This window comes from Streptomyces sp. NPDC038280 (genome assembly GCF_055600045.1).
In genome coordinates this window covers 600683-658353 of record NZ_JBVJYZ010000002.1, presented here as the reverse complement: position 1 = coordinate 658353, position 57671 = coordinate 600683, and the positions used below count along the sequence as shown (strand labels likewise).

Genomic DNA, 57671 nt, shown 5'->3' with positions numbered 1-57671 from the left:
AAGAAGGCGCGAAGTTCGTCATGGGCGACCGGGTCGCTGCGGAAGCCGGTACCGGCCAGGATCCGCTCGCCCACCAGCAGGAAGTCGCCCTCGCCCTCGTTGACGTGCTCGGGGTCGAGCACCTCGTCGAAGCCGTTCTCGCCGAACCACTTCTGGTACGCCGGCGCCTCGGCCGCACGCTCCTTGTGGCGGAAACGGGCGAGGAGGACCTTCCCGTCGATCACCGTTGCCCCGTTGGCCGAGAACACCATGTCCGGCAGGCCCTCGACCGGGTCGATGAACTCGACCTCGTGGCCGAACTGCAGGTACAGGTCCCGCATCCGCTCCCACTGGGCGAGCGCCAGGCCCGTGTCGACGGGCTTCTCCGGCTCCATCCACGGGTTGATCGAATAGGTGACCTCGAAGTGGGTCGGACGGCACATCAGGTAACGGTGGGTCTTCTTCGCGCGCATGTGATCTGCTCCAGTCAGGTCGTGCTGGGATCGGTGAGAGTGGTTCTGATCCGGGTGGCCAGGTCCGTGGCCAGCCGCATCGCATCGTCGAACGAGGTGCCGGTGGCACCCAGGAATCCGAGGATGTTGTTGCCGTCCGGCGGGCGCCTGATGAGGTCGCCGGGCTTGGCAGTGATCTTGAGGAACATGAGTCCGTCGGCCTGCGCGACCTCGTCGGGCACCTCGACGGACTCGATGACACCCGCGCCGCTGACGAGGCACATGGCGGCGGTGTGCCGCTCGGTCGGGGAGTAGTGCGACACATCCGGCCGCACCCCCCTGGCCACGTCGAGGACGGCCCGGATCGGGTCGTGACCGGCGCTGATGCGCGCCATGTGGTCGAGACCGCCGCCGCCGGGGCGGACCGCGATCTCCAGGATGAACGGCTCCCCCTGGTGGAACCGGACCTCCGCGTGCAGGACCGCGCGGCGCAGCCCCTGGGCGTGCACGGCGGCCCGTACGGCCCGGTGCACGGCCGCCACCTGATCGCCGGTGAGGGCGGTCGGGGCATGGTGCACGTCGTCGTCGAAGGTGCCGCCCTCGACGGTGACCCGGTCCACGATCGAACCGAGGTACACCTCGTCGTCCCAGGCCACGGCCTCGATCAGATGCTCGTGGCCGTCCAGGAAGGACTCGATCAGCAGTCCGTGCGGACCGAGGTCGAGTCCGTCGGCCTCCATCAGCGCCCAGGACATGGTCCGGATGCCGCGGACCGCGTCCTGGTAGCGCTCGCGCAGCTCGTCCGCGCTGTCGACGCGGAAGACGAAGTTGCTCGCGGCGCCCAGGGTGGGCTTCAGGATCAGCGGGTAGCCGACCTCCTCCGCCGCGGCGAGCGCCGCCTCCACGTCACCCACGAACCGGAAGGCCGGGTGCGGCACCCCGCCCTCGGCGTGGGCCTGGCGCATCAGGAGCTTGTTGCGGCTGGTGCGGGCGGCTTCGGTGCCCACGCTCGGCAGGCCCAGGGCGTCGGCCACGGCGGCCACCGCGACCACACCGGACTCGGAGAAGGTGAGCACCCCCTCGAACCCGACCTCGGCGTGCCAGCCGCGGGCCACCTCGATGATGTCGTCGATCTTCTTGGAGCCGGCGATCCGATAGCGGTCGGCGGGCCAGAAGCCCTCCGTGCCCTCGCCGTTCAGGACGTACAGCTCCGCTCCGAGCCCCTCGATCTGCTGGTAGCGGGAGAGGTAGTAGGTGGCGTTCTGGCTGGCTTCCAGCGCGAGCAGTCTGACGGTCATGACGTCCCCTCAGGCGGTGGTCTCGGCCACCGGGGTCTCGGCGGTGGCCGGACCGGCGACGGGGGCGGAGGCCTTCTTGATGGACAGGCTGGTGACCAGGACGACCGCCAGGACCGAGATGAGACCGGCCAGGATCCAGTAGCCGGGGCGGGCGTCGTCGACCTTGTCGACCAGGAGCGAGATCAGCACGGTGGCGACCGTTCCGGCGCCGAGCCCGAAGGCGTTGGTGGCACCGAAGATGAAGCCGGCCCGGTGCTCGGGCGCCGCGGTCATCAGGGCCGTACGGGCCGCGATGCGGGCGACGCAGAAGGTGATGCCGGCCAGCGGGATGACGGCCATCATGATCCACAGGTGCGTGGTCTCCAGGGCCAGCACCACGGAGAAGGAGATGTATCCGGCGAGCGCGACCTTCAGGGTCGTGGCCCGGGCACTGGCCTTCTTGAACACGAAGCCCGCCATCAGCGCGCCGATGCCGAACAGGGCGTCGACGATGCCGAGGACACCGACCGTGCTGTTGAAGGTGTCCACGACCAGGATCAGCAGGATGCTGTTGCCGACGATGATGACGATGTTGCCCAGCGCGTAGAGCAGGGCCAGACGCTTCAGCGGCGGACGGTTGGAGCCGTTGGCGTGGGCGACGTCGGAGGCGGCGGCCTTCGCGGCGGCCGACGCGGCCGCCTCGGCGCTGACCGCCGGACGGCGGCCGATGAAGAACAGCAGCGCCGCGGAGAGCGCGAAGGTGACGGCGTTGAAGTAGAAGACCGGCTGCACACCGAAGGCGGCGATGAAGAAACCACCGACGGCCGCCGAGAGCAGCGTGCCCGCCTGGAGCGCCACTTCGAAGTTGCCGTTGAACCGGCCGAGCCGGGCCTCGGGGATGCGCTCCTTGATGAGCGCGTTGCTGGCCGGCATGAACAGCGCGGCCGACACCGCGAGCACGGCGCTCGCCACGTACGACACGACGTCCGGCGAACCGCCCATGAAGAGCGCGACCGGCAGGGCCAGTGCGGCGACGGCGCTGACGACGTCCGAGATGACGGCCAGCATGCGGCGGTCGAAGCGGTCGGCGAGCTTGCCGAAGAACAGCGACAGGGCGACCTGCGGCGCCATGACGGCGATGACCAGCCAGCTGACCGAGAGCATGGTGTTCTGGTCGGTGAAGACGAGATACGTGGCGGCGGTCAGCTGGATGCCGTTGCCGAGGTTGGTGATGAAGGTCGCCGGGAGAAGCAACCGCTCGGCGCGGTTGACTCCAGGCGTGACGGGATTGCCCGTCGCTGCGGATGCAGTGGACACGATGCTCCTCGGGACTGATACGTACGGAGGGGATGCGGGGGGACGGGGGTGCGGGGAGGCGGTGGGGACGGGACGCGTCGCGGGCCGACGGTCAGGCGCGGCTCTCCACCAGGCCGTCGGCCGGCTCGTCCACGCCGGGCTTGGTGCTCAGCCGCGGCAGGGACAGCGGCTCGACCTCGGTGGCGTCGGACCTGTCCGTGATGGTCAGGTCGATTCCGGCGCGCTCCGCGCGGGCGGCGACGTCGACGAGCAGCGGGGCCGCGCACGCCAGCAGCGTGCGGACGGCGAGCACCAGGTCGCCGGTCTGCCGCGGGTCGCCGCCGTCGACGCGCTCCGACTGAAGGACCAGCCGGTCGAGATAGGTCACCACGGCGTCCGCCGAGCGGTGCAGGCTGTACGCCGGCAGCTCGTAGCCGGCCTTGAACCGCTCGGTGATGATCGCGGCCTGGCGGGCGCCGGTGGCGGAGACGGGCAGCGGCCCCTCGGGCGCGTCGTCGAGCAGCGTGTCGAGCTGGTCCGCGAGCCGGTTCCACGGCTCCACCAGCCGGGAGGCGGCGATGGAGTCGAGCGCGCCGCGGCTGAAGTTCGTCCGCGAGTGCTCGGGCGCGCTCAGCGCCAGATAGAAGCGGACCAGGTCCCGGGGAACCTCCGCCACCAGGTCCGCCGCCCACACGACATGGCCGCGGCTGGTGGAGAACTTCTCGTTCTCCAGCTCGTAGAACTCGTTGGAGACGATGGCGTGCGGCTGGACGTAACGGTCACCGTGCGCCATCAGCAGCGCCAGGTGGGTCATGCCCCAGAAATAGGTGTTGTCGAAGCCGAGGAAGTAGACCAGCTCGATGCCGTGCTCGGCCTGCCACTGCTCGTCGAACCGGTCGGCACGCTCGCCCAGTTGGCTCGCCGCGTACCAGGTGCAGTACATCGACGCGGCCATTCCCTCGACCCAGGCGTTGATGACCTGGCCCGGGGTCTCGGCGAACGGGGCGGGGATGCCCCAGCCGGTGGGGTAGGTGACCGGGAAGTCCGGCAGCGGACGGCTGAGCGCCTCGCGGACCAGCTGGGCCATGTGCGGGCGGAGCGTGTCCTGGTGCTCCTCGTAGTACGCGGTCAGACGCTCGCGGTACTCCTCCATCGGGAGCACCAGGATCGTCGCCTCGCGATAGGTGACCTCGGCGGACGGGTCCACGGTGGAGTAGGGACGCAGCAGCCCGTCGGGCTCGATGGGGTGCCCGCACGACTCGCACAGGGCGCCGCGGCTCTCCAGGAGGCAGACCGGGCAGTCCCCGGCGACCAGGCCCTCCATCAGGTACTCGCCGGTCGCCTCCACGTACGGCAGGCGTACGACGCGCTCCTGGAACTTCCCCGCCGAGTGCAGGTCGGTCACGAAGTCGAGGACGGTCTGCCGGTAGCCGTTGTCGAAGGGCGCGAAGCCGTCCACGGCGATCCCGGCCGCCTCCAGCGTGGTGCGTATCTGCTCCCAGCAACGGGCCGCCAGTTCCTCGGGAGTGGTGCCCGAGCGGTGGGCGCTGCCCACCACATAGGTCTGGCTGTCGTCGGTGCCGGTCGCGAAGATCACGGGCCGGCCGGAGGCACGGAGGTAGCGCGCGTAGACGTCACTCGCGAGGTACGGACCCGCGAGGTGCCCCACGTGGAGGTCTCCGTTGGGCGTGGGCGGCGGAGCGATGATGACCGTGCGGCGCGGGGCCGCGGAAGCCTCGGTCATGCGCTCTCCCCTCCCGGCGCGCTCTCCGCGTGACGCTTGGCGAAACGCTCGGTCATGTCCAGGTCCCACCAGACGCTGTACATCTGGAAGTCGGCGTCGGACTCATTGACCACCCGGTGCGCGATCCCCGGGGGGAAGTGCACGATGTCGCCCTCCACGAAGGGCCTGCGCTCACCCTCGGACTCCAGGAACGCGGAGCCGGACAGGGCGATGAAGATCTCGTACTCGTGGTGGGAGTGCGGGGTCGAGGCGGTGCCCGGCGCGATCACGCACCAGGAGCCCTCGAAGGGGGCGTTGAGCGCGGGCCACGGAACCAGTCGCTGGGCGTCCAGACCGTTCTCGTGCACCAGTGCGTCGCGGTCTAGGCTGCGTAGTTCCATGAGCGGTTCTCCTCCGTGGAGTCGGGTACGAGCTGCGCATCGTCGGCCAGGTGGCCGAGGATGTCCTGGACGATCTCCCCGGCCCGCGACGCGAGGACGCTGAGCAGGGAGTCGGAGATGCCGTGCGTGGCCTCGTTGACGCCCTGCAGGTAGCAGGCGGCGCCACCCGAAACGGGCGTCTCCAGCTGGTAGTTGCGGGTGACCGAGATCTCCTCGGCGCCCAGCGTGGCGGCGAGTCCGCGCACGAGCTTCGGCATCGACCGGTCGAATCCGGTGCCGAGCAGCACCACGTCGCCCTCGAGTTCGGTGCTCCGGCCGGTCTTGCGGTCGCGGACGGTCAGCACCACACCGTCGCCCTCGTCGCGGGCCTCGGTGATGTCGTGCATCGTGAGCATCCGCAGCCGCTGCGTGCCGGCGAGCTTCTCCTCGTACATGCGGCGGTAGAGCGAGTCCAGCAACGACGGTGCCAGGCCCGCGTAGTTGGAGCGGTGCATCTCCGTGAGCATCTGCTCGCGCGCCTCGGGCAGCGCGGAGTGGAAGTCGCTGGTGAACGTGGGGTAGAAGAGCTCGTTCGTGAACTTGCTGCCGTCGTAGACGGACAGACCGATGGAGCGCATCACCATGGTGCAGTCCGCTTCGGGGAAGCGGTTGTAGGCGGTCCACAGCATCTCCGCCGCGCTCTGCGCACCACCGATCACCAGGACCTTGCGCGGCGCGTCCTTCAGCGCTTCGAGGCCCTGGAGGAACTCGGTGCTGTGGATCAGGCGCCGGCGGTCCACGGTGGAGAGGACCTCGGGGATGTGGGCGTCGCGCCCGGCCCCGACGACGAGGTAGCGGCAGCTGATCGAGGAGCCGTCGGAGAGCTCCACGAGCCAGCGCTGGGGGGTGCCGTTCTCGTCCAGGACGGCCTGCGTGGACGTGACCTGCCGGCCGTATTCGATGTTGACCAGGCTCAGCGAGCGGGCCACCCAGTTGAGATAGTCGGAGATCTCGCGGCGGTAAGGCGTGAAAGTGCCGAGATTGATGAACTCGTTGAGCTTGTTGTTGCTGTGCAGGAAGTTGATGAAGGAGAACCGGCTCACCGGATTCCGGACGGTCACCAGGTCCTTGAGGAAGGACACCTGGCTCTGCGTCCACGGCAGCAGCATTCCGGGCTGCCAGACCACCGAGTCGTTCTGCTCGATCAGCAGTGTATTTCTGGCAACGTCCTCCGGTGCCAATTCTTCCAACGCCACCGCCAGCGCGAGGTTGGAGGGGCCCGCCCCAATGGCGAGTATCTCTACTTCTCTCCTACTCAAGACAGCCTCCAGGCATGGTGAGGTCACCGGTCGGGCGGATCGCGCGCCGGTCCGGATCTTCTGAGTGAATTTCTGGGGTCTATCCCCAGCCGCTGTCGTTCGGGTTCACCGGGACAGTTCCCCAGCCGCTGTCGTCCGGGCGGGCCGGGGCGACGCCCCAGCCGCTGTCGTCCACGTGCGCGGGGGAGACCCCCCAGCCGCTGTCGTCCGCCTTGGCCGGAGCGATGCCCCAGCCGCTGTCGTCCGCCTTGGCGGGGGCGACGCCCCAGCCGCTGTCATCGCGCTTTCCCGGGGCCGTTCCCCAGCCGCTGTCGTCCGGGTTCACCCGGATAATCGTTTCCGCAGTCTTCGTCACGCCGGTGAAAAGCGCGGCCGCCTCGATGTCGGTCGGCGCACGGTCCACGATGTTCGCTCCAAGAAGCAGCATCGCCGCAACCATCCCCCCCAGGACAGCTTTACGTATCGACCTCATTCTTTTCCCGCCCCCATTTAGTTTTCGTCGTGGCGTTTTCTGGCCACGAGATGATCCTGCTCGGAGCGCCGGGCGCTTTCAACCGGTGGTGCCGGTCACCTTGATGCAAGCAGGAAGATGCAGAGCGAAGAAGCCAGCCAATTCGGACATATGTGCCCCCTGGGGGGTTTATCGGAGGGTCGAATTCCGGCCCGGACCCCCCTGCGGGCGGTCTGCGCGGTGCGTCCAATGGTCCGGGTTCGGGCGATCCGCCCGTGCTGTTTCAGGTCGGGTCAACCCGAATGGCCCCTGTGTCGCCCGGGGAGCAGGGGTGCCGGCAGGGGGTTCCCGGCCCCACGGGAAAGGCCCTCCCGGAGGGAGGGCCTATTCGGTCAGGCGGCATGTGCCCGGCGTGTGCGCCCCCGGCAGGACTCGAACCTGCGGCCAAGCGCTTAGAAGGCGCCTGCTCTATCCACTGAGCTACGGGGGCCGGATCGCGGCCGTGGTGGCCTGGAGCCCCGTTGGGTGGTCCGTGACCTTGCCGGGACAAGGATAGGGCTCCGGTCGCCTTGGCCTGGTTGCTTCACCTCCGTGGCACGATGTGGAGGTTCGGTGAAGCGGAACGATAATCGCAGGCAGGTGCGATTCCCGCAGCGCTTTTCGCGTCTCACGGCCCGGGTGTTGTGCACTCGTTATGCCTGAGACCCACTCGTCCCCTCTGTCCCAAGTGTCCGATCGGCGCGCAGAGAATGCTATACGCTTCAAAAAGGCGCCAAAGTTGGGCATTCTTCACATGTGGTGACCATGGACGTACGGCCTCAGCTCATCGACGCACTTTCCGCCCTGCGCGACCGTGTCGCCGCCGTGCGTCTCCCACTTCCTCTTCCCGGTGCGCCCCGGGCCCGGCAGACCCGGGCCGAGCTGCTCGCTCAGCTCGACGACTATCTGGTTCCCCGGCTCAAAGACCCCGAAGCCCCACTCCTGGCCGTCATCGGCGGTTCCACCGGTGCCGGAAAGTCCACGCTCGTCAACTCGCTGGTGGGACGCCGGGTCAGCGAGGCGGGGGTACTCCGGCCCACCACCCGCACCCCCGTGCTCGTCTGCCACCCCGAGGACCACCACTGGTTCGCCGGAATGCGGGTCCTGCCGCAACTCACCCGTGTCTGGCTGCCGCAGCAGGACGAGACCGACGGCGCCGGGCAGTCCTCGGCGGCCGACACCCTGCGCGTCGAGACCGCGTCCTCGCTCCCGCGCGGGCTGGCACTCCTCGACGCGCCCGACATCGATTCCCTCGTCGTCGAGAACCGCGTACTCGCCGCCGAGTTGATCTGCGCCGCCGATGTGTGGGTGATGGTCACCACCGCGTCCCGGTACGCCGACGCCGTGCCCTGGCACCTGCTGCGCACGGCCAAGGAGTACGACGCCACCCTCATCACCGTCCTCGACCGCGTCCCGCACCAGGTGATCGGCGAGGTGTCCCGCCAGTACGAGGCGCTGCTCCGCAAGGCCGGGCTCGGCGAGGTGCCCCGGTTCACCATCCCCGAGCTGCCCGAGTCGGCCGGCGGCGGCAGCGGACTGCTGCCCGACACCGCCGTCGCCCCGCTGCGCGGCTGGCTGGCCCACCTGGCGCTGGACCCGGCCGCCCGCCAGCAGGCCGTCGTCAGGACCGCCGTCGGCGTCATCGACTCCCTCAACGCCCGGATGCCGGAACTCGCGGGCGCCGTCGCCGCCCAGTACGCCGCCGCCGTACGCCTCAGCTCCGCGGTGGAGGGGGCGTACGAGCAAGAGGGCGAGCGGGTCCGCAGCCGGCTCCAGCGCGGCGCGGTGCTCGCCGGCGACGCCCGCACCCGGTGGCGCGGCTTCCCCCGCGACAGCACCGCCGACGAGCTCCTCGACGCGCTCGTCGAGTCACTGATCGCGCTGCTCCAGTGCGCGGTCGCCGCCGCCGACGAGCAGGTACGCGAGGCATGGCGGCGGGAGCCCGCCGCCGGGGCCCTCGCCACCCGCCGGATCGGCGGCGACCGGGAGGCGACCGAGCGGATCGGGATGGCCGTACGGCGCTGGCGGCGGGAGCTGGAGGAGCTGGCCGAGGAGGAGCTGCGGGGGCAGGAACGTGGCACGCCCCCCGAGTCGGACACCGTCGCCGCCCTCCTCGCCTGCGCCCTGCTCGGCGGCCGGCGCACCCGGGGCGCCGGCGACCGGCTCGCCGAACTGCTCGGCGCCCAGAGCGCACTGCGTCTGCGCGACCGGGGCAGCGCGCTCATGACGTCCTACCTCGACCGCGTCCTGCACACCGAACGGGACCAGCGCCTGGCACCGCTGCGGGCGCTCGATGTGACCCCCGAGCCACAGGCCGAGCTGATCGCCGCGTTGTCCGTACTTCAGAAGCAGAGGTGACAGTGGTGAGTGCGGTGGACGACCGCTGGGACGACGGGCTGATCGCCCGGCGTGCGAACGAGCAGGCCGAAGGGGCGGAGGAGGCGGGACCGACGGACGCCGAGGGGGAGCCCTATGTGCCGATCGGCGGCGCGTACGGCGGGCCGCTGTGGGCTCGTCTGGACGCCCTGCGGCAATTGATCGGGCTCTCCCACACCCGGCTGGACGGCGCGACCCTCGCCGAGGCCGGACGGGTCCTGGACGAGGCCGCCGCCCGGCAGCGGCTCTCCTCGCGCCACACCGTCGTGGCCATCGCGGGTGCCACCGGCAGCGGCAAGTCGATGCTCTTCAACGCCCTCGCCGGGGTCCCGGTCTCCGAGACCGGGCTCCGCCGCCCCACCACCTCGGCGCCGATCGCGCTGAGCTGGTCGGAGGGGTCCGCCGGGCTCCTCGACCGGCTCGCCATCCCCGGCCGGCTGCGCCGCAGGCCCCTCGCGGGCGGCGCGGGCGACGAGGCGCTCCAGGGACTCGTCCTCGTGGACCTGCCCGACCACGACTCGGCGCTCACCCAGCACCGGGACACGGTGGACCGGATCCTGGCCCTGGTCGACGCGGTGATCTGGGTCGTCGACCCGGAGAAGTACGCGGACGCGGCACTGCACGAGCGGTATCTGAGGCCGCTCGCCGGACACGCCGAGGTCACGTTCTTGGTGCTCAACCAGATCGACCGGCTGCCCGGCGAGGCCGCCGACCTGGTCCTGGACGACCTGCGCCGCCTCCTGGACGAGGACGGCATCGCCCTCGGCGAGCACGGCGAGCCCGGCGCCACCGTGCTCGCCCTCTCGGCGCTCACCGGCGAGGGCGTCGGAGAACTGCGCGAGGTCCTGGGGAAGTTCGTTCAGGAGCGGAACGCGGCGGCGCGGCGGCTCTCCGCCGATGTGGACGCGGCCGCCGTCCGGCTGCGCCCCGTCTACGTCGCCGAGGGCCGTCCGGGGCTGGACGAGCGGTCGCGGGAGGACTTCGCGGCCCGTCTCGCGGTGGCCGTCGGCGCCACGGCGGCGGGCGAGTCGGCGGAGCGCGCCTGGCGGCGCAACGCGAACCGGGCCTGTGGCACGCCCTGGCTGCGGCTGTGGCGCTGGTACGAGCGGGTACGGATCCCGGGCGGGATGGGTACGCGCGCCGGGGTGCCCGTCGAGGACGAGCTGACGGCGCGCCAGCGCGTGGAGCAGGCGGTACGGGTGGTGGCCGACGAGGCCGCGCACGGGCTGCCCGCGCCCTGGGCGCAGGCGGTACGGGAGGCGGCGGTCCGTGGCGCGGAGGGGTTGCCCGAGGCCCTCGACGAGCTGGCGGTGACGGCGGCGGAACCGGCCGTCAAGCCGCCGCGGCCCGCGTGGTGGCCGGCCGCGGTGCTCACCCAGGCCACCATGACGCTGCTTCAGATCTTCGGCGCCCTGTGGCTGGTGGGCCAGATCGTCGGCGTACTCGACCCGGAGCTGCTGCCTCCCGTCCTGGTGATGCTCGCGGGGATCGTGGGCGGGCCGCTGGTGGAGTGGGCGTGCGCGGCGGCGGCGAACGGGCCCGCGCGACGGTACGGCCAGGAGACCGAGCGGCGCCTGAAGGAGGCGGCGGCGGCCTGCGGGCGGGCCCGGGTACTGGATCCGGTCGCGGGGGAACTGATGCGCTACCGCGAGGTGCGGGAGCAGTACGTGGCGGTGTCGGGGAGCCGCGCGTAACGCCGCCCGCAGGAGCGCCCCCCGCCTTGACGTCCCGCGAATCCCTCGGACGGGTGACGGGGTTTTCCCCAACGTCTCGCTCGTCCACAGGCCCCGGCGGAATCGTCCCGGCCCGTCCAGCATGGGGACATGGCAGCAGCAGTGAGGGCGGGAGGGCGTCATGAACGACACGCTGGTGACGCTGGTCGGCAACGTCGCGACCGGTGTGGACTATCGGGAGACGGTGACGGGCGGGGTGGCGAGGTTCCGCTTCGCGGTGACCGCGCGCCGCTGGGACCGCGAGAGAAGCGGCTGGGCCGACGGGAGCACCAGCTTCTACACCGTCTGGGCCTGGCGGACACTCGGCGCGAACCTGGCCGCGTCCGTGACGGTCGGTGAACCTCTGGTCGTGCACGGCCGGTTGAAGGTGCGCGAGGAGGAGAGGGACGGGCGGCGCAAGACCTTCGTGGACATCGACGCCATGGCGGTCGGACACGATCTGACGCGTGGGACCTCGGCGTTCAGGAGAGTGGTGAGGGCCGGGCCGCGTCCCGTCGACAGCCCGGGGGAGGGGTCGCGGGACGACTCGGAGCCTCTGGATCCGGTGCCGGCGGCCCGGGGGCAGGAGACCCCGGAGCCCGTGCTGTGAACGGGAGTTGGAAGGATTTGTCGCTCGTGCGACCAGGGCCCCGCGGTCTAATCCGTTCCGCTGATAACGATTCCGAGTCGGAATGGTTATCGGATGACATGGTCGAGGCCAGAGGTGATCCGCATCCCTAGGATTTCCGCGTACTCACGCGGCACTTGAGTCTGCAGGCGAAGCGCTCCCCCCACGCGTAACGAGACGCGGGTCGCCTCGCCCAGAGGGGAATTCCATGTTTTCTGTACGGAGGCGCGGCACTGCCCGCCTTGCCGTCGCGACCCTGGCCACCGGCCTCGTCGCTGCGGGTGCGATAGCCGTCGCGGGACCGGCGGCGGCCGACGAGGGCGTGCAAAGCTCCGGTGGCGCCACGGCCAAGCTCGGCAGACTCACGCTCCACGACACCGTCACCATCCATGAGCCGGGCGGCGGCAAGCCGTGGCAGGCCGAGGCGGGTCTCTTCGAGATGGCCGTCCAGCCCGGCGGCGCGATCCAGACCTACTGCATCGACCTGCGCACCGGCGCCATCAAGAACACGGTGTACAAGGAGGTCGGCTGGGAGCAGTCCTCGCTCCACAACAACGCCGACGCCGGCAAGATCCGGTGGATCCTGCAGAACTCCTTCCCGCAGGTGAACGACCTCGCGGCGCTGGCGGACAAGGTCGGCGCCGACAAGCTCACCGAGGGCACCGCGGCGGCCGGCACCCAGGCCGCGATCTGGCACTTCTCCGACAAGGTCGAGGCGGAGCCGGTCGACGAGAACGCCCGGAAGCTCACCGCGTACCTGGAGAAGGAGGCGAAGAACCTCAACGAACCGGGTGCTTCGCTGAAGCTGGACCCGCCGTCGGTCGCCGGTCATCCCGGTGAGCGCCTCGGCCCGGTGACCGTGCAGACCAACGCCGCCAGGGCGACGGTCAGCCTCGCCCCGGGCGCCCCCGCCGGTGTGAAGATCGTCGACAAGGACGGCAAGGTCGTCACCGACGTCGCCAACGGCGCCAAGGTCTTCTTCGACGTGCCCGCCGGCATCGCCGACGCATCGACGTCGCTGAGCGTCCAGGCCGACACCACCGTCCCGATCGGCCGCGCGTTCGTCAGCGAGACGAAGAGCCAGACGCTGATCCTGGCCGGCACGAGCACCTCCACGGTGTCCGCGACCGCCGCTGCGACCTGGGCGAAGAAGGGCCCGATCCCGGCCCTGTCCGCGGAGAAGAACTGCGCCAAGGGCGGCGTGGACATCACCGCCGCCAACAAGGGCGACGAGCCGTTCACCTTCGAGCTCAAGGGCCTGAAGTACACGATCGCCGCCGGCCGGTCCAAGACCGTCACCATCCCGGTCGCCGAGGACCAGGCGTACGACTTCACCATCACCGGCCCGAACGGCTTCAAGAAGACCTTCAAGGGCGTTCTCGACTGCAAGACGGCCACGCCGACCCCCTCCGAGCCGCCGTCCTCGCAGCCCAGCCCCGCTTCGGCGGGCGGCGCCTCCACCGGTGGCGGCACCGGCGGTGGTGACCTCGCCGAGACGGGCAGCTCCAACGCCACCCCGATGATCGCCGGGGTCGCCGTGGCCCTGGTGCTGGTCGGCGGCGGCGCGGTCTTCTTCCTCCGCAGGCGGAAGCCCGCCGGCGAGTAGAGGACGGCGAGAAGCCGAAGACGGTCGGTAGTCGCGTGACTACCGTCCGAGGACGAGGGCCCCGGTGCGGGAATAAGCACCGGGGCCCTGTCGTTCCGACCTTCGCAGGTGCCCTGTGCCCGGTACTCATTTCCGTCGTGGGATGGACGTACGGCAAGATGGGGTGTATCTGCCCTGACGCTGACGCCGAGGCGGCGGAGCGTATGTCGACCCCTACTGATTGCCGGACGGTTTCTCTTGGCTGAGTACATCTACACGATGCGCAAGACGCGCAAGGCGCACGGCGACAAGGTCATCCTCGATGACGTGACGCTGAGCTTCCTGCCCGGCGCGAAGATCGGTGTGGTCGGCCCGAACGGTGCCGGTAAGTCCACCGTCCTCAAGATCATGGCGGGCCTCGAGCAGCCCTCCAACGGTGACGCGTTCCTGTCGCCCGGCTACACCGTCGGCATGCTCCTCCAGGAGCCGCCGCTGGACGAGTCCAAGACGGTCCTGCAGAACGTCCAGGACGGCGCCGCCGAGATCATGGGCAAGCTCCACCGCTTCAACGAGGTCGCCGAGCTCATGGCGACCGACTACTCCGACGCGCTGATGGAGGAGATGGGCAAGCTCCAGGAGGACCTCGACCACGCCAACGCGTGGGACCTCGACGGTCAGCTGGAGCAGGCCATGGACGCGCTCGGCTGCCCGCCCGGCGACTGGCCCGTCACCAACCTCTCCGGTGGTGAGCGGCGCCGCGTGGCCCTGTGCAAGCTGCTCCTCGAGGCCCCGGACCTGCTGCTGCTCGACGAGCCCACCAACCACCTGGACGCCGAGTCCGTGCAGTGGCTCGAGCAGCACCTCGCCAAGTACCCCGGCACCGTCGTCGCCGTCACCCACGACCGGTACTTCCTCGACAACGTCGCCGAGTGGATCCTGGAGCTGGACCGCGGCCGCGCCCACCCGTACGAGGGCAACTACTCCACCTACCTCGACACCAAGGCGACCCGCCTCAAGGTCGAGGGCGCCAAGGACGCCAAGCGTCAGAAGCGGCTCAAGGAAGAGCTGGAGTGGGTCCGCTCCAACGCCAAGGGCCGCCAGGCCAAGTCCAAGGCCCGTCTCGCTCGCTACGAGGAGATGGCCGCCGAGGCCGACAAGATGCGGAAGCTGGACTTCGAGGAGATCCAGATCCCGCCGGGCCCGCGTCTGGGTTCGATCGTGGTCGAGGTCAACAACCTCTCCAAGGCGTTCGGCGACAAGGTCCTCATCGACGACCTGTCCTTCACCCTGCCCCGCAACGGCATCGTCGGCGTCATCGGCCCGAACGGCGCCGGCAAGACCACGCTCTTCAAGATGATCCAGGGCCTCGAGACCCCGGACTCCGGCGACATCAAGGTCGGCGAGACCGTCAAGATCTCGTACGTCGACCAGAGCCGCTCCAACATCGACCCCAAGAAGACGCTGTGGGCCGTCGTCTCCGACGAGCTGGACTACATCAACGTCGGCCAGGTCGAGATGCCGTCCCGCGCCTACGTCAGCGCCTTCGGCTTCAAGGGCCCGGACCAGCAGAAGCCGGCCGGTGTGCTCTCCGGTGGTGAGCGCAACCGCCTCAACCTGGCGCTCACCCTCAAGCAGGGCGGCAACCTGCTGCTCCTCGACGAGCCCACCAACGACCTCGACGTCGAGACGCTCTCCTCGCTGGAGAACGCGCTGCTCGAGTTCCCCGGTGCGGCCGTGGTCGTCTCCCACGACCGCTGGTTCCTGGACCGCGTCGCCACGCACATCCTGGCGTACGAGGGCGAGTCGAAGTGGTTCTGGTTCGAGGGCAACTTCGAGTCGTACGAGAAGAACAAGATCGAGCGCCTGGGCGCCGACGCGACCCGCCCGCACCGCGCCACCTACAAGAAGCTGACGCGAGGCTGATCGTGGCCCGCCACTTCTACAGCTGCCCTCTGCGCTGGTCGGACATGGACGCCTTCGGGCACGTCAACAACGTCGTCTTCCTGCGGTACCTGGAAGAGGCGCGGATCGACTTCATGTTCCGGCTGGCGCCGGGGGACGGCTCTCCGTCGTTCTCCGGCGGGTCCGTCGTGGCCCGTCACGAGATCGACTACGTACGCCCGCTGGTGCACCGGCACGAGCCGGTGACCGTCGAGTCCTGGGTGACGAAGATCGGCGCGGCGTCGCTGACGATCGCGTACGAGGTCAAGGACCCGGAGCAGGTGTACGTCCGCGCCTCGACCGTCGTGGTGCCGTTCGACCTCGCCGCGCAGCGGCCGCGCCGCATCACGGCCGAGGAGAAGTCGTTCCTCCTGGAGTACCTGGACGACGGCACGGCGAAGAACAGGCCGAAGGAGGCCGCCGCCGCATGACGGCGCCGCTGCACTTCGCCGACGCCAGGGAGGCGGCGGACCTCGCCGCGTTCCTGGCCCGGCTGATCCACTACGACAGGGCCGCCGCGGTCCGCCTCCAAGGGGGCGGCGGGGCCCTGGCCGTGTTCGGCCGCCCGCCGTCCTTCGAGGTCCTGGCCATCCGTACGGCCAGGCTGGCCGACCCGGTCGACCTCGACCGCACGGTCTCCGCCGGTGAACTCCTCGAAGGCATCGAGGAGGGCGCGGGCAAGGCCGTGGTACCGGACACGGTCACCGGCCCGCCCTGGGCCGGGGTGCTGCCGCCGCGCGGCGGCTGGCGGGAGGTCCCGGGCCTGCCCGGGGTCACCGCGATGCGGGCGGCGGTCGCCGCGGCCGTCGCCGAGTTCCGCGCCCGCGACGAGGCGCTCCCCGAGGAGCGGCGCACACGGGCGGAGCGGGACCGCATCGGCCGCGACATCTGGTCCCGGACCCTCGGCAGCACGGGCCTCCCCCTCCGGGCGGTCCACGCGGCCCAGTCCCTGGGCTTCCTCCCACCCCAGGAAGCCCCCACGGCCCTCCTCACCACATCCGCGTGGCTCCGCCTGCGCACCCCCTACGGCTCCATCGCCCTGCGCACGACGTCGGGCCTGGGTTTGACCGTCACCCCCAGGGGCTGACACCGCCCCGCGCCCGCCCGCCGGGCCCGGCCCCCGCGTCGCGCTCCCGCCGGTCACGCGTGGCCTCGGGCCGTGCGGCGCGGGCCCGGGGGTGGACCGCCCGTCGGCTAGCTCCCCGGTGTGTCCGGCCAGACGCCGATGTGGTCCGGTTCCAGGTCCAGCATCACCCGGTGTTCCATGCCCAGCGTCTCCGTGTACTCCGCCGGCAGCTGGAGCCGGCCCGCACGGTCGAGCATCGCGTACTCGCGGGCCACCACCGACTCCTGGCCCTCCTCGTCGACCTCCGTGCGGCGCAGGACCTCGGAGGAGGTGCGGCCGTCGCGGATGGCGACCGTGCGGCGGACCTCGGAGGCGACCGTCTGGTCGTGGGTGACGATCACGATCGTCGTGCCCAGCTCCTCGTTGGCCCGTCGGAACGCCGCGAACACCCGCTCCCCGGTCGCCGAGTCCAGCTCCCCGGTCGGCTCGTCGGCCAGCAGGACGGACGGCGCGTTCGCCAGCGCCACCGCGATCGCGACGCGCTGCTGCTGGCCGCCGGACATCTGGTGCGGCCGCCGGTCGCGGCAGTCCGCGACCTCCAGCATCGCGAGCAGCGACTCCACCCGCTCGGCCTTCTTCTTCGTGCGACCCCGCAACTGCATCGGCAGCGCCACGTTCTGGGCGGCCGTCAGGTACGGCAGAAGATTGCGCGCGGTCTGCTGCCAGACGAAACCGACCACCTCCCGCCGGTAGCGCAGCCGCGCCTTCGCGTCCATGGCCAGCAGGTCGCAGCCCGCGACCTTCGCCGCCCCCGCCGTCGGCACGTCCAGCCCGGCCAGGATGTTCATCAGCGTCGACTTGCCGCTGCCGGACGCGCCGACCAGCGCCATCAGTTCGCCCTTCCGCACCAGCAGGTCGAGCCCCTGCAGCGCCTGCACCTCCACCCCGTCGGTCGTGAAGATCCTTACGAGGCGGTCGCAGGCGATCAGCGCGTCGTGTCCGTACGAGGGCCGGTCGCGGCGCGCCGTCGCCCGTCGCTCCAGCTCCGCCAAGGTCGTGCCCGCGCCCCCGCCCGCCCCTGCTCCCGTGCCGGTCATCGCATGTCTCCCGCCCTGAGTTCCCTGATCGATCCCCGTCGCGCCGCCCACCACGCCTGCGCCATCGCCGCCACGCCCGCCAGGACCACCACCCCGGCCGCCGGCAGGGCCAGCGACCACGGATCGGCGCGCAGCGGCACTCCGTCCGGGCCGCCGGTTCCCGCCGCCGTCGCGAGCGCGAGGCGGCTCAGGTCGATGCCCGGGGCGAGCAGTGCGATGGTCGCCCAGCCGACGAGCGTGCCGCCGACCGCCGCCAGCAGCGCCTGCGGCACCGCTTCCAGACCCAGGAGCCGCCGCCCCTGCCGGGCCGTCAGGCCCATTGTGCGCAGCCGCGCCAGCAGCGTGGCCCGCTCCGGCGAGGTCTGGAGAAGCGACAGCAGGACGGCCAGGAGGGCGTACCCAGCCCCGGCCCCGATCCCCGCCGCATAGATCCGCTCGGCGCCCGACTGCATCGGCGAGTCCACGAACGCCTCGCGCTGCTCGGTGCGCAGCAGCACGGTGAACGACGCGTCCTCGGCCCGTACCGCCGCCCGCAGTGCCGTCCCGTCCAGCGCGGGCCCGGTGGCCAGTACCGCTGTCGGGGCGCGATGGGTCAGATCGGCGGCGTTCACGAGCAGGAAGTCGGACCCCGGCACCGCGGGGGTCCGTGGACGTACGGCAGCGATCTTCACCGAGAAGTCCCCGGACAGCGACTCGATGGCCCCGGCGTCCCCGCCGAGCCGCTCGGCGACCGCCGGGGACGCGAGGGCGGGCAGTATCCGGTCCTTCGCCCCGCGGCCACTGCCCGGTGGACCCACGCCGCCCGTCCCCGTGGACCTGAGCACGGCCGGCGGGAAGGCGCCGAGCCCGGTCTGCCGGGCCAGCCGCGCGTACGACTCCGGCTCGACGCCGACCAGCGTCACGTTCCTGCCCTCCTGCGCACCGCCCTCCCGGGCCGGCAACGCCACCCCGTACTCGATCTGGACGACCGCCAGATCCCGTACGCCCGCCGACCCGCGGACCGCTTCCGCCAGACCCGCCGGCAGCGCCACCCCCTCACCGGGGCCCGTCACCCGCGCGTCCGCGCCGGTCGCCAGGACCGCCGCGCGGTCCCGCGCGTCCGACACGCCGGCGAGCACCGAACCGCCGAACGCGGCCGTCGTCAGCGCCACGAGCAGCGCCAGCAGCGGCAGCGCGCCCGTCGCCGACGAACGCCCGGCCCGCGCCAGCGACAGATATCCGACCGCGCCGCGCAGCCGTCGGGCCGGCCGGGCGGCCCAGCGCAGGGGCAGCGGATACAGCCGTACGAGAACGAGCGCGGCGATCAGCCCCACGAGAACCGGGGCCGCGCTCACCAGGTGGTCCCCCGCGTCACCCGTGCCCCGGCGGCGCAGCGCGGCGACCGCGCCGACGGCCAGGGCAAGGAAGGTCAGTTCGACGACGGTCCGGCGCCGGGACGGCCGGACGGCGACCAGGTCGTCGCGGCCGCCGTGCGTCCGCGGCCTGCGGTGCAGATGGACCGCGCGCAGCGGCAGCGCGGCGCACGCGACGAGAGTGACGCCGGCCGCGCCCATGAGCGCGGGCAGGAGACGGGCCTCTCCCACGGCGGCCACGGCCAGCAGCAGACCCAGGGCGGCGGCGGGGACCGCGACGACCGCGGTCTCGGCGAGCAGCCGTCCGCCGATGCCGGCCAGCGACCCGCCCCGGGAGCGCAACAGCGCCAGCTCGTCGGCGCGGCGCGCGGCGAGCAGCCCCCCGGACATGGCGAGGACGACGGCGGCGACCGCCCCGATTCCGAACGCGGCCACCGCGACCACCGGGGCGATCGACGTCCGCGTCCCGCTGTAGCCGTCGAGGATCGTGCCCAGGCCGGTGGTGAGCGCGCCGGTGGCGCCGACCACTTCACGGATCCGCAGCAGTTCGGGACCCGCGGACAAGGAGGCGATCGCGGCGGACAGCCGGGGCGCGTCCTGCGCGGTCAGCTGCCCGGCGTCGGGCGCGAGCCGCCAGTAGAGCTCCGGTTCGCCGGTGGTGGCGAGGAGGGCGGGGGCCGCGTCGGGGGGCAGCAGCAACGCGGCCTGCCAGTAGAAGCGCGGGGCGTCGCTCGCCGGGAGCGCGGCGTACGTGGGGGTGCGCAGCAGCGGTTCGACGGACCAGTAGCCGCCTCCTGGATGGAGGGGTTCCACAATGCCGGTGATCCGCACGGCGAGCGGCGTGGCACCGCTCGCCGGCACATGCACCACGGAACCGGCCTTCAGATGCAGGGACTCGGCCGTACGGGCGGTGACCGCGGCCTCCACCTCGGTGGTGCCCGCGGACGTGCCGGGCCGCGCGAGGGGCAGCCGTCCGGAGCGCAGTGTGGCGTGCCGATCGAGCGCCGACTGGGTCGACAGGACGAACTGGGGTGGCAGACCGTACGGCTTGGGCAGCCAGCCGTCGATGCCCTCCAGTCGCTGTGACGTCCGCACCCCGTACGCCGATTCGACGGGGTCCGTTCTGACCGGCGCGGGCAGCAGCCCGGTGATCGCCCGGTAGTCCCGTGCCAGCGGCGCGGCGCGCAGCGCGGCCTCACGGGCGGCCTGTGGATGCTCGAGTCCGAGGGGTGGGCTGGTCACTTCGAGGACGCTGGTGTGCGGGGCGGCGGTGCGGATGTCGTGCCGCAAGCCCTCGGTCTCGTACACGTCGACGGCGCGCGGCAGGGCGGCCGCGAGGAACGCCGTGAACAGCACGAGCAACGCGAACGCGCAGGCGGCCCCGGGAGCGGTCCGCAACCGGGTCCGCACCCAGGGGGCCACGACGGCAACGGGCTTGCGGGGCATGTCGGTTGCCTTCCTGAGGCCGGAGGTGCGGAGCGGGGTGGGCCGACGGCGACGCCACGGCCGTCCGCCCCTCACCGTGCCGCCCCCTGCCGCAGGCTCGCCACGGGGTCCGTGCGGCGCAGGGCGATGGAGGTGACGATCAGGAGGGGCAACGCGGCGACGCCCGAGAGGAGCAGGGCCACCTGGGCCGGGGGCAGTTCGACCAGAGCGCGGGGGACCGGCTGGGTGGCCTGGGAGGTGAGGAGCACCAGCGGGACCACCGCCCTGGTCAGTACGGCGCCCAGGGCGACGCCCACCAGCAGGGCCACCCCCACCAGCAGGCCCTGTTCGGCCGCGATCAGCCTGGCCAGCTGGCGCCGGGGGGCACCCAGCGCCCGCAGGACGCCGAACTCCGCCGACCTCTCCCGCGTCGAGCCCGCCGCGCTCACCGCGAAGCCGACCGCGGCCAGCGCCGCGGCTGCCGCGGCGACCGCCATCAGGGCCGAGCGCGGGCCCGCGCCCAGCGGATCGCCGAGCAGTTCGGTCGCGGTCTCGTCGCGGACCAGCACGTGCGCGGGATCCATGTCGGGCAGCGCCCGCAACGCCCGGGCGACCTCGGCCGCGCGGCCCGGCGCGGCGCTCAGCCACCACTCGTTGGGCGGCAGGGTGGCCGTCGGGTCGCGGGCGAGCAGCCGGTTCGCGGCGCGCAGGTCGAAGAGGATCGCGCCGCCGTCGTCAGGTGTGGCGGTCACGGACCCGCTCCGCGAGCCGGGTCCGGTGGTCGGCAGCCGGCGGACCGTGTCCACGACCTCCAGCCGTAACGCGTTCCCCCCGAGGGTGACATCGACGCTCTCGCCCTTCCTCGCCCCGGACGCGGCCATGAACGCGTCGGTCGCGACCGCGCTCAACCGCGGGGGCGCCGCCGGCCGGGGCGCGGTGATCCGTACGCCGAAGTCCGGGGCGGCGGTGACGAAGGAGACGGTCAGCGGCGCTCCCGGTGGACCGGGGACCAGCGGCGTCGGCGGTCGCTTCTGGCCGAACTCGCTCACCGTCAGGCGCGCCTGCCAGGCACTGAAGGTCCCCTCGATGGGCACCCGCCGGTCGGCTTCCTTCGCCAGGGCGGCTCCGACCCGCCGCACGGTGAACCGGTGCTCACCGCCGCCGGGCGGCGCCTGCCCGTCCAGCTCGAGGCCGGTCAGGACCAGCGGCCCCGCCGCCCGGCCGCCGGCCTCGGTGACCAGGGGCACGGCGAGCCGGTGCACCCGGTCGTCCGCCGGCAGTCGCCCCGCCACCTGCCGGTACGGAATGCCGTAACGGTCCTCCAGTACGGCCGTCACCACCGGCGGAGAGGTCCCGGACGGCGCGGCGAGCCGCAGATCCAGCGTCAGCCCCCTCGTCCCCTCGGGCAGCCGCAGGCCGCTCGGGGGCTGCTTCGGAGGGGTGAGAGCGCCGAGCACGTCGGCGGGCGCCCGGTCCGTGAGATCCCGGCGGAGCAGCATCCGCTCGTCGGCGTGCTCGGTGTCCAGGGCGAGTACGGTCGCGGTGCGGTTCCCGGACAGCTCCATCGTGCCGCGGTGAGCCGGAGCGGCCCCCCGTACGCCGGGGAGCGTCGCGTACCGCCCGGCCTCGCCGGGGTCCGTCCCCCGGCTACCGAGCACCCGGACCGAGGCACCTGTCCTGAAGTCCGCCTGGTCGTCCTGGGACCGGTCCCACGAGGCGCTCTGGCCGATCGCCAGCATCCCCATCGCCACCGCCAGGACGAGCAGCAGCACGGGCCCCGCGCCGCGCAGTGGGCGGCGGCTGAACTGCCAGCCCGCGAGCGCCGTCGGCAGCCCCCGTCCGCCCGCAGCCCACCGCTCGGCGAGGCGGGCGGCGGGAGGCAGGAGCCGCAGGGTCAGTACGGTTCCGGCCAGCAGCGCCAGCGCCGGGGCGGCCACCAGCACGGGGTCGATGCCGAGGCCGCCGTCCCGGTCACCGCTGAGCGCCCCGCCGCCGGACGCGCCGGTCTGCCGGTCCAACTGCCAGTACGCGACGGCGGCGACCACGAGCAGGCCGACGTCCGCCCCGGCCCGTACGGGGGCGGGCAGCGCGGCGGCCCGGGCGCGGGTCCCGCCCCCCGAACCGAGCGCGGGTGCGACGACGGCGGCCGCACAGCAGACGGCGACCGCGACGGCCACCAGCCACACCTGCCCCGCCGGGGCGTCTTCGAGCCGCAGACCTGTCCGGCCGAGCGAGGAACGCCCGGCGAGGAGGCGGGTCAGCGGCCCCGCGAGCAGCGGCGCGGCCAGGGCGGCCGGCAGGGCGAGGAGGAGCGCCTCGACGGCGGCGAGCGAGGCGATCCGGCGGCGCGAACCGCCCCTCGCGCGCAGCAGTTCCGTCTCGCCGGACCGCTCCGAACCGAGCAGTCTGGCCACCAGCAGCAGCGCGTACGCGGCGAGCATCACCAGCTGCACGGCCACGATCATCAGCGTGGAGCGGGCGACGAGCAGCGCCCGCCGCGTCTGGTCGAGCACGGTCGGCAGCGACGTCCGGGCGGTGACCCGAGTACCGAACGCGGTGTCGGCGGCGAGCGCCTTCGGTGCGTCCGTCGACGCGGCCCGCAGGGCGTCCATCCGGTCGGTCGTGACGGCGGTGAAGTCGGCGACGGCCAGCCAGGAGGTCTCGCCGGAGCTGATCTGGCCGGAGCCGAGGGCCGCCGGGTCGGTGAGCAGCGGGCCGTACGTCGTGAAGACGACCGTCCGCACACCGCGTCCCCCGACCACGTCCAACTGCCAGTACGGGTCGGTGAGATCGGCCGGGCGGTAGACCCCGGTGATGTCCACCCCCACCGGCAGGCCGCCGAGCCGGTCGGTCAGTTCGAGCCGCCGGCCCGGCGCGAGCCCGAGTCGCCGCGCGGCCTCCTCGGGCAGCGCGACCTGCACGGAACCGGCCGCCCCGGCAGCCGGCCACGCGCCGCGCACCAGCCGGACCCGGGAGCGGTCCAGGGCAGCGAAGTGGGTCAGATCAGGCTCGCCCCCGCGCGCGCCGGGCGGCTGGAGGGAGCGCGGCAGGGCATAGGGACCCGAACGCTCCAGCTTCCGCATGGTCACCGGCAGGCCCTCGAAGGTCGCGCGGGCGCCCTCCTGGGCGGCCCGGTCCGCCGACTCGCGCCGGTCGTCCGGGACTTGGCCGCTCACCACGAGCGCGGCCGAGGGCGCGGCTCTCCCCTCCAGGGTGCCGCGGAGCGCCGCGTCCCCCACGGAGCCGGAGAAGCCGGCGAGGGCGGCGAGCACGGAGGTGGTGAGCAGGACGGCGAGGAGGGCGGCGGCCAGCAGCAGCCGGTGCGCTCTGACCCGTAGAAGTACGAACCCCGTCACCCGTCCCCCTGAAGCATCGAACTTTCGCTCGATGCTTTCAGAGGGCGTCGGCCCCTGGAAACCGCTTGCACCGGGACCTTGACTCGATCGTGACCGTTATCCGGCGCCGGAGGACCGCATTCCGCACACCGGACCCCCGCGAGACGGGCTCAGCCGTCGGTGTTGACCATCGACGCGGCCGCGTAGGTGAGGTAGTTCCAGAGCTGCTCCTCGTGCTCCGGAGACAGCCCCAGCTCGTCCACGGCCTCCCGCATGTGCGTCAGCCACGCGTCATGGGCCGCCCGGTCCACGGTGAACGGCGCGTGGCGCATCCGCAGCCGGGGGTGACCGCGGTGGTCGCTGTAGGTGCGGGGCCCGCCCCAGTACTGGATCAGGAACAGGACGAGCCGCTCCTCGGCCGGGCCCAGGTCCTCCTCGGGGTACATGGGCCGCAGCAGCGGGTCCTCCGCGACGCCCTGGTAGAAGCGGCGGACGAGACGACGGAAGGTCTCCTCGCCGCCGACCTGCTCGTAGAAGGTCTGCTCCTGAAGCGTCCCGCGCGGAATCTTGTTCACCCGTCCATCGTCTCAGACGCACCGGCCGAGGACCGGGGGACTAGGACCACCGCCGCCGGGGACCGTCAGGTCGAGGCGTACTCGCCATGCCCGCCCCCACGCAGGAGAGTGGAGGCATGGGCGCACAGGTGGACGTGTTCGCCGAGGCCGGGGAGCGGGCCCGGCGGGCACTCGTACGGGAGATCGCGGAGGCCGGGGCCTTGCCGGACCCCGCCTGGCGGGCCGCGTTCGAGGAGGTGCCGAGGCACCTCTTCGTCCCGTACTACTTCGTCAGCGGCATCGGCACCATGGGCGGCTTCGAGCGGCTGTGGTGCGAGGACCCGGTGCCCCAGCGGCGGGAGCGCTGGCTGCGCGGCGCCTACCGGGACGAGCCGCTGGCCACGCGGGTGCGTGACGGGGAACTGCTCTCCTCCAGCAGCCAGCCGTCCCTCATGGCCGAGATGCTGGACGCGCTGGAGGTACGGGACGGGCACACCGTCCTGGAGATCGGCGCCGGGACCGGGTACAACGCCGCCCTGCTGTGCCACCGGCTCGGCGAGGAGCGGGTGACGACGGTCGACCTCGAACCCGAGATCACCGACTCGGCCCGCTCGCACCTGGCGGCGGCCGGATACCGGCCCCATGTGATCACCGGGGACGGCGCGCGCGGCTGCCCCGCGCAGGCGCCCTTCGACAGGATCATCGCGACCTGCACGCTGCCGTCCGTGCCGCCCGACTGGCTACGGCAGTGCCGGCCCGGCGCGGGGATCCTCGCCCCGCTGTCCACCGGTCTGATCCGGCTGCGGGTACGGGACGCCGAGCACGCCGAGGGGCGCTTCCTGCCCGGTCCGGCGTACTTCGTCCCGCTGCGCGGGGCGACCCCGCCCGCCCCGAGGAGCCGGCTCGCGGGGATGCCCCGGCGCGCGGCGGAGAACGAGCTGTTCCACTTCCTGCTCACCCTCACGGCCGGGAGCCTCGACCCGCACGAGGCGCTCTCGCTCTGGCAGGGCGAGGGGCGGCCGCGGCGGGACCGGTTCGGCGTCACGGTCAGCGGTGGACGGCAGTGGGCGTGGCTGGACGATCCCGAAGGGCCGTATGTCTGGCCCCTCGGGGTGACGCCGCCCGACCAGCGCCCTTTCGACTACGACCGCTGAGCGCAGACCGCTGAGCGCAGACCACTGGGCGTCGAGCGCCGCGTGCTGATCGCGGCACCGACGCCCGGCGCCGTTGCCGGGCGGGGTCAGCCGCGGCGGATCGTGATCGTCGTCCAGGCGCCGACGTGGACCCGGTCGCCCTCCTGGAGCGGATGGGGCACGTACGGCTGGATCGGGTCCTCGCCGCCGTTGATCGTCGTGCCGTTGGTGGAGTTCTGGTCCACCACCGCCCACGACCCGTCGGGCTGCTGCATCAGGACCGCGTGCTGGTGCGAGACGCCCGGGTCCTCCGGCGGCACGGACAGATCGATGTCGGGGGACTCGCCGGTGGAGTGCCGGCGGCGGCCGATGGTGATCTGGCTCCCGTCGAGCGGCAGATGCTGCTCCGGGGAGTACGCGGGGAGGTTCAGCCCGGCGGCCTCGGGGCCGCTGCGCTGCATCATCGCCATGAAGTAGTCGCGGTCGGGCCCCACGACAGCCGTCCAGCCCGCGGGCGCGTTCTGGTACTGCGGCTGCTGCGGCCCCTGTTGGTGCTGCGAGCTCTGCTGGTGCGACTGCTGCTGGTGTGGCGGCTGCTGGTGCTGCTGGTGCTGCTGGTGTGATGGAGGCGGCAGCATCCAGTCATCCCCACCGCCCGTCGGCTGGGGCTGCTGGGGCTGCTGGGGGTACGGCGCCGGGGCCTGCGGCGGTGCGGGCGGCCCCGGCTGCTGAAGGAACGGTGCCGGCGGCGGTCCCTGCTGGAACGCCTGCTGCGGCTGCCCCTGGTGCCCCTGCTGGCTCTGGTGCCCGGGCTGACCCTGTTGCCCCGGGTGCCCGTGCTCCGCAGGGCGGCCCGACGGGTCGTTCGACAGCGGCTCGGCCGGCCGGTTCATCTGCGAGGGCCGGGAGCTCTGGTACTCGAACGGGTCCGGCCGGCGCGGCGGCTCCTGCTGCTGGGGCTGGAAGCCCGGCGGCAGATTCAGTCCGGGCATCGGGCCCCCCGGGCCCCCCGGCCCCTGGCCCTGACCGTGCGACGGCAGCGGGCTGTAGGACGTCGCCGTGTTGGTGAGGAAGTTCCAGCGGCACTCCTCGCAGAAGGGCGCCCCGGTCTCGCGCGGGGTGCGGCACTGCGGGCAGAGCTCCGCCTGCGCGGTCGCGTCGGGGTCCCCAGGAGCGGCGAAGTTGCCGCCCGGTCCGGGGTAGCCGTAGGCGGGCGGAGGCGGGGGAGGCGGCGGAACCGCACCCGCAGGCGCACCCGCCCCGGCCATGCGATGGCCGCAGACCTCGCACCAGTCGTCGGAAACCGACTGGTGTCCGTTCGGGCAGGTCGGCATGTCGGTGCATCCCCCTCTCGCTGTCCGGCCGGCGGCCGGACCGTCGCTGCTCATGCTGTCGCTGTGTACCGCGTACTGCTCTTCTTGCTTCTACCGCTGGTGAGGCGTGTGCCGCGCTACTGCTTCTTGACGCGCACCGTCTTGGTGGAGCGCGTTTCGAGAGTCATCTCGTCCGCTTCCGCGACTTTCGCCTTCAGTCGCACAGTACCGGTCGCCGCATCGACGACATCCACCACCTTCGAAAGCAATTTCGCGGTGTCCGCGTTCCCCGAGGCGGCCGCGAGCTGCACCGCGCGCCCGAGCTTCGCCGTGGCGTCGGGGAAGTCGCCCGACTTACGGGCATCCAGGCCCTGTTGGATGGCTTGCGCCAGTTCCGCCTGGCCCGTGTAGTGCGCCACCTGCGGATTGATGGAAGTGGACGCGGCCATGTCCTCCGTCCACACCGCCCGCACCAGCCCCTGCGACAGCGTCTGCGGGGTGCCTGCCCCCGACGGGTCGGGAAGGATCAGCGAGACCCTGGCCGCCAGCATTTCCTGCCCGATCCCCGCCTCGGGCACCTGCACGCACACGTGGTAGTCGCGGGACTCGTCGCCCCACGAACCGGTCGGATAGTCGCCGGCCCGCGGGCCCGCCTCCGTACGCCGGCCGGTCAGGTCCTCGACCGTCGGCGCCACCTGCTTCACGAACGTGATCTCCACGCCGACGGGCGTCCAGAGCCGCAGCGACACGTCCGCGACCTCCTTGCCCATCGCGTTCTCCATCATCTGCGTGAAGTCCGCCGCGAGGCCGGACGGGTCGGCGACGATGTCGGCCGTGCCGAGCAGGGCCGACGCGATGCCGGTGACCTCCTTGACCTCCCAGTCGGTCCCCACGCCCCGCGCGTCACAGGTGAAGCGACCGGCGCAGGCGTCCAGGGCGGCCCGCAGGTCCTCAGGCGACTCGTGCTCGTTGCGGCCGTCGGTGAGCAGGATGCCGTGGCGGATGGCGGCGGCGTCCGAAGAGGACAGCAATCGGTCCGCGAGGCGCAGCCAGGTACCGATCGCCGTTCCGCCGCCCCCGGTCAGCTTGCGCAGCGCCTCCTTGGCCTGCGCCCGCGTCTGCGGATCGGCGGTGGCGAGCCGGCCGTTGCCCGGATAGACCTCCTTCGCCAGATGGGTGCCCCCGACCACCGCGAACGCGACGCCGTCGCGCAGGGTGTCGATCGCGGCGGCGGTGGCGTCCCGGGCGTTGCGCATCTTGGTCGGGGGATATTCCATCGAGCCGGAACAGTCCACCATGATCACTACGGCGGCGCCGGAGTCGACGGGCGCCGGCCCGCCGGCCGTGCCGCCGCCGGTCGAGGTGACCGTGACGATCGCGTTGACCTCGCGCCCGCCCTCCGGCAGGTACTCGTTCTGGTACACGTCCACCGAAAATCGCGGCACGTTCGACTTGGAGAAGTTCGCCATCTGATCGGCTCCTCGGTACCTGGTACTCCGTACAACAGAAAGAAAAGACAAGGACGTTGCAGGCGGCTCAGGCCGATCCTGCCCCTTGCGGCTCCATGGCGAACGGCAGCAGCGCCACTGTTACGTTGTCGTGGCCACCCCCGTCGAGCGCATGGCCCACCAGCACCTGCGCGGCGCCCAGGGGCCGGCCGGCGGCGTCGGGCGGCAGCACCCGGGCCATCTCCTCGGCGGCCTCGGCGTAGTTCCACAGACCGTCCGTGCAGACGACGACGACACCGGACCGGTCCGGCTTGAAGGCCGCGGTGTGCGGATCGAGTTCGTACGCGTCCGCTCCCAGCCAGCCCGTGATGGCGTGGGCCCGCTCGTCCGCGTACGCCTCCGCCTCGTTCATCAGGCCCGTCGCGACCATCTGCGCGGCCCAGGAGTCGTCCTCGGTGAGCCGGGCGGGCGGCGCGGAGCGGTCGTCGGGGACCCAGTAGGCGCGGCTGTCGCCGACCCAGCCGACGATCAGCAGCCCGCCGGCGACGACCGAGGCCACGATCGTGCACGCCGGTGCGTTCTGGTGCCGGTGCGGGTCGTGCTCCATGGCCTCGGCCGGGTCCTCGGCCAGCGTGTTGACCGCCTCGGCGGCGGCGAGGATCGCCTCGTGCATCGCCTGCTGGGGGTGGGTGCCGCGGGGCAGCGCGGCCAGGAGGGCCTCGTTGGCGGCGCTCGCGGCGGCGGCCGACGCCTCGTCCGGCCGGGTCGCCGAGGACACGCCGTCGCAGACGACCGCGACGACGGCCGGCGAACCGTCCGGCAGGGCGGTGGAGGACACCGCGAACGCGTCCTCGTTGCGGTGGTGGCGCAGCCCGCGGTCGCTGACGGCGGCGACGGAGTCGAGCTCCCGCTCCATGTGGTCGCGCTCGCGCGGCTGGGCGTGGCCGCAGTTCTCGCAGTAGCCGTCGGTGTCGACCCGGCCGGCCCGGCAGGCGACGCAGAGCTTGCCGCCGGCGGGCGCGGGCGCGGTCGGGGCGGCGGTGTGCTCGGCGCTCCGGGGGTCGGCGGCCGGCGCCGGGGCGGCGAGGGGAAAGTCGCCGTGGTCTCCCCCGGGCGCCGGTGCGGCGGGGTCGTCGTGCCGGACCGCGGACTGGAGGTCACGGCCGCCCGAGTCCGTACCCGGCAGATCGCCCGGCGACTGGGTGGGCGCCGAGGTTTCCGAACTGCCCCGCTCGGCCGCCTCGGGCCACTCCACCGGCGAACCCGGGGACACGGGCGGCACCGGCGGGGCCGCCGGGGGCGTGGGCGGCGGGGTCCCCATCGCGACGGTCGGGCGGTCCTGCCCCGACACGGGCGCGGCCGACAGGTCGAATCCGCACGCCCCGCAGAAGAGATCACCCGACTCCAACGGCTCCTCGCAGTTGGGGCAGGTCGACCGGGCAGACAGCTGGTCCATCTGGGACATCACTCACACCCACGTCCGGGGGCGGAAACGGTTGGCCCGCTCCACCAGTTCGATCCTCTCCTCGCCGCGCTGAGCGAGCCGGGCGAGCACCCGGTACGAGCGTTCAAGGCCGAAGCGCAGGCCGCGCTCGTCCAGTTCACTGCCGAGCAGCGGAGTCCGTGCGGGCCGCGCTCCGGGACTACCGGAGAGTACCCAGTCCAGCGCCGTCCCCAGTACCTCCGTCGACAACTGCTCCCGGCGTACCGCGTCCAGGCCGAACGCCCGCAGGGCGGTCACCTGTGCGGCGGCGGCCGTCAGATCGTCGATCAGCGGCTCGTGCGGCGCGCGCCGGCGCAGCCGGGCACGGACGGCGGCGACCCGCGCCGCCGTGTAGTGGATGGACGCCTCCGGCACGGACTCCAGGGTGCGTACGGCTCCGATCCGGTCACCGGCGGCCAACTGCACCCGGGCAAGACCGAACGCGGCGCTCACATAGCTCGGGTCGGTCGCCCAGACGAGGCGGTAGTACTCGGCCGCGTTGTCCAGCTGGCCGAGGACCTCCGCGCACACGCCCAGGGCCAGCTTGGGAGCCGGCTCACCGGGGAAGGCGTCGTAGACCGCGTCGAAGGAGAGCGCGGCGCTCTCGTTGTCGCCGGTAGCGAGGGAGGCGACGCCGCGGTACCAGACGACCCGCCAGTCGTCGGGATGCCTGGCCTCCAGAGCGGCCAGGGCCTCGGCCGCGGTGGCCAGTTCGTCCATCTCGAGCCGGGCGCGCAGTTCCCGGAGCCGGCGCTCGAGGGAGTCGGCGGGCGCCGAGTGCAGGGCGGTGATCAGCTCGGAGGGCGCGGCGGCCATGAGACCGGCGAGGAAGCCCGCGTTGGGGTCGTTCGGGTCGACGTGCGGAACGGGCAGCGCGAGCGAGGTCGCCCGCGCGTCGATCGGGGCGAGCAGCGGTCCGGCCGGCGGCGCGCCGTACGTCCCGGCCGCGGGACCGGTCGTGGACCCGGTCGTGCCGGGAAGCCCGGGGACTCCCGGCCCGGCAGCCCCCGGCAACCCGGGAGCACCGGCGGGGCCGTGACCGCCCGAGCCGGGTGACACGGCGACGCCGCGCGGGCCGGGCGTGCCGGTACCGGAAGGAGCCGGTGCCGGCACGCCGTAACCGGCCCCTCCGGCCGGGCTCGCCGTGCCCGCTGTCCCGGGGAGCCCGGGTGCGCCCGCACCCGCCGTGCCCGGCGGCACAGCCGCGGCTGAACCGCCCATGGGCCCCTGCGCGGCTCCCGCGCCCACGCCCCGCGTCCGGCCGAACAGCCCGCGGCCCGGCGGCGCCGTTCTCGCGCCGAGCGCGGAGACCTCGCCCGTCAGTTCCGCGAACAGCTCCGTGTCCGTCACCCGCAGCTCCGCGCCGAACAGCGTCGAAAGCGCCGGCCTCGGCCGGCCCGTCTGGAGCGCGACGACCTCCCGCAGCACACCCGTCAGCTGCTCGGCCATCTCCTGCGCGGAGGCGAACCGGCGTGCCGGATCCGGGTCCGTGGCGCGCACCAGGAGGCGGTAGAAGGACTCGTAGGTCCGGAAGACCTCGATGTGCTCGGGATCCGGCAGGGAGTCCACGAACACGTTCGTGTAGCCCTGGAAGTCGAAGGTCAGGACCGCCAGCGTCCGCGCCACCGTGTACAGGTCGGAGGCGACCGACGGGCCGACCTCCGCCACCTCGGGGGCCTGGTAGCCGACCGTGCCGTAGATGGCGGACTCGTCGTCGTCGACCCTGCGCACCGCGCCCATGTCGATGAGCTTGAGCTCGTCCTGGCTCTGGATCGCGTTGTCGACCTTGAAGTCGCAGTAGAGCAGGTTCCGGCTGTGCAGGTGGCCGAGCGCCTCCAGCGCCTCGATCCCGTACGCGCAGGCCTGCTCGACCGGCAGCGGGTCCCGCTTGCCGGACGGGTCGCGGCGCTCGTTGGCGATCTCCTTGAGCGACTTCCCGCCCACGTACTCCATGACGATGTAGCCGTCGAGCGAGCCGGTGCGCTGGTCGAGGTGTTCCACGAAGTTGTAGATGCGGACGATGTTGGAGTGCTCGATCTCGGCGAGGAAGCGACGCTCGGAGATCGCCGCGGCCATGGCGTCCTGGTCGCCCGTGTCGAGAAGGCCCTTGAGGACCACCCACCGGTCGGCGACGGCCCGGTCGATCGCGAGGTAGATCCAGCCGAGGCCGCCGTGCGCCAGACAGCCCGCGACCTCGTACTGCCCGTGGACGATGTCGCCGGACCGCAGCTTCGGCACGAAGGAGTACGGGTGGCCGCACTTGGTGCAGAACCCCTCCGTACGGCCGGGCCGGTCCCCGCGCGCGCGTCCCACCGGGGCCCCGCAGTCCGAACGCGAGCAGAAACGCTTCCGCTCGGGGACCTCCGGGTTGGCCATCACCGCCGAGTGCGGGTCGGGACGCGGCACCTCCGGTACGGAGACGAGCCCGGCCCCCAGCCTGCCGCGGCCGGACTGGCCGGTGGCGGAGCCGGTGCTGCGCACCGAGACGGACCGGGAGGACACGGAGCCCGAGAGCGAGCGCGAGAGCCGCCCGGACACCGAGCGCCGCGACGTGGACGAGCGCGACGACCGAGACGTCGACGAGCGCGACGAGGCGCCCGAGGACGCGTGCGAACCGCTGCGCGCCGAGCTGCTGTTGCTGCCCTTGCCGCCGGCGGTCATCCCGGTGGGCGGCGAGCTGATCATGCCGCCCGGCGCGACGACCGGGGCGAGGCCGCAGGTGTCGCAGTACATCTCGCCGCCGCCCATGTCCTCGTACGAGCCCTCGCACGCGGGGCGCTGACATGTGCTCACTGACTCCCCCAACCGTCACCGGACCTGCCGTCGCGGGTCCGGGTGTCCCTCGGTCCCGAAAGGACCTCCGCGGCCGCCTGCTGGAAACGCAGCACCGCCTGTTCGGCGACGCGCAGATCGCACGGCGCGCTCCACAGCATCCGGCGCGCCGCGTCGTACCGCTCGATCAACAGCGGGTCCTCCGCCATGCCGTGCCGGGCCACCTTCGCCTTGTACGCGTCGAGGCGGCCGCGCAGCTCGGCGCGGACCGCCAGCGGCGCCGTGACCGCCGTCAAGGACTCACGGGCGCGCAGCAGTTCCTCCTCGGCCTCGCGCTCCAGGGAGTCCAGGAGCGGGGAGAGCCGGTGCCACTGGGCGTGTCTGCGGTACTCGGCCGCCGTGGCGAGCCGCTCCTGCAGGGCCGTCGACGGGCCGCTCACGGCGGGCACCTCGGACGCGGCGATCTTCGCCAGCACCTCGCCGCGCGCCGAGCGGGCCTCGGCGAGGGTCCGGTCGGCCCGCGACAGCACGTCCCGCAGGCGCAGCAGCCGGTCCTCGGAGTCCTGCCGCACGGCGAGGACCGCCTCGATCTCCCGCCGGACGTCCTCCAGGGCACGGGCCGCGCGGTCGTAGCGGTCGGTGTCCGGACGTCCGCCGCCGGGCGCCGAACTGCCCATCGCGGGCCGCCAGAACGCGAGCGGGTCGGTCACCACCTGCGCGCGCAGGGTGGTCAGTTCATGGGTGATCGACTCCAGGTCGTCGCCGGCCGGGTGCTCCCCGGGCCGGACGCCGACGGAGTGCGCGAGCGAGCGGGTGCGCCCGAGCTCGGCGGCGAGCAGGTCTATCCGGGCCGGCAGCGCGGACCAGACCGCGTCGGCGGTCACCACCATGTCCAGCGAGGACGCGTACAGCTCGTTCATGCGGCTCACCAGCCGCTCCAGCGTGAACCGCTCGGAGAGCCGTGCGGGCCCGGTGATCGAGGGCGCCGGATGGGCGGCGGTGCCGGAGACCACGACGGACTCGCCGCGCAGTCGCTCGGTCAGCTCGACCAGGTCCTCACGGTTCGGCCAGCGCCGCCGCGCCCGCAGCTCACGGGTCCCGGTCAGCGCGGCGGTGTACGCGTCGAAGTACGACCAGAGCAGGGTGATGGTCTGCTCTGTGGTGGTCCAGCGGTCCTTGGTGACACCGGTCAGCTCGGCCCCCTCGAGGAGCCTGCGTCCGGCGTGGTCCTGCAGCGCGAGGAGCGAGTCCTCGATCGCCTTGTGCTCCGCGTCGAGCCGCGCCAGCGCACGGTCCACCTCGTCCCGGTCCATCACCGGCCCGGGGGGTCCCGTGACGCCCATCGATCACCTCTCCGCTCTTGCCGTCACCGTCATGCTGCCTGGGTCGAAACGTCCGTCAGCCGGTCCTGTACTTCGGTGCGGGCGGCCCGGCTATCCCGGGCAGGTCCGCCTTCAGCCACTTGTCGTACGCCGCCGTCCAGGCTCCCTGCCGGTACTTCACGAGGACCTGGTTGACCCGGCGGACCAGGTCGTCCTTGCCGAGCTTGGCGGCGACGCCGTAGTACTCGGTGGTGAACGGGGTCCCCTTCAGCTGCACGGCGGGGTCCTGCGCGGCCTGCCCGGCAGCCAGGGCGTTGTCCGTGACGACCGCGTCCACCAGGCCCTCCTGGAGCCGGACCAGGCAGTCAAGTTGGTTCGGGACGGTGAACAGGTCCAGGTCGGCCTTCGTGCCGTCGCCCTCGTCCTTGAAGGTGGCCCCGAACGAGTTCTTCTCCAGCGCCTCGTACGCGGTCGAGCCCTCCGCCGAGCAGATCCGCTTGCCCGACAGCGAGGAGTCGTACCCCGTGATGGTCGAGTTCATGGGGGCGAGCACCTGCTGGCCCACCTGGAAGTACGCGGTGGAGAAGGCGACCTGCTTGATCCGCTTGCAGTTGATCGTCATGGTGCGCACGATCAGATCGACCTTCTCGCCCTCCAGGGCGGCGATCCGCTGGTTGGTGGGGATGGCACGGAAGATGATCTTGTCTGGGCTGCCGAGGATGTCCGTGGCGATGGCCCGGGCCAGATCGATGTCGAAGCCCTCCAGCGTCCGCGTGGTCGGATTGCGGTAGCCCCAGCGGTAGCTGTTCTGGTCGACGCCGACGATCAGCTTGCCGCGCGCCTTGATCGCGGCGATGGCCGGCCCGTCCGCGGTGGATGGGGTCAGCGACGCCTCCGGATCGGTGCAGGTGTCGGCGCGGGCGGGCACGCCGGTGCCGAGCCCGGCGCCGGAGTACGTGGGGGAGCCCGGGGCGGAGTGCGTGAGCGGCAACAGGGTGAGCGCGGCGGTCACCCCGCACGCGGCGGCCATCGCGGCGACGCCGCCCCAGCCGCGCAGTCGTCCCGGCAGCGGACGGGCGCGCCACGGCCGCCGGCCCCGTGCCCCGCCCTCGGCCGGGCGGCGCGTACCGTCGCCGGTCCCGTCGTGGACGTCCATGTCGTCGGTGGTCATCTCTCCCCCTCTCACCGGTACTCCGACAGCCTGCGATTGATGCCCATGATGGCCCCTGCCGCGCCCAGCACGGCCAACACGGCCGCTCCGAGCGGGAGTCCGGTCAGCGCGCCGAGGCCGTCCTCGGCGGATCGGGTGAACTCGGCCTGCTCGTGGTCGAGTGCCTTCCCCAGCGCCGCGTCGACCTGGTCGAAGGACTGACCGGTGGACCCCTTCGCGCCGATCACCTGGACCAGCGCGCCGTCGTAGTCACCGGCGTTGTCCGTGGAACGTGCGCCCGCGTGCCGCTTCTTCCACTCGGCGACCCGGTCCGCCGCGTCCGCCAGCGGGTCGCGCCCGGCGTCGTCGTCGGCGAGCTCCCGGGCCCGGGCGAGGGCGGCGTCCAGCTTGCCCATGCCCCCGGTGAAGTCGGTCTCGTACTTGTCGTTCTTGCCGTCGTCGGTGAGCACCGCGCCTCGGGCCACCAGGGTCAGGTTCTCGTTCGCCCGTGCCTTCAGGGAGTTGATCCGGGCGGTGTTGAGCACCTGGAGGGAGCTCTGTCCGTGCTCCCTGGCGTCGTTCAGGTCGGCCCGGGCGACCGTGTGCCCCACCGCCAGCCACAGCAGGACGACGGTGGACGCGGCGGTCGCCGCGAGCAGCCCGTGGTTGAACACCCGGTTCGTCCGCCGATAGGTGCGGCGCTGCGCCCAGACCAGTACGGCGAGCGCGACCACCCCGGCCCCGAGCGAGACGAACGGCCAAGTGCGCGCGGACTCGTCGTCCTCGTAGAGCCGGGCGGTCTCGGCGTCGTAGAGCCGCTCGGCGGCGGGCAGCAGCTGGGTGGTCATCTGCTGGTTGGCGTAGCGCAGATAGGCGCCGCCGAGCGGAAGCCCCTGCCGGTTGGCGGCCCGGGCCCGCTCGATCAGGCCGGTGTAGCGGGGCAGCAGCTCGTTGAGCGTGGCGATCTGACGGCCGGACTCGGTCGAACCGTCCGTGTTCGTCGCCGCCTTGACCAGCAGCCGGGACGCCGTCGAAATGTCGTCCACATACCGCTTGTGCACATCGGCGGGCTCCTGCGTGCCCGCGAGGAAGCCGCTGGCGGCGGCCGTGTCGGCGTCGGCGAGCGAGCGGTAGATGCTCGCGGCGTCGGCGCTCAGCGGCTGGCTGCGGCTCACCACGTCGTCGGCGGCGGCGGCCCGGTCGGAGACCTCGAAGGCGGTGACGGCGCCGAAGACCACGACGAGCGCGGCCAGGACGGCGCCGAGGATCTGCAGCCGGCCCGGTTCCGTCGTCGCCGCGGCGAGCACCCGGTCCCGGCCCACGGACCAGGCGCCGCGCAGCGTGGGCGGCGCCGCGGGCGGGGCCGGCGGCACGGACGGTGGCACGGACGCGGGCGGCCGGCCGGGCTGCGCGGGCACGTGTGCCTGCGGCGGCGCCGACGCGGTGTGCGCATTCGGCGGGTATGTCACTTGACCTCCCCCTCGGTCGCTGACGTCGGCCCGCCCCCCGGCTGTTCGGAAGACGACTACCCGGCCAGCAGTATGGCCGCAGGGGCCGCCCCGCACATCAGGAATGGCGCGATCTTGTTCCTATCGTGCCTTGACGCCCATGACCCCCCGTCACGACCCCCCCTCTCAATACGCCCCTCGACCCCGATCGGTTCCCTTTTTGGGCCTCCCGATCGCGCGTGTCAGGCGGCGCGGAGCCGCCCGGGCGACCCCGCGCCCGGGCTCGGCCCCCGGCCTCACCCTCCGGCGTAGTGCGCCCGCAGCGCCGCCCGGGTTCTCGCCGGCGCCGCGACCACGTCCAGGCCGAGCAGGGCCGCGCCGAGGACCGGCGGGGCGGTCACCACCCGGACGTCCGCCTTCGGGGCCCGCGCGGCGAGCAGTTCGGCGATCCGGCCGTCCAGGTCAGGATGACGGGCCGCCAGCACACTGCCCCCGAGGAGCACGGGCACCTCCTCGCCGAGCAGCCCCAACCTGCCGAGCGCGACCGTCGCCAGGGCGACGACCTCCTCCGCCAGCCGGTGCACCAGCGAGCGGGCGATCCGGTCACCGGCGGCCGAGGTGGCGAAGAGGACCGGCGTCATCTCGTGCCGGCGCTCGAGGGGGATCCGCCCCAGGTGCAACGCCTCGATCAGCGCGTACACCGACGGCAGACCGAAGTGGTCGGGGAGGGTGTGCGCCAGCTCCGTCGGCTCGCCCCGCCCGTCCTCGGCCCGCGCCGCGAACCACATCGCCTCCTCCGCGAGCCCGCTGCCCCCGCCCCAGTCGCCGGAGATCCGGCCGAGCGCCGGGAATCGCGCGGTGCGCCCGTCCGGCGTCATGCCCACGCAGTTGATGCCCGCGCCGCACACCACCGCGACCCCCCGCGGCTCGTCGATCCCGGCCCGCAGGATCGCGAAGGTGTCGTTGCGTACCTCCGTCGTCGCCCCCCAGCCACGCGCCCGTACGGCGTCGGCCAACTCCCGCTCCTCCACCGGCAGGTCGGCGTTGGCGAGGCAGGCCGAGACGTGCCGCGCGTACGGAGGGCCGGTGAGCCCGGCGGCCGCCGACGCCGCGACGACGGTCTCCTGGAGCGCGTCGAGCGCCGCCTGGATCCCGACCACCTGCGGCTGGAAACCGCCCCCTCGGGCCGTCCCGATGACGGATCCGTCCGTCCCGATCACGGCCACGTCGGTCTTGCTGTTCCCCGCGTCGACCGCGAGGACCAGCGGCCCCTCGGGCCGGGCGGGCGGCGTTCCCCGGAGGACGCCGCCGTCCGGCCCCGGTGTCGTCACGCCCACGCCAGGTGCTCCCGGTTGTGCGCGATCAGCCGGTCGGTGAGCGCGTCGGCGTACTCGTACTGGCCGATCAGCGGGTGTGAGAGCAGCGCCCGGAACACCCGGTCCCGGCCGCCGCGCAGCGCCGCCTCCAGAGCGAGGTCCTCGTACGTGGTGACGTTCGCGATCAGCCCGGCGTACAGCGGGTCCAGCTCGGGCACGGCCAGCGGCGCCGCGCCACGGCCGTCGACCCTCGCCTGCACCTCGATGACCGCGTCGTCCGGCAGGAAGGGCAGCGTGCCGTTGTTGTACGTGTTCACGACCTGGCAGGGTGATCCGCCCCCGCCCAGCAGCGCGGCCGCGAGGTCCACCGCCGCCTCCGAGTAGAAGGCGCCGCCGCGCTTCCCGAGCAGCGCCGGCTTCTCGTCGAGCGCCGGATCTCCGTACATCTCCAGGAGTTGCCTCTCCATCGCGGCGACCTCGGCGGCCCGCGACGGCTTGGTGCGCAGCTCCCGCACGACCTCGTCGTGCGCGTAGAAGTAGCGCAGGTAGTACGAGGGGACGACACCGAGCCGGTCGACGAGCGCCCGTGGCATCCGCAGGTCGTCGGCGATGGCGTCGCCGTGTTCGGCGAGGAGCTTCGGCAGGACGTTCTCGCCGTCGGGACCGCCGAGGCGCACCCCCGTCTCCCAGGTCAGATGGTTGAGCCCGACGTGGTTCAGATGGATCTCGCCCGGCGTCACCTCCAGCAGCTTCGCGAACTTCCGCTGGAAGCCGATGGCCACATTGCACAGGCCGACGGCCTTGTGCCCGGCCTGGAGCAGGGCCCTGGTGACGATGCCCACCGGGTTGGTGAAGTCGATGATCCACGCGTCGGGGTTGGCGCGCCGCACCCGCTCGGCGATGTCCAGCACCACCGGCACGGTCCGCAGCGCCTTGGCGAGCCCGCCGGCGCCCGTGGTCTCCTGCCCGACGCAGCCGCACTCCAGCGGCCATGTCTCGTCCTGCTCGCGGGCCGCCTGCCCGCCCACGCGGAGCTGGAGCAGGACGGCGTCGGCGTCGGCGACCGCCGCGTCCAGGTCCGTGGTGGTGGTGACGCGCCCCTCGTGTCCCAGTTTGGCGAAGATCCGCCGGGCGAGCCCGCCGACCAGGGCGAGGCGGTCGGCGGCGGGGTCGACGAGGACCAGTTCGGTGAGGGGCAGGGTGTCGCGCAGCCGCGCGAACCCGTCGATGAGTTCAGGGGTGTAGGTGGAGCCCCCACCCACTACAGCGAGCTTCATGGTCGATCAGCCCTTCACTCCGGTCAGTGTGACGCCCTCGACGAATGCCTTCTGGGCGAAGAAGAAGACGAGGATCACGGGGGCCATGACCAGGACGGTCGCGGCCATGGTCAGATTCCAGTCGGTGTGGTGCGCGCCCTTGAAGGACTCCAGGCCGTAACTGAGCGTCCAGGCGGCCGGGTTCTCGGAGGCGTAGATCTGCGGGCCGAAGTAGTCGTTCCAGGCGTAGAAGAACTGGAAGAGCGCGATCGCCGCGATGCCCGGCTTCGCCATCGGCAGGACGACCCGCATCAGCGTGCGGAACTCTCCGCAGCCGTCGACCTTCGCCGCGTCGATGTACTCGTTCGGGATGGTCAGCAGGAACTGGCGCAGCAGGAAGATGGAGAAGGCGTCACCGAAGGCCATCGGGATGATCAGCGGCCAGAGCGTGCCGGAGAGGTCCAGCTGCTTCGCCCAGAACAGATACATCGGGATGATGACGACCTGCGGCGGCAGCATCATCATCGAGACGACCAGCATCAGGGACAGACTGCGGCCCCGGAAGCGGAACTTGGCGAGCGCGTACGCCACCGGGACCGAGGAGATCACCGTGAGGAGCGTGCCCAGGCCGGCGTAGACCAGGGTGTTGCGCCACCAGGTGAGGAAGCCCGGGGTGTCGAGCACCCGCCGGTAGTTGTCCCACTCCCAGGTGTTCGGCGTGAGGTCCCGGGTCAGCGCCTGCTGGTCGCTCATCAGCGAGGTCAGCAGCACGAACAGGAACGGCAGCACGAAGAAGAGCGCCGCGGCGATCCCCAGGGAGTGCACCGCGATCCAGTGCAGCAGCTCCTTGCGGCGTGCCGTGCGCCGGGCCGGGGAGGCCTGCTCCTCCACCGCCCGCGGGGTGTCGAGTACATGGGTCATGACGGGTCACTCACCTGCCTGGATCAGGCCGCCGCGCCGGCGCATCAGAAGGCCCGTGAAGAGCATGGCCAGGGCGAACAGGACGAGCGCGACGGCACAGGCGGCCCCGTAGTCGAAGCGCTGGAAGCCGAGGTTGTAGACGAGCTGGGGCAGGGTCAGGGTGGACTTGTCCGGATAACCCGGCTCGAACGGCTGGCCCGAGCCGCCGATGATCCCGGAGGCCACCTTTCCCGCGACCAGCGGCTGCGCGTAGTACTGCATGGCCTGGATCACGCCCGTGACCACCGCGAACATCACGATGGGCGAGATGTTCGGCAGGGTGACGAACCGGAACTTCTGCCATGCGGAGGCGCCGTCCAGTTCCGCCGCCTCGTACTGCTCCTTCGGCACGTCGAGCAGCGCCGCCATGAAGATGACCATCAGGTCGCCGATGCCCCACACCGCGAGCACGGTGAGCGCCGGTTTCGACCAGGTGGCGTCGTTGAACCAGCCGGGCGTCGGCAGCCCCAGCTCGCCGAGGATCGAATTGACCGGTCCGGTCCCGGGGTTGAGGAGGAAGACGAAGGCGAGGGTCGCCGCGACGGGCGGCGCCAGATAGGGCAGGTAGAACAGCGTCCGGAAGACGCCCGCCCCCGTCTTGATCCTGGTGATGAGCAGTCCGACGCCGAGACCGAACAGGACCCGGCAGGTGACCATGACGACGACGAGCCAGAGGGTGTTGCGCAGGGACGGCCAGAACATGGGGTAGTCGTTGAAGACGTACGTCCAGTTCGTCAGCCCGTTGAACGTGGGGACGCCGAACCCGTCGTACCGCATGAACGAGAAGTAGACGGTCGAGGCCAGCGGGTAGGCGAAGAAGACGCTGAACCCGATCAGCCACGGCGACATGAAGGCCGCCGTACGAAGGGCCGACCTGCGGCGCTTCGAGCGGAGCGTGTGCGTGGTCATGGCCGGCTACTTCGCCTTGGCGATGTCGGTGTCGACCTGCTGGGCGGTCTTCTCCAGACCGGCCTCGAGGTCGCTCGCCGCACCCTTCTCGTACTGGTAGCCGAAGTCCTGGAGGGTGTTCAGGTACGTCGCGCCGTTCACCGCGCCCGCCGGGGTGCTGGACTTCGGGTGCCGCGCGATGTCCATGAAGGTCTTGAAGCGCGGGTCGAGGCTGAGGTCCTTGGACGAGAGGGCCTCGAAGGTGGAGGGCACATTGCGGATGCCGTTGGCGAAGGCGACGACGGCCTCGGTGTCCGTGGTCATGAACTTCACCAGCTCCCAGGCGGCGTTCTGCTTCCTGCTGGCCGGCGCGATGCCCATGATCGTGCCGGACAGGAAGCCCTTGCCGTACGTGTCGGCCTGGTCGTCGGCGACCGGCATCGGCGCGACGCCGATGTCGAACGGAACCTTGGCGTTGGTCGCCATGCCCAGGCGCCATTCGCCGTCCAGCTGCATCGCGACCTGACCGGTGTGGAAGGGGTGTTTGGCGCCCCACTCGTCACCGAACGACCCCCGGTACCTCTCCAGCTTCTGGAAGCCGCCGAGGTCGTCGATCAGCTTCTTCTGGAAGGTGAACATCGCCGCGAACTGCGGGTCCTTGGCGATGTTGGACTTGCCGTCGGCGTCGAAGTAGACGGGGTTCCAGCCGCCGAGGTAGTGCTCGGTGGTCGTCTCGTAGCCGTGGAAGGTCGGCATGATGCCGAGCTGCTCGTACGAGTCGCCCTTCTCCTTGGTCAGCTTCTTGGCGACCGAGGCGAGTTCCGACATGGTCTTCGGCGGCCCGGCGATGCCCGCCTTCTTGAAGGCGTCCTTGTTGTAGTAGAGGCCGTACGCGTCCGCCAGCAGCGGCAGGGCGCACCGCTTGCCCTCGAACTGGGTGTAGTCGAGAAGCACCTTCGGGAAGGTCTTCTCCAGGTTCAGCTTCGACTTCTCGATGAACGGCTTCAGGTCGGCGAACGCGCCGGACGAGCAGAACTTCCCCACATTGGAGGTGGTGAAGGAGGAGACGACGTCGGGACCGTTCGAACCGCCCGCGCGCAGCGCCTGGTTGAGCTTGTCGTCGTCGATGTTGCCGACGACCTTCACCTTGATGTTCGGGTGACTGTCCTCGAATCGCTTGATGTTGTCGTTGACGGCCTTCACCTCGGTGGGCTCGGACCAGCCGTGCCAGAAGGTGATGGTCGTCTTCGCGTTCGGGTCGTCGCTCGCGCCACTGGCGCCCGCGCCCGTACAGGCGGAGGCGAACAGCGCTATGGAGGCGGTCGCGGCCAGCGCGGCGGCCGCTCGGCGGGGGGTTGCGGACATGGCGGTGTCTCCCTGTGACGGGTGAGGAGGGCTGGGAAGGCGATGAGGGCAGCGGTGGCGAGGACGGGGACTTCGGGACTATCGACGTGAGGTGTCGAAGACTTCGTCCCTGGTGGCGGCCAGGGCGCTCTCCAACGCCCCGCGCAGGACGGGATGCCGGGGAACGCCGGCGAGGACCAGCCGGGGGCGGGACGCTGCCAGCTCGGCGAGCTCGGCCTGGACGCGGGAGCGCAGCGGCTCGCCGCCGGCGACGATCACCTCGCCGGACAGGACGACGAGTTCGGGGTCGAGGACGGCGACCAGGGAGGCGAGACCGGTGGCGAGCCGGACGGCGTACTGCTGGAGCAGCTCGGCGTACCGCGCGTCGTCCGCGTGCGCTTCGGCGGCCCGGCGCAGCAGCCCGGCGGCCACGGGGACGTAGGGCTGCTCGGGCGTCTCGATGCCGAGGGCCTTGGCGAGCCTGGGCACGGACTGGACACCGGCCAGCTCCTGGAAGCCGCCACTGTTGGCCTTGGTGACCTGCCGTACGAGCGGGGTGCCCGGCACCGGCAGGAAGCCGACCTCTCCGGCGCCGCCCGTGAAGCCCCGGTGCAGCCGGCCGCCGAGGACGAGGGCGGCGCCCAGGCCCTCCTGGTTCCAGAGCAGGACGAAGTCCCCGTGCTCACGGGCGGCGCCCAGGCGCTGCTCGGCGACGGCGACGAGGTTGACGTCGTTCTCGTACTCGACCGGCATCGGAAGTACGGCGGCCAGCTCGTCCAGGAGCGTGGGGGAGTGCCAGCCGGGCAGATGGCTCGCGTACCTCAGCCGGCCGGTGGACGGATCGAAGGCACCCGGCGTCCCGATGACCAGCCGGTGCACATCGGCCCGCGCGATCCCGGCCTCCTTCACGGCCCCGTCGAGCACCTCGGTGACCTGCCGCACGACCCCCTCGGCGCGCCGCCCGGGCGTCTCCAGCTCGTACTCCCCGACGGTGGCGCCGGTGATGTCGGCGACCGCGGCGCGAATCCGCTGCGGCGTCACGTCGATCCCGGCGGCGAAGGCGGCCCGCGCGTTCACCGCGTACAACTGCGCGTTGGGCCCGGGCCGCCCCTCGGTGGTCCCGGTGGCGACGACGAGCCCGGCCGCCTCCAGCCGCGCGAGCAACTGCGACGCGGTCGGCTTGGAGAGCCCGGTGAGCTTGCCGATCCTGGTCCGCGACAGCGGCCCCTGCTCCAGCAGCAGATCCAGCGCGGCCCGGTCGTTCATGGCGCGCAGGACGCGCGGGGTGCCGGGGGTGGTGCCCGGGGGCGTGCCGACCATGCCGCTTCCTCACACTGTTAGGAAAGTTTCCTATTGGGATGGAAGGAACGTAGGGCGCAGGTCACGGGGGCGTCAAGAGGCCGGAACGGGGGGCGCCCCCGAGGCAACCAAAGCGTTACCTGCGGGGGCGCGCAAGACGGAGGGTTACTTCGTCAGGCTCGGCGGTGGGCTCAGAGGGGTCGCCGCCGTCGACTGCGGGGACGTCGTCGAGGCGAACGCCGACGGGGCCGCCATGCCCGCCGTCGGGTCCGGGGGAGTGTCCTCCGCCGGGGTCGGGAGGCCGCCGACCAGGCGGATGCCCGCCTCGTCGAAGGCGCGCTTGACGCGCCAGCGCAGCTCGCGCTCCACGCCCAGGGACTTGCCCGGCATGGTCTTCGCCGAGACGCGGATGGTCATCGAGTCCAGCAGCACCTCGTTGAGACCCAGGATCTCCACCGGGCCCCACAGGCGCTCGTTCCAGGGCTCTTCCTTGGCCAGGTTCGCCGACGCCTCGGTGATCACCGACTGGACGCGGTCCAGGTCCTCGGTCGGGCGGACCGTGACGTCGATCGCGGCCGTCGCCCAGCCCTGGCTCAGGTTGCCGATCCGCTTGATCTCGCCATTGCGGACGTACCAGATCTCACCGTTGTCGCCGCGCAGCTTCGTCACGCGCAGGCCGACCTCTATCACCTCGCCCGAGGCCACCCCGGCGTCGACCGAGTCACCCACGCCGTACTGGTCCTCCAGGATCATGAACACCCCGGAGAGGAAGTCCGTCACCAGGTTCCGCGCGCCGAAACCGATCGCCACGCCCGCGACACCCGCCGACGCCAGCAGCGGCGCCAGGTCGATCTTGAACGCGCCGAGGATCATCAGTCCGGCCGTGCCCAGGATCACGAAGGACGCCACCGAGCGCAGCACCGAGCCGATCGCCTCCGAGCGCTGTCTGCGGCGCTCCGCGTTCACCAGCAGACCGCCGAGAGCGGTGCCCTCGACCGCCTGGGCGCTGCGGTTCATCCGCGCTATCAGCTTGGTCAGGGCACGGCGAATGGCCATCCGCAACAGCAGCGCGACGACCAGGATCAGCAGGATGCGCAGGCCGGTGTTGAGCCAGGTGGACCAGTTCTCCTCCACCCAGCCTGCGGCGTTGGTCGCCTTCTCCGCGGCCTCGTCGAGAGTGACGGGGCCGTTCGACGGATCGGCGGCCAGCCGGAGTGCGGACCAGGGCACGGTGGAAACCTCCAGGCATTGCGAACAGCAGACCATCCACACTAACGGGGCATCGGGTGTGCTCCATTGACATGTTCGAGGGAGAGACGAGCCTCACCCGGGGATGTACCAGATGTGATCGACGCCACAAAATCCTCCCGACCCGTTACAGGGACGTGGTGGCGCTTCGACCTGGCATGAGGAGAAACTGAGAACAGTTCGTCCCGGCGCGAGCCACGCGCCGCCGGCGTCATAGGAGGCACCCGTGCCGCATGTCCTGGTCCTCAACGCGTCGTACGAGCCTCTCGGCGTCGTACCGCTCCGCCGCGCGCTCGTCCTCGTCCTGGAGAACAAGGCACTCTGCCTCGAGGAATCCGGCGCCTTCATGCACAGCGAGACCCGCGTCATCCCCGCACCCAGCGTGGTCCGGCTGAAGCGGTTCGTGCGGGTCCCCTACCGGGGGCCCGTTCCTCTGACCCGAAGAGCCCTCTTCGCCCGTGACGGCGGTCGCTGCATGTACTGCGGTGGTGTCGCAACCAGCGTCGACCACGTCGTACCCAAGAGCCGCGGCGGCCAGCACGCCTGGGAGAACGTCGTGGCCGCCTGCCGCCGCTGCAACCACGTCAAGGCCGACCGGCACCTGCGGGAACTGGGCTGGCGCCTGCGCCACCAGCCCGCGCCGCCGTCCGGACTGGCCTGGCGCATCATCGGCACGGGGCACCGGGACCCCCGCTGGCTGCCCTACCTCCAGCCGTACGGCGCCGACGACGCGATGGCCCGCATCGACAGCAGCCTGACCCTGACGGCCGGCGGCCCGGGCTGAACCGAGTTCTAGAAGACGCCGTACGCCTCGACCGACCACAGGGAGTAGCCGTAGGGCGTCGCCCGTCCCTCGCCCTGGACGCGCAGGAAGCGCGTGTCCGGGGCGTCCATGCGGACGGTCTCGCGGCCGCCCCTGCCGTCCCTGACCGTCGCCGCCGTGCGCCAGGTGCGGCCGTCCGCCGAGACCTGGACGCGGTACCGGCTCGCGTACGCGTCCTGCCAGCGCAGCACGACCTGGCCGATACGCGCCGGCTTCGGCAGCTCCAGCTGCCACCAGGCGCCGTCCTCGGCCGGGGAGGACCAACGCGTGGCCGGGTCGCCGTCGAGGGCCGCGGAGGCCGGGAAGTCGGGGGTCTCGTCGCCGGACGACGAGGCCGTGGCCGTACGGGCCAGGTCCGGGCCGCCCGTCCGGGGGAACGCCCGGACCGTCAGGACGCGCTCCTCGCCCGCGAAGGAGACCGGGACCCGGTACTCGCCCGCCGCCGTGCCGGGTGCGACGGACACCTCGACCGGGACGGTGGCCCGGACCCCGCGCGGCACTCTCGTCTCCGCGGGGAGCTTCACGACGATGCCCTTGGGCGCCTTCGCGGCGAGGGCGCCGCGCACCTCGCCGGGGCGCTGGGCCGAAAGGGTGACGTCGACGCGCTGGGCCGGGCCGCCGATCTCCGCGTCCGTCTCGGCGCGCGCCAGCTCCAGGACGGCCCGGGGCGCGTCACCGAACCACGGCACCAGCGTGCGCACCCGCGCGGCCGCGCCGTCGCTCCACACGACCCGTACGGCCTCGGCGCGCAGGCCCTTCACGTCCGTCTGGGTCCAGCCGGACGGTGAGAGGGGGCCGACGCCGCGCCAGCCCTCTCCGGGGACGTACGCCTCCATGCGCGCGCCGTCGCCCGTGCCCGGCTCGGTCATCACGGTCACGGTCTCGAGGGGCCGGGCCCGGTCGAGCCGCACGGTGTAGGAGCCGGAGTCGTGGGAGACCGTACCGGCGGTGCGGTCCGCGCCCGTCCAGGCCGCGCCCTCCTTGACGGCCCGCGCCAGGAAGGGGTCCAGGACCCCCCGCCCCACGGTGACGGGACTCTCCTTGAGGGCCTTGCGCGACTCCTCGAGGGCCAGCGAGGTCTGCCAGGCCACCGTGCCGTCGCCGCGGGCCTGCGCCTGGAGCATGTCGACGGCGTACTCGCCCGCCTGCCCGTAGCGCGCCAACTGCGCGAGCCACGGCCCGGTTTCGTCGTCGAGCCGGCCCTCCGCGGTGCCCTCCAGCCGCCGCGGGGCCTCCCGCATCACGGTGAACGCGGCCCGCAGCTCGCGGGCCGCCGCGTCCCGGGCGGCGTTCGGAGCCGTACGCGTACGCCAGAAGGCGTCGAGCAGAGGCCGCAGGTACGCCGACTCGGACGGCGAGAGGATCGACGAGGAGTCGTTGCCGGCCAGCGCGCGCAGTGCCTCGCGGGCCTTCGGGTCGGTGCCCGCCAGGTCGTCGACGGCGGCCCGCCAGGACTCCTGGGGGAGATAACCCTTGGGGTTCCAGGCGTAGTCGGCGGCGGTGAACAGGGGGATGCGGGACGCCGCCGCCTGTTCCATGGCGTTGGCGAGGAAGGCCGCGGAGCCGGAGGCGACGGCCGGCTGGCGGCCGGTGGAGGGGCCGAGGAAGAGCCGGTCCTGCGCCCAGTCGTTGACCGGGTAGTTGTCCATGGTGACCAGCGGATGCCTGAAGGCGTCGCGGGCTCCGGCCAGTTCACGGCCGGTGATGGTGCGCGGTACGACTCCGACGCCCGTCCAGGCGACCTGGACCCGGTCGTCCAGCTTCGAGGCGAGGGCCGTGCGGTAGGCGGTCGCGCCGTCCTGGTAGAACTCCGTGGGCATCAGCGTCAGCGGCTCGGCGTCCGGGTGCCGGTCCGCGAGATGCCGGGCCACCTCGCCGGCCACCCTGGCCTGGGCGGTGGCGGCCGCCTCGGGTCCGCGGCCGAAGGTGTCCGCGTCCCTGTCGCAGTGCCACTCGCTGTAGCTGACGTCCTGGAACTGCAGCTGGAACGCCCGTACTCCCAGGGCCCACATGGCGTCGATCTTGCGGGTGAGCGCCCTGATGTCGTCGTCGGACGCCAGGCACATGGACTGCGCGGGCGCCACGGCCCAGGCGAGCGTCACATGGTTGGCACGGGCGCGTTCGGCCAGCTCACGGAAGGCGGTGCGCTGGGCGGTGGGGTACGGGTCGCGCCACTGGGCCTGGCGGTACGGGTCGTCTCCGGCCGCGTAGAGATAGCGGTTCTGCTTGGTGCGGCCCATGAAGTCGAGCTGTGCCAGGCGCTCCTGTTGGCTCCAGGGCCGCCCGTAGAAGCCCTCGGTCAGGCCGCGTACGGCGGTGCCGGGCCAGTCGCGGACCACAACGCCCCGAAGCGCCCCGGTTCTTGTGTCGAGGAGCTGGCGCAGCGTCTGGGCGGCGTGGAACAGGCCGTCGTTCCCGACTCCGTCGACGGCGACCGTGTCACGGTTCCCGAGACGGCCGGTGGCGATCCGGTAGCCCCCGTGGGGCAGGTCGGCGCGTTCGGGCACGCGCAGGGCGCGCAACGCGTCCTGCGCTCCGGGCCCGCCGAAACGGACGACCGTCCCGCGCCCGGGGAAGTCCGTGTAGATGGTGCGGGTACCTGCGGCGGTCAGCACCGCCCGCAGCGCCGCGACCGCGTACGGATCGGCGTCCGGGTCGGCGAGCAGGGTCACTTCGTCATGGAGCGGGACGGCCGCCCCGGTGCCGCGGACGTCCTGCGGGCGCGGCCATATGGCGGGTTGGGCGGCCGAGGTGGCCCGCTCGGGAGTGTCGGGGGTCGTGGTGGAGGGGTCGGTGGGGGAGTGTGGTGCGACCGGTGCGGCGAGCGCGCCCGGAGCGGTTCCGAAGAGCCCGCCGATCACGGCGATCGCCACGGCCGTCGCGGTCCGCTTGCTGCGCCCGAGCTGCACGCGCGTCTCCCCCTCGACTTTTCCCTGTCCCACCGGTGGGTTTCGAGCCCACCACCGACCCGGCGAAGGTGTCAATGTGCGTGGCCGTTGTGTCCGTTATTCCTGGCGGGGCGGGGTGCCCCGCCCCGCCACCCGCCTTGGCACCGGCCTCGGCGCCGGTCTCAACTCGGGCTCGGGAAGCGGAATGTGACCCGCGTCACGTAACACGTCTGCGACGCCTGCCGCTGGGTAGGGCTGCTGTGTCCCATCGCTTCAGACGACTGGAGGCCCCCGTGGCCGCATCCGCGCAGCTGCTGCTGTCCGCCCTCTCCAAACAGGTCCCCGACCCGCGCACCGCGCTCATACCCCTCACCAGCGAGCCCCCGCTCGCCGACGCCGCCCCCCTCACCAGCGAACCCCCACTCGCCGACGCGGCTCCCCTGACCAGCGAACCGACCGCCCATGGCACCGCCGGCGGCATGGGGTTCCCTGGCGTGTGACCCACCCCGGCGTGTGACTCACCCCTGGAGCCCGCATGACCCTGGCCAGGCTCGCCGCGCTGCACGGTGTCGCCACCGAGTACTCCCCGTCCGAAGGCGTCACCGTCCCGGTCCCCGACGCCACGGTCGTCGCGGTCCTCGCCGCGCTGGACGTCGACGCCGCCACGCCCGAGGCGGTCCGCGCGTCCCTGGCGGCCGCCGAGGCCGCCGCCGCGGCGCGTCTGCTGCCCGCGACGGTGGTGCTGTGGCGGGACGCCCCGGTCACCGCGCCGGCCGCTGTCCGGGCGCTGCCCCCGGGCACGGACCTGCGGATCGCGCCGGAGGGCGGCGGCCGGGCGAGGACGTGGCAGGTTCCCGAGGCTCCGGAAGGCCCCGTGGAGCCCGTGGACTGCTTCTGGGCGGAGCTGCCGCTCGGCGTGCACCGGTTGGACGCCCGTGCCCCCGGCGGGAGGGCGGCCGGCTGCGCGCTGATCGTCGCGCCGGCCGCCGTCCCGCAGGCCCCCCGGCGCGGCTACGGACTCCTGGTCCAGCTGTACTCGCTGCTGTCCGGGCGCTCCTGGGGCGTGGGCGACCTCGGCGACCTGCGGGAGCTCGCCGACTGGGCGGGCCGGGCGCACGGCGCCGACTTCGTGCAGGTCAACCCGCTGCACGCCGCCGTGCCCGGCACCCCCACCGACCCGTCGCCGTACCGCCCCTCCTCGCGCCGCTTCCCCGACCCCGTCCATCTGCGGATCGAGGACGTCCCCGAGTACGCGTACGTGGCCCCGCAGTACCGCGCCGAGCTGGACAGCGTGCTCGCGGACGCCGCCGAACTGCGCGAAGGGGTCCTGGCCAAGGGCGAGTTGATCGACCGGGACGCCGTGTGGGCCCTCAAGCGGCGCGCCCTGGACCTCGTACGGACCGTGCCGCTGGGACCAGGCCGCCGGGCCGCCTACGAGGACTTCCTCGCCCGGCAGGGACGGGCGCTCGCGGACCACGCCACCTGGTGCGCGCTCGCCGAGCAGTACGGCTCCGACTGGCGCGCCTGGCCAGAGCCGCTGCGCGACCCCCGATCGGCCGCGACGGCCGCCGCCCGGGAGGGCCTCGCGGACCGGACCGGCTTCCACTCCTGGCTCGCCTGGCTCACGGACGAGCAGCTCGACGCGGCCGCCCGCGCCGCCCGGGAGGGCGGCATGGCCGTCGGGATCGTCCACGATCTGGCCGTGGGCGTGCACCCGGACGGCGCCGACGCCTGGGCCCAGCAGCACGCGTACGCCGCCGGGATGTCCGTCGGCGCCCCGCCCGACGCCTTCACCGCGCGCGGCCAGGACTGGGGCCTGCCGCCGTGGCGTCCCGACGCCCTCGCGGCCTCCGGCTACGCGCCCTACCGCGACCTGCTCCAGGGCCTGCTGCGGCACGCGGGCGCCCTGCGCATCGACCACGTCATGGGGCTCTTCCGGCTCTGGTGGGTCCCCCGGGGCCGCAAGCCCGCCGAGGGCACATATGTCCGCCACGACGCCGACGCCATGCTGGCCGTCCTGGCCCTGGAGGCCCACCGGGCCGGCGCCCTCGTCATCGGCGAGGACCTCGGGACGGTGGAGCCGGGGGTGCGCGAGGCGCTGGAGCGGCGGGGGGTCCTCGGGACCTCGGTCCTCTGGTTCGAACGCGACTGGAGCGGTGACGGCCGCCCGCTGGCGCCCGAGCGGTGGCGCGAGGGCTGTGTGGCCACCGCCACCACCCATGATCTGCCGTCCACGGCGGCCCGGCTCACCGGTGACCACATCGAGCTGCGCCACCGGCTCGGGCTCCTCACCCGTCCCCTGGAGCTGGAGCGGGCGGAGGGAGAGCGGGAGGTCGCCGAGTGGCTGACCCGCCTGGCCGATCTCGGGATCCTCCCGGAGGCGGGCGCCGGGGCAGGCCCCGTCCCTCACTCGGACCGCCGGCCGGAGGCCGATTCGACGGCCGCCACGGGCGCCGTGCCGGACCGCCGGACGGAGGCCGGACCGATGGCCGGCACGGGCGCCGGGGCAGGCCCCGGCCCCGCCCGGGTGGCGGACGAGGAGGCCGCGATCAGGGCGCTCTACGCCTTCCTGCTGCGTACTCCCGCGCGGCTGACGGGTGTCTGGCTGCCGGACGCGGTGGGGGACCGGCGCCCGCAGAATCTGCCCGGGACCTGGGACCAGTACCCCAACTGGCGCCTGCCGATCGCCGACGCCGACGGCCGGCCGGTCACCCTGGAGGAGTTGGCCGCCTCCCCCCGGCTGCACCGGCTCCTGGGCCTCTTCACGGCCCGTACGGCACCCCCGGGCGCGCGGCCCTCTTAGGCGTTCGCTACGTTTGCACCGTGGACAAGAAGAACGCCCTGCGCGCCGGCGCCGTCGCGGCCGGTACGACGCTGATGATGCTGCTCATGTCGTCCCCCGCGCTCGCGGTCACCCGCGACGACGGTGACGACCCGGGTCCCGGTCTGAGCGTGGCCGAGACGCTCGGCCTGTACGTCGCGGCGCCGATCGTGCTGTTCCTGGTGATCGCCGGCCTGGTGATGGTGCTCGACAAGTCCAAGGACCGGGTCTGACGCACTGACCCCTCCCTGACCCTCGAGGGCGCCGCGCGGTACGCACGTACCGCGCGGCGCCCTCGCGTATGCGCGCCCCGGCGGTGCCCGGCTAGGCCGTCGTCGCCAGGAGCTTGCGCAGCAGGTCCGCCAGCTGGGCCGCCTCCTCGGCGTCGAGCGCCGACTCCAGGGCCTCCCGCTGCGCCGCGAGCCCGGCCGCCACGGCCTCGTCCACCAGCTCGCGTCCCCGTTCGCTGAGGGTCACCCGCAGCCCGCGCCGGTCGTTCGGGTCGGGGCTGCGGCTGAGCAGCCCGGCCTTCTCCAGCTTGTCGAGCCGGCCCGTCATCCCGCCGGTCGTGAGCATCAGCGTCACCGACAGCTGGCGGGGCGAGAGGGTGTAGGGCTCTCCCGACCTCCGTAGGGTCGCCAGCACGTCGAACTCTCCGAGCGACATCCCGTAGGGCGCGTACGCCTTGTCGACGCGCCCGCGCATCGCGTGGGAGAGCCGGTAGACGCGCCCGAAGACCGCCATCGGCAGCGTGTCGAGATCGGGGCGGACAGCGGCCCACTGGTCGGTGATGGCGTCGACGGCGTCGTGTGCGGCGGGGTTGTTCGTCTCCATGCCCGAAGTCTCCTTACCTCTCGGTTCGATGGCAAGTAAGTCACTTGCAATTAAGTAGCTTAGCGCTAAGCTACTTATCGCCAAGCCACTTCCGGCCCGGCGCTCCGGTTCGTCGAAACAGGGGGGACCCGTCATGTCCCGCAAGGCCGCCGTCATCGCGCTCACCGCACTCGCCCCGATCTCCTGGGGCTCCACCTATGCGGTCACGACCGAGTTCCTGCCGCCCGACCGGCCGCTCTTCACCGGGCTGATGCGGGCCCTGCCCGCCGGCCTCCTGCTCCTCGCGCTCACCCGCAAGCTGCCGCGCGGCGCCTGGTGGTGGAAGTCGGCGGCCCTCGGGGCGCTCAACATCGGCGCCTTCTTCCCGCTGCTGTTCCTGGCGGCCTACCGGCTGCCCGGCGGGGTCGCCGCCGTCGTCGGCTCGGTCGGCCCGCTGTTCGTCGTCGGCCTCGCGGCCCTCCTTCTGGGTGACCGGCCCACCGTACGAGCGACCCTCACGGCCGTCGCCGCGGCCTTCGGGGTCAGCCTGGTCGTCCTCAGGGCCGGGGCGGCGCTCGATCTGGTCGGCGTGCTCGCCGGACTCGCCTCCGCGCTGTCGATGTCCGCGGGCACGGTCCTCACCAAGCGCTGGGGGAGGCCGGAGGGTGTCGGCGCGCTGGCGCTCACCGGCTGGCAGCTGACCGCCGGAGGTCTGATCATCGCGCCCGTCGCCTTCCTGGTGGAGGGCGCTCCGCCGGTCCTGGACGGCCGGAGCCTCGCGGGCTACCTCTACCTCGCCCTCGGCAACACCGCGGTCTCGTACTGGCTCTGGTTCCGCGGTATCGAGCGGCTGAGCGCCGGCTCGGTCACCCTTCTCGGTCCCCTGTCGCCGATCACCGCCGCCGTCATCGGCTGGGCGGCGCTGGGGCAGGCGCTGGGACCGGTGCAGGTGCTCGGCATGGTGATCGCCTTCGGGGCCACGCTCCTCGGGCAGCGACAGTCCAAGGAATCATTCAGTGAAACTGAAAGGAACAATCGAAAGTATTCGATGGACCTTAGGATTCGCTCGATGCGACGGTAGTCCCGCACCGACCTCCCCGAAAAGGGGCGGCGACCTCCCCGAGAGGGGAAAGAGAGGCAAGGACGACCGTGACACTCCTCGACCGGATCCGCACCGAAGAGCCGACGGCCGCCCAGCGCGTCACGCGGGGGGCCGGGCTCGGTCTCCTCCTCGCGGCCGTCGCCACGGTCGTCTGGTCGGGGAGCTTCGTCGCCGCCCGCGCCCTCCACGACTCCGTCCCGCCCGTCCAGCACGCCTTCTGGCGCTGGATCGTCGCACTGGCGGCCCTCGCCCCCTTCGCGGCCCGGACGACCTGGAACCGGCGTCATCTGATCCGCCGCCACATCGGCTTCGTCGCCCTGGCCGCGCTGCTCGGCGTCACCGCCTACAACACCCTGGTCAACCAGGCCGCGCTCACCACCTCGGCGGGGAACATGGGCATGATCATGGCCGCCTCGCCCGTCCTGATGGCGGTGTACGCGCGGATCGGCGGCGCCCGTCTCGGCGCCCGCCGCGCCACCGGCATGCTGATCGCCTGCGCCGGGGTGCTCCTCCTGGTGAGCAAGGGCTCGTTCGCGAGGGAGTTCGCCACCGGTGACCTCTGGATCATGGCGGCGGCCGTCTGCTTCGCCTCGTACAGCGCCCTGCTCAAGCGCCGCCCCGCCGAGATCGGCGGACTGGCCTTCCTCTTCGCGACCTTCGTCATCGGCGCGCTGATGCTGCTGCCCGCGTACGGCGTCAGCGTCGCCACCCAGGGCGGTTTCGAGGCCACCCCCGGCACGGTCGGACCGCTCCTCTATGTCGGTGTCTTCTCCTCCGCCGTCGCCTTCTTCGCCTGGAACAAGGCCGTCGCCCTGATCGGCGCCACCCGCGCCGGAGTCGTCTACTACCTCCAGCCGGTCTGCGTGGCGCTCCTGTCGTACGTCGTGCTCGGCGAGGACCTCGGCGCGCTGGGCGCCCTCTGCATGGCGCTGATCCTGGGCGGGGTCGCGCTCGGCGCGAGCCGCGAGGGGTGACCCGGGTAAGTTCCCCTCCCATGACCGAGTGGGACATCAAGAAGCTCCAGATCCTTCGCACCCTCCGTGATCGCGGCACCGTCACCGCGACCGCGGAGGCGTTGCTCATGACCCCCTCGGCCGTCTCGCAGCAGCTCACCAATCTCGCCAGGCAGCTGGGCGTCCAGCTCCTCGAGGCGCAGGGCAGGCGTGTGCGGCTCACCGACGCCGCGCATCTGGTGCTGCGGCACGCGGAGGCCGTCTTCGCCCAGCTCGAGCGCGCCGACGCCGAGTTGATGGGCTACCTGCGGGGCGAGGCGGGTGAGGTCCGGGTAGGGGCGTTCTCGACGGCCGTACCCGCTCTGGTGGTGCCGGCCGTGCAGCAGCTGCGGACCGCGCACCCCGCCCTGGAGGTGCGGGTCCGCGAGGCCGAGGCCGCCGAGGCGTACGAGCTGCTCACGGCCGGCGAGGTCGATCTGGCGCTCTCGCTCGCCGCGCACGCGCCCTCCGCCCGCGACCCCAAGTTCGCCCGCGTCCCGCTCCTCGCCGACCCGCTGGACGTGGCCCTGCCCGCCGGGCATCCGCTCGCCGACGCGCCGGGGCTGCGGCTGCACGACCTCTCCGCCGAACCGTGGATCTTCGGCGGGAGCGGACCCTGGTCGGAGATCACCCTGGCCGCCTGCGAGGCCGCCGGGTTCGTCCCGGAGCAGGCGCACAGCGCCGCCGGGTGGACGGCGATCCTCGCGATGGTCGAGGCGGGCATGGGGGTCGCCCTGGTGCCCCGGATGGCCTCGGCCGAGCGCCGTGCCGGGGTGGTGATGCGGGTCCTCTCCGCCGACCAGCCCCGCCGCCATGTGGTGGCGGCGGTACGGCGCGGGGCCGAGGAGGGCCCGGCCGTCGCGCGGGTCCTGGCGGCGCTGCGGCAGGCGGCCGTCGCGAGGGAGACCGTCCAGTAGGCAGCGCGATCTTTCAGTTGAACTGAATCCATTCATCGAAAACATTCGATGGACCTGTGACGTCCGCTCGCGGCACAGTCGTCGTATGACCTTCGACCCGAGCCAGGACCAGGACCCGCACGCCAACGACGCCGCGCCCTACGGTGGTGGCGACCCGTACGCCGACTACCGCACCGGTGACTTCCCCTTCACCGAGCTCGTCGATCTGGCCGACCGCCGGCTCGGCGCCGGAGTCGTCGCGGCCAACGACGAGTTCTTCGCCGAGCGCGAGAACCTCCTGGTGCGTGAGCGGGCCGTCTTCGACCCCGAGCACTTCGGTCACAAGGGCAAGATCATGGACGGCTGGGAGACCCGCCGCCGCCGCGGCGCGGACGCCGGGAACGTCTTCCCGGCCCCCGAGGACCACGACTGGGCGATCGTCCGCCTCGGCGCCCCCGGCGTGATCCGCGGGATCATCGTCGACACCGCCCACTTCCGCGGCAACTACCCCCAGCGGGTGTCCGTCCAGGCCACCTCGGTGGAGGGCTCGCCCAGCCCCGAGCAGCTCCTCGCGGACGACGTGAAGTGGGAGGAGATCGTCCCGGCGACGCCGGTGCGCGGTCACGCCGCCAACGGGTTCACCATCGACAGCGAGCGCCGCTACACCCATCTGCGGCTCTGCCAGCACCCCGACGGCGGTATCGCGCGCCTCCGGGTCCACGGCGAGGTCGTCCCCGACCCCGAGTGGCTCGACCTGCTCGGCACCCTCGACCTCGTCTCCGTACTCAACGGCGGGGTGTACGAGGACGCCTCGGACAAGTTCTACTCCTCGCCGACGCAGATCATCCTGCCTGGAACCTCCCGCAAGATGGACGACGGGTGGGAGAACCGCCGCCGCCGGGTCCGCGGCACCAACGACTGGGTGCGCTTCCGTCTCGCCGCCCAGGGAGCCGTGCGCGCGGTCGAGATCGACACCGCGTACCTCAAGGGCAACTCGGCAGGCTGGATCGCCCTCCAGGGGCGCAACGGCGGGACCGAGGAGAACGCGGAGTGGTTCGAGATCATCCCCCGCACCAGGCTCCAGCCCGACACCCTGCACCGCTTCAAGCTGCCGGCCCGGGCCGTCGTCACCCATGTGCGGCTGGACGCCTTCCCCGACGGCGGAGTGGCCCGGATGCGACTGCACGGCACGCTCACGGACCAGGGCGCGGCCGAACTGCGGGCGCGGTACGCGCGGCTGAGCGGCTGACCTCCGACCCATCCCCACTTCCGCCCGGCGGGCGGCCGCGGCCCTGCCCCCGGCCGCCGGGCGGACTTCAGACGCGGCGAAGGGGTGTCCCCCTGGGGGAGGGACACCCCTTCGCCGTGCGGACGCGCGGCCCTACGCCGCCGCGCCCCGCGTCACGAGACCTCAGGAGTCGCGGCGAGCGTGTACAGGTAGCGCATCAGCGTCATCAGGACGTCGCGGCTGGAGTCGCGCCGGCGGGCGTCACAGACGACCAGGGGCACCGACGCGGGCAGGTCGAGCGCGCCGCGCAGTTCCTCCAGGGGGTATTCGGGGGCGCCGGGGAAGGAGTTGACGGCCACCACGAAGGGCACGCCCCGCTCCTCGAGCCGGCCGATCACATCGAAGCTGACCTCCAGCCGACGGGTGTCGACCAGGACGACGGCGCCCAGCGCGCCCTCGAACAGGCCGTGCCACAGGAACCAGAAGCGCTCCTGGCCGGGGGTGCCGAAGAGATACAGCACCAGTTCCTCGTTGATGCTGATCCGGCCGAAGTCCATGGCGACGGTGGTGGAGCTCTTGCGCTCCACGCCCGCCGTGTCGTCGACGCCGACCCCGGCCTGGGTCATCGTCTCCTCGGTGGTCAGAGGGCGGATCTCGCTGACCGAGCCGACCAGGGTGGTCTTGCCGACACCGAAGCCGCCCACGATCACCACCTTCACGGCGGCCGCCGCCGTCTCCGGCAGTACGTCCTCGCGCCGCGGCCCCGCGGGGGGCTCAGAGCTTCTGAAGTCCATCGATCACTGCCTCAATCAATGCCAGGTCGGGGAGTTGGGCGGGGGCGACGGGCGCGCGCGAGAGGACCATGTCCATGGTGAGCAGGTCGTCGAGCAGCACCGTGACGACACTCACCGGCAGGGCCAGGTACGCGGAGATCTCGGCCACCGAGAGCGGGGCCTGACAGAGCCGTACGATCGCGGCGTGTTCCGGCTGCATCCCGGGCTTGGGCCCCGACCTGGCCACGATCAGGGTGACCAGGTCGAGTGTGGACGGCGCCGACGCACCGCTGCGGCCGCCGGTGATGACATAGAGCCGCTCGGGACTGCCGTCCTCCCAGTCGCGGCCCGGATCGCTCACGCGGCCGTTCCTCCCCCGGCGCCTCCGGCCTGGGAGGTGCCCCCACCGCGCGGCGGGCTGCTGAGATGCTCTCCGATCCGCGCCACCAGGTCCCGCATCCGCTGGCCCATGAGCCCGGCGTCCACGCCCTCGTCGGCCAGGACCGCGAGATAGGCGCCGGCGCCGGCCGCCATCAGATAGAAGAACCCGCCGTCCATCTCGATCACGACGAGCCTCATGCGGCCCTTGGAGTGCGGGAGTTCGGCGGCGACCGCCCCGGCGAGGCTCTGCAGACCGGCGCAGGCCGCGGCCAGCCGGTCGGCGGTGTCGGTCGCCGTGCCGTACTGCGCCATCCGCAGGCCGTCGGCGGAGAGCACGATCACATGACGCGTCTGCGGGACGCCCTCGGCCAGGTCCTTGAGCATCCAGTCCATATCGGCCCGCTGCTGACTCACAGCTGTTCCCCCTTGCCCGCCGAGGCCGGCGAGTCGTTGTTCTGGCGTGCGCCGGTCCGGCTCTCGCCGGTCGGGCCTTCGCCGGTCTGGTCTTCCCCGGACAGGCCGCTCTGGAAGGCGGCGAGCCACATTCCCGGCTGCGCCTGGGGCGGGGACTGCGTCTTCTCGGCGGT

General features: G+C 72.5%; 48 protein-coding genes and 1 tRNA gene (2 of these 49 running past the window's edge). 17 read left to right on the top strand and 32 right to left on the bottom strand.

All coding sequences use genetic code 11. The features are described from left to right. The 8 genes from ddaH to ACZ7J0_RS07990 all read right to left on the bottom strand — a co-directional run. Positions 1-452, bottom strand: partial view of a dimethylargininase gene (gene ddaH / locus ACZ7J0_RS08025; RefSeq protein WP_470885050.1) — the 5' portion only. Its footprint begins 355 nt before the window's first position; only the first 452 of its 807 coding nucleotides appear in the window; the start codon lies at positions 450-452; its stop codon lies off the left edge, out of view. Positions 453-466: 14 nt separating this feature from the next. Next, entirely contained in the window at positions 467-1729 is a 1263-nt protein-coding gene (locus tag ACZ7J0_RS08020) for an ATP-grasp domain-containing protein (RefSeq protein ID WP_470885048.1), read from the bottom strand. Between the two features lie 9 nt (positions 1730-1738). Then, the gene (locus ACZ7J0_RS08015) at positions 1739-3025 is read right to left on the bottom strand and encodes an MFS transporter (RefSeq protein WP_470885046.1); all 1287 of its coding nucleotides are present in this window, start codon (positions 3023-3025) and stop codon (positions 1739-1741) included. 91 nt (positions 3026-3116) lie between these two features. Further along, positions 3117-4748: a class I tRNA ligase family protein gene (locus tag ACZ7J0_RS08010; RefSeq protein ID WP_470885044.1), complete on the bottom strand. Its 1632-nt coding sequence runs from the start codon at positions 4746-4748 to the stop codon at positions 3117-3119. Continuing rightward, positions 4745-5128, bottom strand: coding sequence for a cupin domain-containing protein (locus ACZ7J0_RS08005; protein ID WP_470885043.1), 384 nt, complete (start codon positions 5126-5128; stop codon positions 4745-4747). The genes ACZ7J0_RS08010 and ACZ7J0_RS08005 overlap by 4 nt, the downstream gene beginning before the upstream one ends. Further along, positions 5110-6426, bottom strand: coding sequence for a lysine N(6)-hydroxylase/L-ornithine N(5)-oxygenase family protein (locus ACZ7J0_RS08000; protein WP_470885042.1), 1317 nt, complete (start codon positions 6424-6426; stop codon positions 5110-5112). Before ACZ7J0_RS08000 ends, ACZ7J0_RS08005 begins: the two co-directional genes overlap by 19 nt. Positions 6427-6505: 79 nt before the next feature. Further along, positions 6506-6853 (bottom strand): hypothetical protein, encoded by a 348-nt coding sequence (locus tag ACZ7J0_RS07995; RefSeq protein ID WP_470885041.1) that lies wholly within the window; start codon positions 6851-6853, stop codon positions 6506-6508. Between the two features lie 441 nt (positions 6854-7294). Continuing rightward, positions 7295-7367: transfer RNA gene (locus ACZ7J0_RS07990), tRNA-Arg, on the bottom strand. A 314-nt stretch (positions 7368-7681) separates the two neighbouring features. Here ACZ7J0_RS07990 and ACZ7J0_RS07985 point away from each other — a divergent pair. The 7 genes from ACZ7J0_RS07985 (at position 7682) to ACZ7J0_RS07955 (ending at position 16245) form a co-directional block, all read left to right on the top strand. Next, entirely contained in the window at positions 7682-9274 is a 1593-nt protein-coding gene (locus ACZ7J0_RS07985; protein WP_470885039.1) for a dynamin family protein, read from the top strand. Between the two features lie 5 nt (positions 9275-9279). Beyond that, positions 9280-10986, top strand: coding sequence for a GTPase (locus ACZ7J0_RS07980; RefSeq protein ID WP_470885037.1), 1707 nt, complete (start codon positions 9280-9282; stop codon positions 10984-10986). Between the two features lie 160 nt (positions 10987-11146). Then, on the top strand, positions 11147-11614 hold the full coding sequence (locus ACZ7J0_RS07975) for a single-stranded DNA-binding protein (protein ID WP_470885035.1): 468 nt from the start codon (positions 11147-11149) through the stop codon (positions 11612-11614). A gap of 226 nt (positions 11615-11840) precedes the next feature. Next, the gene (locus tag ACZ7J0_RS07970; protein WP_470885033.1) at positions 11841-13238 is read left to right on the top strand and encodes an LAETG motif-containing sortase-dependent surface protein; all 1398 of its coding nucleotides are present in this window, start codon (positions 11841-11843) and stop codon (positions 13236-13238) included. Positions 13239-13475: 237 nt separating this feature from the next. Beyond that, positions 13476-15140, top strand: a complete 1665-nt coding sequence (ettA, locus tag ACZ7J0_RS07965; protein ID WP_470885031.1) for an energy-dependent translational throttle protein EttA — start codon at positions 13476-13478, stop codon at positions 15138-15140. Positions 15141-15142: 2 nt separating this feature from the next. After that, positions 15143-15589 (top strand): acyl-CoA thioesterase, encoded by a 447-nt coding sequence (locus tag ACZ7J0_RS07960; RefSeq protein ID WP_470885030.1) that lies wholly within the window; start codon positions 15143-15145, stop codon positions 15587-15589. Next, a complete protein-coding gene (locus ACZ7J0_RS07955) occupies positions 15586-16245 on the top strand; it encodes a DUF8010 domain-containing protein (RefSeq protein ID WP_470885028.1) in 660 nt (219 codons plus the stop codon). Before ACZ7J0_RS07960 ends, ACZ7J0_RS07955 begins: the two co-directional genes overlap by 4 nt. Positions 16246-16352: 107 nt before the next feature. On the opposite strand, the gene ACZ7J0_RS07950 is transcribed toward ACZ7J0_RS07955, so the two are convergent. The 4 genes from ACZ7J0_RS07950 to ACZ7J0_RS07935 form a co-directional block, all read right to left on the bottom strand. Then, positions 16353-17321: an ABC transporter ATP-binding protein gene (locus ACZ7J0_RS07950; protein ID WP_470885026.1), complete on the bottom strand. Its 969-nt coding sequence runs from the start codon at positions 17319-17321 to the stop codon at positions 16353-16355. Continuing rightward, positions 17318-20119, bottom strand: a complete 2802-nt coding sequence (locus ACZ7J0_RS07945) for an ABC transporter permease (protein WP_470885024.1) — start codon at positions 20117-20119, stop codon at positions 17318-17320. The genes ACZ7J0_RS07950 and ACZ7J0_RS07945 overlap by 4 nt, the downstream gene beginning before the upstream one ends. Positions 20120-20190: 71 nt before the next feature. After that, entirely contained in the window at positions 20191-23454 is a 3264-nt protein-coding gene (locus ACZ7J0_RS07940) for an FtsX-like permease family protein (RefSeq protein ID WP_470885022.1), read from the bottom strand. 149 nt (positions 23455-23603) lie between these two features. Next, positions 23604-24008, bottom strand: coding sequence for a globin (locus tag ACZ7J0_RS07935; RefSeq protein WP_468706071.1), 405 nt, complete (start codon positions 24006-24008; stop codon positions 23604-23606). A gap of 116 nt (positions 24009-24124) precedes the next feature. Between ACZ7J0_RS07935 and ACZ7J0_RS07930 the strand changes: the two genes are divergently transcribed. Continuing rightward, positions 24125-25141: a methyltransferase domain-containing protein gene (locus ACZ7J0_RS07930; protein ID WP_470885020.1), complete on the top strand. Its 1017-nt coding sequence runs from the start codon at positions 24125-24127 to the stop codon at positions 25139-25141. Between the two features lie 86 nt (positions 25142-25227). On the opposite strand, the gene ACZ7J0_RS07925 is transcribed toward ACZ7J0_RS07930, so the two are convergent. From ACZ7J0_RS07925 to ACZ7J0_RS07910, 4 genes are all read right to left on the bottom strand, one after another. Continuing rightward, entirely contained in the window at positions 25228-26454 is a 1227-nt protein-coding gene (locus ACZ7J0_RS07925; protein ID WP_470885018.1) for an FHA domain-containing protein, read from the bottom strand. A 116-nt stretch (positions 26455-26570) separates the two neighbouring features. Then, positions 26571-27902, bottom strand: coding sequence for a vWA domain-containing protein (locus tag ACZ7J0_RS07920; RefSeq protein ID WP_470885016.1), 1332 nt, complete (start codon positions 27900-27902; stop codon positions 26571-26573). Between the two features lie 67 nt (positions 27903-27969). Further along, on the bottom strand, positions 27970-29346 hold the full coding sequence (locus tag ACZ7J0_RS07915) for a protein phosphatase 2C domain-containing protein (protein ID WP_470885014.1): 1377 nt from the start codon (positions 29344-29346) through the stop codon (positions 27970-27972). Between the two features lie 3 nt (positions 29347-29349). Continuing rightward, on the bottom strand, positions 29350-31845 hold the full coding sequence (locus ACZ7J0_RS07910) for a serine/threonine-protein kinase (protein ID WP_470885012.1): 2496 nt from the start codon (positions 31843-31845) through the stop codon (positions 29350-29352). On the opposite strand from ACZ7J0_RS07910, the gene ACZ7J0_RS07905 reads away from it, so the two are divergent. Further along, a complete protein-coding gene (locus ACZ7J0_RS07905) occupies positions 31823-32146 on the top strand; it encodes a hypothetical protein (RefSeq protein WP_470885010.1) in 324 nt (107 codons plus the stop codon). The two genes, ACZ7J0_RS07910 and ACZ7J0_RS07905, sit on opposite strands and share 23 nt — an antisense overlap. 7 nt (positions 32147-32153) lie before the next feature. On the opposite strand, the gene ACZ7J0_RS07900 is transcribed toward ACZ7J0_RS07905, so the two are convergent. The 10 genes from ACZ7J0_RS07900 to ACZ7J0_RS07855 form a co-directional block, all read right to left on the bottom strand. Continuing rightward, positions 32154-33479, bottom strand: a complete 1326-nt coding sequence (locus ACZ7J0_RS07900) for a hypothetical protein (protein WP_470885008.1) — start codon at positions 33477-33479, stop codon at positions 32154-32156. 55 nt (positions 33480-33534) lie between these two features. Next, positions 33535-34629, bottom strand: coding sequence for a glutamate ABC transporter substrate-binding protein (locus ACZ7J0_RS07895; RefSeq protein WP_470885006.1), 1095 nt, complete (start codon positions 34627-34629; stop codon positions 33535-33537). An 11-nt stretch (positions 34630-34640) separates the two neighbouring features. Next, positions 34641-36077 carry a hypothetical protein gene (locus tag ACZ7J0_RS07890; RefSeq protein ID WP_470885004.1) on the bottom strand — a complete coding sequence of 479 codons (1437 nt, stop codon included), beginning with the start codon at positions 36075-36077 and terminating at the stop codon, positions 34641-34643. 275 nt (positions 36078-36352) lie between these two features. Then, the gene (locus ACZ7J0_RS07885) at positions 36353-37321 is read right to left on the bottom strand and encodes an N-acetylglucosamine kinase (RefSeq protein WP_470885177.1); all 969 of its coding nucleotides are present in this window, start codon (positions 37319-37321) and stop codon (positions 36353-36355) included. A gap of 62 nt (positions 37322-37383) precedes the next feature. Next, a complete protein-coding gene (locus ACZ7J0_RS07880; protein ID WP_470885002.1) occupies positions 37384-38649 on the bottom strand; it encodes a family 4 glycosyl hydrolase in 1266 nt (421 codons plus the stop codon). 6 nt (positions 38650-38655) lie between these two features. Then, on the bottom strand, positions 38656-39549 hold the full coding sequence (locus ACZ7J0_RS07875) for a carbohydrate ABC transporter permease (protein WP_470885000.1): 894 nt from the start codon (positions 39547-39549) through the stop codon (positions 38656-38658). 6 nt (positions 39550-39555) lie between these two features. Further along, positions 39556-40497 (bottom strand): carbohydrate ABC transporter permease, encoded by a 942-nt coding sequence (locus ACZ7J0_RS07870; protein ID WP_470884999.1) that lies wholly within the window; start codon positions 40495-40497, stop codon positions 39556-39558. Positions 40498-40503: 6 nt separating this feature from the next. Next, positions 40504-41841 (bottom strand): ABC transporter substrate-binding protein, encoded by a 1338-nt coding sequence (locus tag ACZ7J0_RS07865; protein ID WP_470884998.1) that lies wholly within the window; start codon positions 41839-41841, stop codon positions 40504-40506. Positions 41842-41919: 78 nt separating this feature from the next. Continuing rightward, entirely contained in the window at positions 41920-43140 is a 1221-nt protein-coding gene (locus tag ACZ7J0_RS07860; protein WP_470884996.1) for an ROK family transcriptional regulator, read from the bottom strand. Positions 43141-43284: 144 nt separating this feature from the next. Further along, on the bottom strand, positions 43285-44385 hold the full coding sequence (locus ACZ7J0_RS07855; RefSeq protein ID WP_470884994.1) for a mechanosensitive ion channel family protein: 1101 nt from the start codon (positions 44383-44385) through the stop codon (positions 43285-43287). A 208-nt stretch (positions 44386-44593) separates the two neighbouring features. Between ACZ7J0_RS07855 and ACZ7J0_RS07850 the strand changes: the two genes are divergently transcribed. After that, positions 44594-45151 (top strand): HNH endonuclease, encoded by a 558-nt coding sequence (locus ACZ7J0_RS07850; protein ID WP_468706036.1) that lies wholly within the window; start codon positions 44594-44596, stop codon positions 45149-45151. An 8-nt stretch (positions 45152-45159) separates the two neighbouring features. Here the strand turns inward: ACZ7J0_RS07850 and ACZ7J0_RS07845 are convergent, their stop codons facing one another. Further along, positions 45160-48099, bottom strand: a complete 2940-nt coding sequence (locus ACZ7J0_RS07845) for a beta-N-acetylglucosaminidase domain-containing protein (RefSeq protein WP_470884991.1) — start codon at positions 48097-48099, stop codon at positions 45160-45162. 272 nt (positions 48100-48371) lie between these two features. Between ACZ7J0_RS07845 and ACZ7J0_RS07840 the strand changes: the two genes are divergently transcribed. From ACZ7J0_RS07840 to ACZ7J0_RS07830, 3 genes are read left to right on the top strand one after another with little or no spacing between them, the layout of a single operon-like run. Next, positions 48372-48578: a hypothetical protein gene (locus tag ACZ7J0_RS07840; protein ID WP_468706031.1), complete on the top strand. Its 207-nt coding sequence runs from the start codon at positions 48372-48374 to the stop codon at positions 48576-48578. 35 nt (positions 48579-48613) lie between these two features. Beyond that, positions 48614-50881 (top strand): 4-alpha-glucanotransferase, encoded by a 2268-nt coding sequence (malQ, locus tag ACZ7J0_RS07835; RefSeq protein ID WP_470884989.1) that lies wholly within the window; start codon positions 48614-48616, stop codon positions 50879-50881. A gap of 20 nt (positions 50882-50901) precedes the next feature. Continuing rightward, a complete protein-coding gene (locus tag ACZ7J0_RS07830; protein ID WP_468706027.1) occupies positions 50902-51132 on the top strand; it encodes a hypothetical protein in 231 nt (76 codons plus the stop codon). Positions 51133-51223: 91 nt separating this feature from the next. Here ACZ7J0_RS07830 and ACZ7J0_RS07825 read toward each other — a convergent pair whose 3' ends face one another. Next, entirely contained in the window at positions 51224-51733 is a 510-nt protein-coding gene (locus tag ACZ7J0_RS07825; RefSeq protein ID WP_470884988.1) for a MarR family winged helix-turn-helix transcriptional regulator, read from the bottom strand. A gap of 133 nt (positions 51734-51866) precedes the next feature. On the opposite strand from ACZ7J0_RS07825, the gene ACZ7J0_RS07820 reads away from it, so the two are divergent. From ACZ7J0_RS07820 to alc, 4 genes are all read left to right on the top strand, one after another. Then, on the top strand, positions 51867-52793 hold the full coding sequence (locus tag ACZ7J0_RS07820; protein ID WP_470884986.1) for an EamA family transporter: 927 nt from the start codon (positions 51867-51869) through the stop codon (positions 52791-52793). A 68-nt stretch (positions 52794-52861) separates the two neighbouring features. Continuing rightward, entirely contained in the window at positions 52862-53788 is a 927-nt protein-coding gene (locus ACZ7J0_RS07815) for a DMT family transporter (protein ID WP_470884984.1), read from the top strand. Positions 53789-53808: 20 nt separating this feature from the next. After that, positions 53809-54723, top strand: a complete 915-nt coding sequence (locus tag ACZ7J0_RS07810) for a LysR family transcriptional regulator (RefSeq protein WP_470884983.1) — start codon at positions 53809-53811, stop codon at positions 54721-54723. A gap of 85 nt (positions 54724-54808) precedes the next feature. After that, the gene (alc, locus tag ACZ7J0_RS07805) at positions 54809-55951 is read left to right on the top strand and encodes an allantoicase (protein WP_470884981.1); all 1143 of its coding nucleotides are present in this window, start codon (positions 54809-54811) and stop codon (positions 55949-55951) included. A gap of 152 nt (positions 55952-56103) precedes the next feature. Here alc and ACZ7J0_RS07800 read toward each other — a convergent pair whose 3' ends face one another. The 4 genes in view from ACZ7J0_RS07800 to ACZ7J0_RS07785 are tightly spaced (at most 17 nt apart) and all read right to left on the bottom strand, a layout consistent with a single transcriptional unit that may run on beyond the window. Continuing rightward, a complete protein-coding gene (locus ACZ7J0_RS07800) occupies positions 56104-56724 on the bottom strand; it encodes a GTP-binding protein (protein WP_470884979.1) in 621 nt (206 codons plus the stop codon). Next, positions 56705-57064 (bottom strand): DUF742 domain-containing protein, encoded by a 360-nt coding sequence (locus ACZ7J0_RS07795; RefSeq protein ID WP_470884978.1) that lies wholly within the window; start codon positions 57062-57064, stop codon positions 56705-56707. The genes ACZ7J0_RS07800 and ACZ7J0_RS07795 overlap by 20 nt, the downstream gene beginning before the upstream one ends. Continuing rightward, a complete protein-coding gene (locus tag ACZ7J0_RS07790) occupies positions 57061-57477 on the bottom strand; it encodes a roadblock/LC7 domain-containing protein (protein WP_468706271.1) in 417 nt (138 codons plus the stop codon). The genes ACZ7J0_RS07795 and ACZ7J0_RS07790 overlap by 4 nt, the downstream gene beginning before the upstream one ends. A gap of 17 nt (positions 57478-57494) precedes the next feature. After that, a protein-coding gene (locus tag ACZ7J0_RS07785; RefSeq protein WP_470884977.1) for a sensor histidine kinase crosses the window boundary here: on the bottom strand, positions 57495-57671 show its 3' portion. 1395 nt of this gene lie beyond the right edge of the window; only the last 177 of its 1572 coding nucleotides appear in the window; the start codon falls outside the window, past its right edge; its stop codon occupies positions 57495-57497.

Excerpts from the sequence above, each read along its gene's own strand:
- ACZ7J0_RS08020 (WP_470885048.1), bottom strand. The coding sequence starts at position 1,729 with ATGACCGTCAGACTGCTCGCGCTGGAAGCCAGCCAGAACGCCACCTAC.
- ACZ7J0_RS08010 (WP_470885044.1), bottom strand. The coding sequence starts at position 4,748 with ATGACCGAGGCTTCCGCGGCCCCGCGCCGCACGGTCATCATCGCTCCG.
- ACZ7J0_RS08005 (WP_470885043.1), bottom strand. The coding sequence starts at position 5,128 with ATGGAACTACGCAGCCTAGACCGCGACGCACTGGTGCACGAGAACGGT.
- ACZ7J0_RS07995 (WP_470885041.1), bottom strand. The coding sequence starts at position 6,853 with ATGCTGCTTCTTGGAGCGAACATCGTGGACCGTGCGCCGACCGACATC.
- ACZ7J0_RS07985 (WP_470885039.1), top strand. The coding sequence starts at position 7,682 with ATGGACGTACGGCCTCAGCTCATCGACGCACTTTCCGCCCTGCGCGAC.
- ACZ7J0_RS07975 (WP_470885035.1), top strand. The coding sequence starts at position 11,147 with ATGAACGACACGCTGGTGACGCTGGTCGGCAACGTCGCGACCGGTGTG.
- ACZ7J0_RS07970 (WP_470885033.1), top strand. The coding sequence starts at position 11,841 with ATGTTTTCTGTACGGAGGCGCGGCACTGCCCGCCTTGCCGTCGCGACC.
- ACZ7J0_RS07955 (WP_470885028.1), top strand. The coding sequence starts at position 15,586 with ATGACGGCGCCGCTGCACTTCGCCGACGCCAGGGAGGCGGCGGACCTC.
- ACZ7J0_RS07950 (WP_470885026.1), bottom strand. The coding sequence starts at position 17,321 with ATGACCGGCACGGGAGCAGGGGCGGGCGGGGGCGCGGGCACGACCTTG.
- ACZ7J0_RS07945 (WP_470885024.1), bottom strand. The coding sequence starts at position 20,119 with ATGCCCCGCAAGCCCGTTGCCGTCGTGGCCCCCTGGGTGCGGACCCGG.
- ACZ7J0_RS07930 (WP_470885020.1), top strand. The coding sequence starts at position 24,125 with ATGGGCGCACAGGTGGACGTGTTCGCCGAGGCCGGGGAGCGGGCCCGG.
- ACZ7J0_RS07925 (WP_470885018.1), bottom strand. The coding sequence starts at position 26,454 with ATGCCGACCTGCCCGAACGGACACCAGTCGGTTTCCGACGACTGGTGC.
- ACZ7J0_RS07920 (WP_470885016.1), bottom strand. The coding sequence starts at position 27,902 with ATGGCGAACTTCTCCAAGTCGAACGTGCCGCGATTTTCGGTGGACGTG.
- ACZ7J0_RS07915 (WP_470885014.1), bottom strand. The coding sequence starts at position 29,346 with ATGTCCCAGATGGACCAGCTGTCTGCCCGGTCGACCTGCCCCAACTGC.
- ACZ7J0_RS07900 (WP_470885008.1), bottom strand. The coding sequence starts at position 33,479 with ATGGGCGTCACGGGACCCCCCGGGCCGGTGATGGACCGGGACGAGGTG.
- ACZ7J0_RS07895 (WP_470885006.1), bottom strand. The coding sequence starts at position 34,629 with ATGACCACCGACGACATGGACGTCCACGACGGGACCGGCGACGGTACG.
- ACZ7J0_RS07880 (WP_470885002.1), bottom strand. The coding sequence starts at position 38,649 with ATGAAGCTCGCTGTAGTGGGTGGGGGCTCCACCTACACCCCTGAACTC.
- ACZ7J0_RS07875 (WP_470885000.1), bottom strand. The coding sequence starts at position 39,549 with ATGACCCATGTACTCGACACCCCGCGGGCGGTGGAGGAGCAGGCCTCC.
- ACZ7J0_RS07870 (WP_470884999.1), bottom strand. The coding sequence starts at position 40,497 with ATGACCACGCACACGCTCCGCTCGAAGCGCCGCAGGTCGGCCCTTCGT.
- ACZ7J0_RS07865 (WP_470884998.1), bottom strand. The coding sequence starts at position 41,841 with ATGTCCGCAACCCCCCGCCGAGCGGCCGCCGCGCTGGCCGCGACCGCC.
- ACZ7J0_RS07860 (WP_470884996.1), bottom strand. The coding sequence starts at position 43,140 with ATGGTCGGCACGCCCCCGGGCACCACCCCCGGCACCCCGCGCGTCCTG.
- ACZ7J0_RS07855 (WP_470884994.1), bottom strand. The coding sequence starts at position 44,385 with ATGGTCTGCTGTTCGCAATGCCTGGAGGTTTCCACCGTGCCCTGGTCC.
- malQ (WP_470884989.1), top strand. The coding sequence starts at position 48,614 with ATGACCCTGGCCAGGCTCGCCGCGCTGCACGGTGTCGCCACCGAGTAC.
- ACZ7J0_RS07825 (WP_470884988.1), bottom strand. The coding sequence starts at position 51,733 with ATGGAGACGAACAACCCCGCCGCACACGACGCCGTCGACGCCATCACC.
- ACZ7J0_RS07820 (WP_470884986.1), top strand. The coding sequence starts at position 51,867 with ATGTCCCGCAAGGCCGCCGTCATCGCGCTCACCGCACTCGCCCCGATC.
- ACZ7J0_RS07810 (WP_470884983.1), top strand. The coding sequence starts at position 53,809 with ATGACCGAGTGGGACATCAAGAAGCTCCAGATCCTTCGCACCCTCCGT.
- alc (WP_470884981.1), top strand. The coding sequence starts at position 54,809 with ATGACCTTCGACCCGAGCCAGGACCAGGACCCGCACGCCAACGACGCC.
- ACZ7J0_RS07800 (WP_470884979.1), bottom strand. The coding sequence starts at position 56,724 with ATGGACTTCAGAAGCTCTGAGCCCCCCGCGGGGCCGCGGCGCGAGGAC.
- ACZ7J0_RS07790 (WP_468706271.1), bottom strand. The coding sequence starts at position 57,477 with ATGGACTGGATGCTCAAGGACCTGGCCGAGGGCGTCCCGCAGACGCGT.